Annotated in this window: 54 protein-coding genes and 1 riboswitch (2 of these 55 running past the window's edge); of the genes, 42 read left to right on the top strand and 12 right to left on the bottom strand. The window is 72.9% G+C overall.

All coding sequences use genetic code 11. The annotated features are described in order from the left end of the window. Together ACGF5C_RS08435 and mqnP are read left to right on the top strand one after the other, a co-directional pair. Positions 1–539: the 3' portion of a menaquinone biosynthesis decarboxylase gene (locus tag ACGF5C_RS08435; RefSeq protein WP_393298278.1), read on the top strand. 922 nt of this gene lie to the left of the window's left edge; the window shows 539 of its 1,461 coding nt (coding positions 923–1,461); the start codon falls outside the window, past its left edge; it ends in the stop codon at positions 537–539. Continuing rightward, positions 539–1,453 carry a menaquinone biosynthesis prenyltransferase MqnP gene (gene mqnP / locus ACGF5C_RS08430; RefSeq protein ID WP_363702710.1) on the top strand — a complete coding sequence of 305 codons (915 nt, stop codon included), beginning with the start codon at positions 539–541 and terminating at the stop codon, positions 1,451–1,453. Before ACGF5C_RS08435 ends, mqnP begins: the two co-directional genes overlap by 1 nt. A gap of 84 nt (positions 1,454–1,537) precedes the next feature. Here mqnP and ACGF5C_RS08425 read toward each other — a convergent pair whose 3' ends face one another. After that, positions 1,538–2,521, bottom strand: coding sequence for a terpene synthase (locus ACGF5C_RS08425; RefSeq protein ID WP_393298274.1), 984 nt, complete (start codon positions 2,519–2,521; stop codon positions 1,538–1,540). A 192-nt stretch (positions 2,522–2,713) separates the two neighbouring features. Here ACGF5C_RS08425 and ACGF5C_RS08420 point away from each other — a divergent pair, with 192 nt between their 5' ends. Beyond that, positions 2,714–3,343: a UbiX family flavin prenyltransferase gene (locus ACGF5C_RS08420; RefSeq protein WP_393298271.1), complete on the top strand. Its 630-nt coding sequence runs from the start codon at positions 2,714–2,716 to the stop codon at positions 3,341–3,343. A 64-nt stretch (positions 3,344–3,407) separates the two neighbouring features. On the opposite strand, the gene ACGF5C_RS08415 is transcribed toward ACGF5C_RS08420, so the two are convergent. Next, positions 3,408–3,674, bottom strand: coding sequence for a BldC family transcriptional regulator (locus ACGF5C_RS08415; RefSeq protein WP_089002465.1), 267 nt, complete (start codon positions 3,672–3,674; stop codon positions 3,408–3,410). Positions 3,675–3,943: 269 nt separating this feature from the next. Here ACGF5C_RS08415 and ACGF5C_RS08410 point away from each other — a divergent pair, with 269 nt between their 5' ends. From ACGF5C_RS08410 to ACGF5C_RS08400, 3 genes are read left to right on the top strand one after another with little or no spacing between them, the layout of a single operon-like run. Next, positions 3,944–4,402 (top strand): Lrp/AsnC family transcriptional regulator, encoded by a 459-nt coding sequence (locus ACGF5C_RS08410; RefSeq protein ID WP_393298268.1) that lies wholly within the window; start codon positions 3,944–3,946, stop codon positions 4,400–4,402. Then, positions 4,360–4,569 (top strand): hypothetical protein, encoded by a 210-nt coding sequence (locus tag ACGF5C_RS08405; RefSeq protein WP_393298425.1) that lies wholly within the window; start codon positions 4,360–4,362, stop codon positions 4,567–4,569. The genes ACGF5C_RS08410 and ACGF5C_RS08405 overlap by 43 nt, the downstream gene beginning before the upstream one ends. A gap of 22 nt (positions 4,570–4,591) precedes the next feature. After that, complete coding sequence (locus ACGF5C_RS08400) at positions 4,592–5,683, top strand: PLP-dependent cysteine synthase family protein (RefSeq protein ID WP_393298265.1); 1,092 nt, start codon at positions 4,592–4,594, stop codon at positions 5,681–5,683. 48 nt (positions 5,684–5,731) lie between these two features. On the opposite strand, the gene ACGF5C_RS08395 is transcribed toward ACGF5C_RS08400, so the two are convergent. The 4 genes from ACGF5C_RS08395 to ACGF5C_RS08380 all read right to left on the bottom strand — a co-directional run bounded on the left by ACGF5C_RS08395 (position 5,732) and on the right by ACGF5C_RS08380 (position 11,550). After that, positions 5,732–6,352: a putative glycolipid-binding domain-containing protein gene (locus ACGF5C_RS08395; RefSeq protein WP_393298419.1), complete on the bottom strand. Its 621-nt coding sequence runs from the start codon at positions 6,350–6,352 to the stop codon at positions 5,732–5,734. A gap of 108 nt (positions 6,353–6,460) precedes the next feature. After that, positions 6,461–8,302 carry a DEAD/DEAH box helicase gene (locus ACGF5C_RS08390; RefSeq protein WP_393298262.1) on the bottom strand — a complete coding sequence of 614 codons (1,842 nt, stop codon included), beginning with the start codon at positions 8,300–8,302 and terminating at the stop codon, positions 6,461–6,463. 199 nt (positions 8,303–8,501) lie between these two features. Continuing rightward, entirely contained in the window at positions 8,502–9,824 is a 1,323-nt protein-coding gene (locus ACGF5C_RS08385) for a hypothetical protein (RefSeq protein WP_393298259.1), read from the bottom strand. Positions 9,825–9,990: 166 nt separating this feature from the next. Further along, entirely contained in the window at positions 9,991–11,550 is a 1,560-nt protein-coding gene (locus ACGF5C_RS08380) for an NlpC/P60 family protein (RefSeq protein WP_393298256.1), read from the bottom strand. A gap of 243 nt (positions 11,551–11,793) precedes the next feature. Between ACGF5C_RS08380 and mqnE the strand changes: the two genes are divergently transcribed. From mqnE to ACGF5C_RS08365, 3 genes are read left to right on the top strand one after another with little or no spacing between them, the layout of a single operon-like run. Beyond that, positions 11,794–12,963, top strand: coding sequence for an aminofutalosine synthase MqnE (gene mqnE / locus ACGF5C_RS08375; protein WP_393298253.1), 1,170 nt, complete (start codon positions 11,794–11,796; stop codon positions 12,961–12,963). Positions 12,964–12,986: 23 nt separating this feature from the next. Beyond that, entirely contained in the window at positions 12,987–13,409 is a 423-nt protein-coding gene (locus ACGF5C_RS08370) for a hypothetical protein (protein WP_393298250.1), read from the top strand. Positions 13,410–13,456: 47 nt separating this feature from the next. Next, positions 13,457–13,732 (top strand): DUF4229 domain-containing protein, encoded by a 276-nt coding sequence (locus ACGF5C_RS08365; RefSeq protein WP_393298247.1) that lies wholly within the window; start codon positions 13,457–13,459, stop codon positions 13,730–13,732. Positions 13,733–13,819: 87 nt separating this feature from the next. On the opposite strand, the gene ACGF5C_RS08360 is transcribed toward ACGF5C_RS08365, so the two are convergent. Next, positions 13,820–15,151, bottom strand: a complete 1,332-nt coding sequence (locus ACGF5C_RS08360; protein WP_393298244.1) for a peptidase C39 family protein — start codon at positions 15,149–15,151, stop codon at positions 13,820–13,822. Positions 15,152–15,363: 212 nt separating this feature from the next. Between ACGF5C_RS08360 and ACGF5C_RS08355 the strand changes: the two genes are divergently transcribed. The 4 genes from ACGF5C_RS08355 (at position 15,364) to ACGF5C_RS08340 (ending at position 20,549) form a co-directional block, all read left to right on the top strand. Beyond that, complete coding sequence (locus tag ACGF5C_RS08355) at positions 15,364–17,244, top strand: M14 family metallopeptidase (protein ID WP_393298241.1); 1,881 nt, start codon at positions 15,364–15,366, stop codon at positions 17,242–17,244. A gap of 166 nt (positions 17,245–17,410) precedes the next feature. Continuing rightward, a riboswitch (cobalamin riboswitch) is annotated at positions 17,411–17,493 on the top strand. Positions 17,494–17,603: 110 nt separating this feature from the next. Further along, positions 17,604–18,542 carry an ABC transporter substrate-binding protein gene (locus tag ACGF5C_RS08350; protein ID WP_393298238.1) on the top strand — a complete coding sequence of 313 codons (939 nt, stop codon included), beginning with the start codon at positions 17,604–17,606 and terminating at the stop codon, positions 18,540–18,542. A 13-nt stretch (positions 18,543–18,555) separates the two neighbouring features. Beyond that, entirely contained in the window at positions 18,556–19,659 is a 1,104-nt protein-coding gene (locus ACGF5C_RS08345; RefSeq protein ID WP_393257432.1) for a FecCD family ABC transporter permease, read from the top strand. Next, on the top strand, positions 19,656–20,549 hold the full coding sequence (locus tag ACGF5C_RS08340; RefSeq protein WP_393298235.1) for an ABC transporter ATP-binding protein: 894 nt from the start codon (positions 19,656–19,658) through the stop codon (positions 20,547–20,549). The genes ACGF5C_RS08345 and ACGF5C_RS08340 overlap by 4 nt, the downstream gene beginning before the upstream one ends. A gap of 77 nt (positions 20,550–20,626) precedes the next feature. On the opposite strand, the gene ACGF5C_RS08335 is transcribed toward ACGF5C_RS08340, so the two are convergent. After that, a complete protein-coding gene (locus ACGF5C_RS08335; RefSeq protein WP_393298232.1) occupies positions 20,627–21,388 on the bottom strand; it encodes a VOC family protein in 762 nt (253 codons plus the stop codon). Between the two features lie 342 nt (positions 21,389–21,730). Here ACGF5C_RS08335 and ACGF5C_RS08330 point away from each other — a divergent pair, with 342 nt between their 5' ends. Both ACGF5C_RS08330 and ACGF5C_RS08325 read left to right on the top strand, forming a co-directional pair. After that, a complete protein-coding gene (locus ACGF5C_RS08330) occupies positions 21,731–22,213 on the top strand; it encodes a sigma-70 family RNA polymerase sigma factor (protein ID WP_393298229.1) in 483 nt (160 codons plus the stop codon). Then, complete coding sequence (locus tag ACGF5C_RS08325) at positions 22,206–22,931, top strand: hypothetical protein (protein ID WP_393257439.1); 726 nt, start codon at positions 22,206–22,208, stop codon at positions 22,929–22,931. The genes ACGF5C_RS08330 and ACGF5C_RS08325 overlap by 8 nt, the downstream gene beginning before the upstream one ends. Positions 22,932–23,063: 132 nt before the next feature. On the opposite strand, the gene ACGF5C_RS08320 is transcribed toward ACGF5C_RS08325, so the two are convergent. Then, on the bottom strand, positions 23,064–25,292 hold the full coding sequence (locus ACGF5C_RS08320) for a HelD family protein (RefSeq protein ID WP_393298226.1): 2,229 nt from the start codon (positions 25,290–25,292) through the stop codon (positions 23,064–23,066). Positions 25,293–25,557: 265 nt separating this feature from the next. Here ACGF5C_RS08320 and ACGF5C_RS08315 point away from each other — a divergent pair, with 265 nt between their 5' ends. From ACGF5C_RS08315 to ACGF5C_RS08305, 3 genes are read left to right on the top strand one after another with little or no spacing between them, the layout of a single operon-like run. After that, complete coding sequence (locus ACGF5C_RS08315) at positions 25,558–26,139, top strand: ArsR/SmtB family transcription factor (RefSeq protein WP_393298223.1); 582 nt, start codon at positions 25,558–25,560, stop codon at positions 26,137–26,139. Between the two features lie 43 nt (positions 26,140–26,182). Then, on the top strand, positions 26,183–27,571 hold the full coding sequence (locus ACGF5C_RS08310) for an MFS transporter (RefSeq protein WP_393298220.1): 1,389 nt from the start codon (positions 26,183–26,185) through the stop codon (positions 27,569–27,571). A gap of 33 nt (positions 27,572–27,604) precedes the next feature. Continuing rightward, complete coding sequence (locus ACGF5C_RS08305) at positions 27,605–28,456, top strand: menaquinone biosynthesis protein (protein ID WP_350701906.1); 852 nt, start codon at positions 27,605–27,607, stop codon at positions 28,454–28,456. A gap of 39 nt (positions 28,457–28,495) precedes the next feature. Here the strand turns inward: ACGF5C_RS08305 and ACGF5C_RS08300 are convergent, their stop codons facing one another. Both ACGF5C_RS08300 and ACGF5C_RS08295 read right to left on the bottom strand, forming a co-directional pair. Beyond that, entirely contained in the window at positions 28,496–29,449 is a 954-nt protein-coding gene (locus ACGF5C_RS08300) for a hypothetical protein (protein WP_393298216.1), read from the bottom strand. Further along, positions 29,449–30,405 (bottom strand): hypothetical protein, encoded by a 957-nt coding sequence (locus ACGF5C_RS08295; protein WP_393298214.1) that lies wholly within the window; start codon positions 30,403–30,405, stop codon positions 29,449–29,451. The genes ACGF5C_RS08300 and ACGF5C_RS08295 overlap by 1 nt, the downstream gene beginning before the upstream one ends. 361 nt (positions 30,406–30,766) lie before the next feature. Between ACGF5C_RS08295 and paaA the strand changes: the two genes are divergently transcribed. From paaA to paaE, 5 genes are read left to right on the top strand one after another with little or no spacing between them, the layout of a single operon-like run. Then, positions 30,767–31,834, top strand: coding sequence for a 1,2-phenylacetyl-CoA epoxidase subunit PaaA (gene paaA, locus ACGF5C_RS08290; protein WP_393298211.1), 1,068 nt, complete (start codon positions 30,767–30,769; stop codon positions 31,832–31,834). Then, positions 31,831–32,142: a 1,2-phenylacetyl-CoA epoxidase subunit PaaB gene (gene paaB, locus ACGF5C_RS08285; protein WP_357701994.1), complete on the top strand. Its 312-nt coding sequence runs from the start codon at positions 31,831–31,833 to the stop codon at positions 32,140–32,142. The genes paaA and paaB overlap by 4 nt, the downstream gene beginning before the upstream one ends. After that, a complete protein-coding gene (paaC, locus tag ACGF5C_RS08280) occupies positions 32,139–32,864 on the top strand; it encodes a 1,2-phenylacetyl-CoA epoxidase subunit PaaC (RefSeq protein ID WP_393298208.1) in 726 nt (241 codons plus the stop codon). The genes paaB and paaC overlap by 4 nt, the downstream gene beginning before the upstream one ends. A gap of 55 nt (positions 32,865–32,919) precedes the next feature. Beyond that, positions 32,920–33,396: a 1,2-phenylacetyl-CoA epoxidase subunit PaaD gene (paaD, locus tag ACGF5C_RS08275; RefSeq protein ID WP_393298205.1), complete on the top strand. Its 477-nt coding sequence runs from the start codon at positions 32,920–32,922 to the stop codon at positions 33,394–33,396. Then, entirely contained in the window at positions 33,393–34,502 is a 1,110-nt protein-coding gene (gene paaE / locus ACGF5C_RS08270; protein ID WP_393298202.1) for a 1,2-phenylacetyl-CoA epoxidase subunit PaaE, read from the top strand. Before paaD ends, paaE begins: the two co-directional genes overlap by 4 nt. A gap of 72 nt (positions 34,503–34,574) precedes the next feature. Here the strand turns inward: paaE and ACGF5C_RS08265 are convergent, their stop codons facing one another. Then, on the bottom strand, positions 34,575–35,252 hold the full coding sequence (locus tag ACGF5C_RS08265) for a hypothetical protein (RefSeq protein WP_393298199.1): 678 nt from the start codon (positions 35,250–35,252) through the stop codon (positions 34,575–34,577). 147 nt (positions 35,253–35,399) lie between these two features. On the opposite strand from ACGF5C_RS08265, the gene mqnC reads away from it, so the two are divergent. The 19 genes from mqnC to nuoL form a co-directional block, all read left to right on the top strand. Beyond that, positions 35,400–36,590, top strand: coding sequence for a cyclic dehypoxanthinyl futalosine synthase (gene mqnC / locus ACGF5C_RS08260; RefSeq protein WP_393298196.1), 1,191 nt, complete (start codon positions 35,400–35,402; stop codon positions 36,588–36,590). Between the two features lie 342 nt (positions 36,591–36,932). Beyond that, entirely contained in the window at positions 36,933–38,105 is a 1,173-nt protein-coding gene (locus ACGF5C_RS08255; RefSeq protein WP_393298193.1) for an LPXTG cell wall anchor domain-containing protein, read from the top strand. Positions 38,106–38,341: 236 nt separating this feature from the next. Beyond that, positions 38,342–39,565 (top strand): LPXTG cell wall anchor domain-containing protein, encoded by a 1,224-nt coding sequence (locus ACGF5C_RS08250; protein WP_393298190.1) that lies wholly within the window; start codon positions 38,342–38,344, stop codon positions 39,563–39,565. Positions 39,566–39,771: 206 nt separating this feature from the next. Beyond that, complete coding sequence (locus tag ACGF5C_RS08245) at positions 39,772–41,067, top strand: cell wall anchor protein (protein ID WP_393298187.1); 1,296 nt, start codon at positions 39,772–39,774, stop codon at positions 41,065–41,067. 108 nt (positions 41,068–41,175) lie between these two features. Further along, the gene (locus ACGF5C_RS08240) at positions 41,176–41,886 is read left to right on the top strand and encodes a demethylmenaquinone methyltransferase (protein ID WP_393298184.1); all 711 of its coding nucleotides are present in this window, start codon (positions 41,176–41,178) and stop codon (positions 41,884–41,886) included. 176 nt (positions 41,887–42,062) lie between these two features. Further along, positions 42,063–42,293 (top strand): hypothetical protein, encoded by a 231-nt coding sequence (locus ACGF5C_RS08235; RefSeq protein WP_393298181.1) that lies wholly within the window; start codon positions 42,063–42,065, stop codon positions 42,291–42,293. Positions 42,294–42,473: 180 nt separating this feature from the next. Beyond that, positions 42,474–43,751: a geranylgeranyl reductase family protein gene (locus ACGF5C_RS08230; protein ID WP_393298178.1), complete on the top strand. Its 1,278-nt coding sequence runs from the start codon at positions 42,474–42,476 to the stop codon at positions 43,749–43,751. 188 nt (positions 43,752–43,939) lie between these two features. Further along, a complete protein-coding gene (locus ACGF5C_RS08225) occupies positions 43,940–44,305 on the top strand; it encodes an NADH-quinone oxidoreductase subunit A (RefSeq protein ID WP_350701881.1) in 366 nt (121 codons plus the stop codon). Between the two features lie 14 nt (positions 44,306–44,319). Then, entirely contained in the window at positions 44,320–44,994 is a 675-nt protein-coding gene (locus ACGF5C_RS08220; RefSeq protein WP_357452422.1) for an NADH-quinone oxidoreductase subunit B family protein, read from the top strand. Further along, positions 44,991–45,728, top strand: a complete 738-nt coding sequence (locus tag ACGF5C_RS08215) for an NADH-quinone oxidoreductase subunit C (protein WP_393298174.1) — start codon at positions 44,991–44,993, stop codon at positions 45,726–45,728. The genes ACGF5C_RS08220 and ACGF5C_RS08215 overlap by 4 nt, the downstream gene beginning before the upstream one ends. Beyond that, a complete protein-coding gene (locus tag ACGF5C_RS08210) occupies positions 45,725–47,050 on the top strand; it encodes an NADH-quinone oxidoreductase subunit D (RefSeq protein WP_393298171.1) in 1,326 nt (441 codons plus the stop codon). Before ACGF5C_RS08215 ends, ACGF5C_RS08210 begins: the two co-directional genes overlap by 4 nt. A gap of 52 nt (positions 47,051–47,102) precedes the next feature. Next, entirely contained in the window at positions 47,103–48,260 is a 1,158-nt protein-coding gene (gene nuoE, locus ACGF5C_RS08205) for an NADH-quinone oxidoreductase subunit NuoE (RefSeq protein ID WP_393298168.1), read from the top strand. Continuing rightward, the gene (gene nuoF, locus ACGF5C_RS08200) at positions 48,257–49,573 is read left to right on the top strand and encodes an NADH-quinone oxidoreductase subunit NuoF (protein ID WP_393298165.1); all 1,317 of its coding nucleotides are present in this window, start codon (positions 48,257–48,259) and stop codon (positions 49,571–49,573) included. Before nuoE ends, nuoF begins: the two co-directional genes overlap by 4 nt. Continuing rightward, a complete protein-coding gene (locus tag ACGF5C_RS08195) occupies positions 49,573–52,083 on the top strand; it encodes an NADH-quinone oxidoreductase subunit G (protein ID WP_393298162.1) in 2,511 nt (836 codons plus the stop codon). Before nuoF ends, ACGF5C_RS08195 begins: the two co-directional genes overlap by 1 nt. After that, complete coding sequence (gene nuoH / locus ACGF5C_RS08190) at positions 52,080–53,435, top strand: NADH-quinone oxidoreductase subunit NuoH (protein ID WP_393298159.1); 1,356 nt, start codon at positions 52,080–52,082, stop codon at positions 53,433–53,435. The genes ACGF5C_RS08195 and nuoH overlap by 4 nt, the downstream gene beginning before the upstream one ends. A gap of 1 nt (position 53,436) precedes the next feature. Beyond that, entirely contained in the window at positions 53,437–54,078 is a 642-nt protein-coding gene (gene nuoI / locus ACGF5C_RS08185; RefSeq protein WP_393298156.1) for an NADH-quinone oxidoreductase subunit NuoI, read from the top strand. Further along, complete coding sequence (locus ACGF5C_RS08180) at positions 54,075–54,845, top strand: NADH-quinone oxidoreductase subunit J (protein ID WP_393298153.1); 771 nt, start codon at positions 54,075–54,077, stop codon at positions 54,843–54,845. The genes nuoI and ACGF5C_RS08180 overlap by 4 nt, the downstream gene beginning before the upstream one ends. 55 nt (positions 54,846–54,900) lie before the next feature. Next, entirely contained in the window at positions 54,901–55,200 is a 300-nt protein-coding gene (gene nuoK, locus ACGF5C_RS08175; RefSeq protein ID WP_357702039.1) for an NADH-quinone oxidoreductase subunit NuoK, read from the top strand. Between the two features lie 11 nt (positions 55,201–55,211). Beyond that, positions 55,212–55,813 carry the 5' portion of an NADH-quinone oxidoreductase subunit L gene (gene nuoL, locus ACGF5C_RS08170; RefSeq protein ID WP_393298150.1) on the top strand. 1,360 nt of this gene lie beyond the right edge of the window, so only the first 602 of its 1,962 coding nucleotides appear in the window; it begins with the start codon at positions 55,212–55,214; its stop codon lies off the right edge, out of view.

Raw genomic sequence — 55,813 nt, 5'->3', positions numbered from 1 at the left:
TGCAGCGCGACCCGGTCTACCACTCGATCGTCACGTCGCAACCGCCGCAGGAGGACCACGGCCTCGGCAAGGCCACCGAGCGGATCTTCGCGCCGCTGCTGCGCTTCCTGATCCCGGACATCGTCGACTACGACCTGCCGGCCGCCGGGGTCTTCCACAACTGCGCGATCGTGTCGATCCGCAAGCGCTACCCGAAGCACGCCCAGAAGGTCATGAACGCGATCTGGGGTGCGCACATGATGTCGCTGACCAAGCTGATCGTGATCGTCGACGAGGACTGCGACGTGCACGACTACAACGAGGTCGCCTTCCGCGCCTTCGGCAACGTCGACTACGCCCGCGACCTGCTGCTCACCGAGGGCCCGGTGGACCACCTGGACCACGCGTCGTACCAGCAGTTCTGGGGCGGCAAGGCGGGCGTCGACGCGACCCGCAAGCTGCCCAGCGAGGGCTACACCCGGGGCTGGCCGGAGGAGATGACGATGGCCCCCGAGGTCGTCTCCCTGGTGGACAAGCGCTGGAAGGAGTACGGCATCTGATGGCCACCGCCGTCGCCGAGCCGGTGGAGCGTCCCGGCCGGGTCAAGTCCTTCCTCAAGCTCGTGGCGATCGAGCACTCCGTGTTCGCGCTGCCGTTCGCGTACCTGTCGGCGTTGACCGCCATGCAGGTTCACGGGGGGCGGGTGCGGTGGGGGGACCTGCTCCTGATCACCGTGGCGATGGTGGGCGCGCGGACGTTCGCCATGGCGGCCAACCGGATCCTGGACCGGCGGATCGACGCGCGGAACCCGCGTACCGCCTCCCGGGAGCTGGTCACCGGGGCGGTCAGCGTGCGGACGGCCTGGACCGGCGCGGCGGTCGCGCTCGTGGTCTTCCTCGCCGCCGCCGCCCTGCTCAACCCGCTCTGCCTGGTGCTCGCGCCGCTCGCCGTGGTGCCGCTGGTGGTCTACCCGTACGGCAAGCGGTTCACCAACTGGCCGCACGCCATCCTGGGGGTCGCCCAGGCGGTGGGCCCGGTCGGCGCGTGGCTGGGGGTCACCGGCACCCTCGACGGCTCGTGGCCCGCCTGGCTGCTCGGCGCGGCCGTCGGGCTCTGGATCGGCGGCTTCGACCTCATCTACGCCTGCCAGGACTCCGAGATCGACCGGGAGATCGGGGTGCACAGCGTGCCCGCCCGGTACGGCCGGCGCTTCGCCCTGCACGCCTCGACCGTGGCGCACGTGGTGACCTTCGCGCTCTTCATCTGGTTCGGGGCGCTGGTCGGCTTCGGCTGGCCCTGGTGGATCGGGCTGGCGCTGACCGCGCTCGCGTTCGGCTACCAGCACGTGGTCGTCACCCCGACCGACCTGAGCAAGGTCAATCGGGCCTTCTTCACCGCCAACGGCTTCGTCGGCATCGCGCTGTTCGTCTTCGCCCTGCTCGACCTGGTGATCCGCCTCGACCTGCGCCCCTGACCACGCCGGCCGCAGCGCCCCCTCGGTGGGCGGGCTCGCCGGAGGGCGGCGCCGGCGTGTGGGGTCGGTGCAGGGCGGCGAGGGTCAGCGGAGGGCGGCGGGCTCGGGGCGGGAGCCCGGGTAGCGATCGCTCTCCAGCGTCCAGTCGACGGTCGCCCGGACGGCGTTGGCCACCCCGTCGAGGTGGTCGGTGACCGCCTCGTCCAGCGCCGGCCCGAACGACGGCACCGCCGCCCGCAGCTCGACGAAGCGCCGCATCGACGCCCGCCACCGCTCGGCGGTCAGCGCGACCGCGGTCTCCACCGGCACCCCGTGCTCGGCGGCGGTCGCCAGCACCAGGTTGTGCCCACCCGAGGTGGCCCGGTCGCGCTCCAGCGAGGCCAGGTCGTTGTACCAGGAGACCATGTCGTTCCCGGTGGCGGCGGCCCGGCGCAGCAGCGGGTGGTGGTGCACCGCGTCGGGCAGCGGACGCCCGGTGACGAACTCCACCAGCGGGTACGACACGTACGTGGCGGAGGTGGCGCGTCGCAGCTCGACGTACTCGTCGACGCCGGGGTGGCGTCCGGCCGACTTGTTGACCGCCTCCCGCCACGTGCCGTCGAGGTGGTCGGCGACTGCCTCGGCGAAGCGCAGCCGCCAGCGGGCCGGCATCCGGCGGCGCGGCTCCCGCCACGCGCGCACCAGCAGCCGCCGCAGCGGCCCGGTGAGTCCGGCGTGCCGGATCCGGGGGCCCTCACGCAGCAGGGTCAGCGCGCCGGCGCGCAGCGCCCGGATCTCGTCCGTGCCGAGCCGGCCCGGCCCGTCGCACGCGTCGTCGACCAGGAAGAACCAGGTGAACAGCGCGGCCAACACCCGCAGGTCGGGCTCCGTGGCGTCCGGGTAGAGGCGGCCGGCGTACCGGGCGACGCCGGCGCGGGCCAGCTGTTGCGTCGTCGCGTCGTCGGCCGGCAGGCCGAGGCCCGGCAGCAGGTCGTCGGCCAGCCAGCCCTGCACCCGGTCGGCGTGCGGCGAGAGCCGGGGCGGGATGGGGCACTCCGACCGTAGCGACCAGAGGATCTCGTCGGTCATCACCGATTCCTCCCGCGTGCGATCTGCGTCCGTGCGAATCGCCCCGGCAGCATGTCAGGTTGCCGGGGTGCCCGCGATCCCTGCCGACATCGCGCTCGTCGGGGACAAACCACCTCGCAGGCGGGTATACCGGGCGGGCGCCGGGCCGGGGGTGCCCGACGGCGCCGGCGAGCGACCAGGCAGGCTGGTGGCATGCGGGAACCATGGGTGGTCGGGATCTCCGGGGCGTCCGGAACGCCGTACGCGGCGGCCGTCGTGCGGGCGCTGATCGACGCCGGGGAGCCGGTGGACCTGATCGTCTCCCGGGCCGCCCGGCTGACGGTCCTGGACGAGACCGGCCGCCCGTTCCGGGACGCGCACTGGGCGGAGGACCTGGCCACCTGGCTGGGCCGGGACCTCGCGGGCGCCGACGTGCGGCACTGGCCCGCCGGCGACCTGGCGGCCGGCCCGAGCAGCGGCTCCTACCGGGTACGCGGGATGGCGGTGGTCCCGGCGAGCACGGCGGCCTGCGCCGGCATCGCCATCGGGCTCTCCAAGGATCTGCTCCAGCGCGCCGCCGAGGTGAACCTCAAGGAGCGCCGGCCGGTGGTGGTGGTGCCCCGGGAGACGCCGGTGACCCGCAGCCACCTGGAGCACCTGATCGCCCTGCACGACGCCGGGGCGGTGGTGCTGCCGGCCAGCCCCGGCTTCTACGGTGCGGGGGCGGCGGCCTCCGCCCAGCAGCTCGTCGACTTCGTCGCCGGCAAGGTGCTGGACGCCCTCGGCGTACCGCACGACCTGTTCCGCCGCTGGTCTGGTGAGTTGGGCGCGGCGCGGGGCTGAGCCCGGCCGGGTTCACAGGGCCGCGGACCGGAGTCGGTGTCCGGTCCGCGCCGGTCCGCACCGGTCAGTACATTCCCGCGTTGGCCGGGCCCGGGCCGGTCGAGGCGGCCGGGCCCGCGTTACGCGGTTTGCCGACGTCCTCCGCCTCGTCCAACATGCCCTCACCCTCAAGCAGGGCCCGCACCTCGGATTCCCGAAACCGGCGGTGCCCGCCTGGAGTCCGGATGCTGCCTATCCGGCCCGCCGCCGCCCATCGCGTCACAGTCTTCGGGTCAACCCGAAACAACGCGGCAACTTCACCCGGTGTCAGCAGGCGATCTCCAGTGTCCACAGCCCCCTCCTCGCGTCGACGAAGCCCCCGGCTGAACACACTGCCCCCGGCCGGTGCGAGCCCAGAGCCGTCATGAGGGACGTATGGCAATTACAGCACCAGCGACCTGGCCTGTCCGCCAAACGCGAAAAACGCACTGAGTGGGAAGTTAGGAAATATTACCTGCGGACGACTCCCTTGACTGTGAGTTTTCGAACGACTACACCCTGTCATGTTCAACGCGCTCCGAATGCCCGACGTTACGCCCGGACCGCTAATGTCTACAGTCCGTGGACGCCATCGACCTGAGCCTCGTGGAACTGCTGCGCGGCAACGCCCGCCTGTCCTACGCCGAGCTGGCCCGGCAGGTGGGCCTCTCCGCGCCGGCCGTGCACGAACGGGTCGGCAAGCTGGAGTCCGGCGGCGTGATCCGGGCGTACCGGGCGGAGGTGGAGCCCGAGTCGATCGGCTTCGCCGTGACCGCGCTCATCGGAATCATCCAGGACTCCGGCGCCGACACCGACGACGTGCTCGAGGCGTTCCGGCAGATGCCCGAGATCGAGTCCTGCTACTTCATGGCCGGCGTCGAGTCGTTCCTGCTCAAGGCCAGGGTCGGCACCATCGCGGAGCTGGAGCGGCTGATCGTGCGGCTGAACCGGACCCCCGGCGTCGCCTCGACCCGGACCGGCATCGCCCTCTCCACCAAGTGGGAGAACCGCCCGCAGCCCCCGGTGGCGCCCACCACCTGACCACCGCGGCGCGGGTAGTGGTCAGCGTGCCGCGCTGGCGCGGCGCGCAGGTCCGGCTGCTCGACGCGCTGCCCGGCCCGGCCGTGCGGCTCGCCCCGCTGATCCTCGCGGCCGGCCGGACGGGTCAGCGCCGCCAGCACCGCCGGGCCGGAGCCGAGCCGCGCTGAGCGGGCTTGCTAGGTTTCGGACGTGACTCATCTCGACCGGTGCGACGAGGCCAGCCGGCGCTGGGTGACCCATGCGATCGCCACCGTCGAGGCGGACGCCAACCGGTCCGCCGACACCCACCTGCTGCCGTTCCCGCTGCCCAGGGCGTGGGGGATCGACCTCTACCTGAAGGACGAGTCGGTGCACCCCACCGGCTCCCTCAAGCACCGGCTGGCCCGCTCGCTCTTCCTCTACGGGCTGTGCAACGGCTGGATCGGTCCGGACACCACGATCGTCGAGGCGTCCTCCGGCTCGACGGCGGTCTCGGAGGCGTACTTCGCGCGGATGCTGGGGCTGCCGTTCATCGCGGTGATGCCGGCCTCCACCTCGCCGGAGAAGATCGCCCAGATCGAGTTCCAGGGCGGCCGCTGCCACCTCGTCGACGACCCGGCCAAGGTGGTCGTCGAGGCCCGCTGGCTGGCGGAGGACTCCGGCGGGCGCTTCATGGACCAGTTCACCTTCGCCGAGCGGGCCACCGACTGGCGGGGCAACAACAACATCGCCGAGTCGATCTACGCGCAGCTCGCCCTGGAACGGCACCCCGTGCCGACGTGGATCGTGGTGGGCGCCGGCACCGGCGGCACCAGCGCCACCATCGGCCGGTACGCCCGCTACCGGCGGCTGCCCACCAAGCTCTGCGTGGTCGACCCGGAGAACTCCGCGTTCTATCCCGCCTGGCAGGCGGCCGACTGGTCGGTCCGCACCGGGCGCGGCTCGCGGATCGAGGGGATCGGCCGGCCGACCGTGGAGGCGTCGTTCCTGCCCTCGGTGGTGGACCGGATGGTCCAGGTGCCCGACGCCGCCTCGCTGGCCGCCATGCGGGCCGGCTCGGCCGTGCTCGGCCGCCGGGTGGGCGGCTCGACCGGCACGAACCTGTGGGGCGCCTTCGGGCTGATCGCGGAGATGCTCGCCGAGGGACGCAGCGGCTCGGTGGTCACCCTGATCTGCGACGCCGGCGACCGCTACGCCGACACCTACTACGCGGACGACTGGGTGGCCGCCCAGGGGCTCGACCTGGGCCCGCACCTGGCGACGATCGAGTGCTTCCTCGCCGACGGCGCCTGGCCGGCCTGACCCGCGGCGGCACGTCCGGCTGGTCGACTCCGGCCCGGGGCCGGGCGGTCAGCGCGGGTCGACGCGCTCGGCCAGCCCCGGGTAGCGCACCACGTAGCCGTCGGCGTCGAGGTCGATGTCGGCGGTGAACGTGTCGCTGGTGAAGCGGACCCGGCCGGGGCCGAGCGGCGTGTAGACCTGCTCGGCGGGCACCACCATCAGGCTGGGCACCAGCACCCAGGCGACGGCGACCCGGTGCGGCGTGTCGGCCGGCGCGCGGGGCAACCCGAGACGGTGCACCGGCAGGGCATTGAACAGCGGCGAACCGCCGAGGTCGACGTCCAGCGCCTCGGCCAGCCGGTCCGGGTCGTCCGTGCCGGGCAGCCCGGCGGGCGGATGGCCGGCGGCCCGCAGCGCCGCGTCCAGGTCGCCCTGCTCGCCGGTGGTCACCCGCCACCGGTCGCCGGCCCGTTCCAGGCGTACGCTCCGCAGCCACCCGGAGCCCTCCACCTCGACCTCGGCCCGGGCCGTCACCCACCCCGGGTCGGTGGTGAGCTGGTAGCGACAGGTGTACGGGACCGGGTCGACGGCCGTGAGCGTGCCCCGAGCGGTCAGCCCCCGGCCGTCGTCGAACAGCGCGTGCTCCGTGCCGGCGGTGTCCGTCCGGGTCCAGAAGAGCGACTTCGGCATGGTCGGCATGAGCCGGACGTTACGCGACGCGACCGGCACCGGCAGCGGATGCGGAAACGCCGCCGTGGAGCGTGGGCTCCGCGACGGCGTTCCGGTCGGTGCTCGTGATCAGTGGGTACGCGCCGGCGGTCGCCCGCCGAAGCCCCGCCGCTCGTCGCGCGGCCGGTCGTCGCGACCCCGGCCCTCGGGCCGGAAGCCGCCCCGGTCGCCGAAGCGCCGCTCGCCCCGGTCCGCGAAGCCCCGCTCGCCGTAGCCGCGTCCCTCGGTGGGCCGGTCGCCGTAGCGGCGCTCGCCCTGCGGCCGGTCGCCGTAGCCGCGCTCGCCCTGCGGCCGGTCGCCGTAGCCGCGCCCCTCCGTGGGCCGGTCGCCGTAGCGGCGCTCGCCCTGGGGGCGGTCGCCGTAGCCCCGGCGGTCACCCTGCGGCCGGTCGCCGTAGCGGCGCTCGCCGCGCCCGTCCCGGTCGCCGTAGCCGCGCTCGCCGTGCGGCCGGTCGCCGTAGCGCCGCTCGCCCCGGTCCGCGAAGCCCCGCTCGCCGTAGCCGCGTCCCTCGGTGGGCCGGTCGCCGTAGCGGCGCTCGCCCCGGGCGTCGCGGTCGCCGAAGCGGCGCGGGCCGCCCGGCCGGTCGCCGTGCCGGCGCGGCTCCTCGGGCTCGTTGCGGACCGGGACGCCGCTCGGCTCGCGGGCGCCGGTCAGCTCGGCGAGCGCCGGGTCGCCGGCGCGCACCCGGGTCTCGGCCGGCGCCACGCCGGCCTTCTCCAGCATGGCGAGGGTCGTCCGGCGCTGCTTCGGCAGCACCAGCGTGGCGACCGCGCCCGACTCCCCGGCCCGAGCGGTACGCCCCGCGCGGTGCAGGTAGTCCTTCGGGTCCTTCGGCGGGTCGACGTGCAGCACCAGCGAGACGCCGTCCACGTGGATGCCCCGGGCCGCCACGTCCGTGGCGACCAGGACGTTCATCCGACCCTCACGGAACTCGGCCAGCGTGCGGGTACGCATCCGCTGCGTCTTGCCGCCGTGCAGGCCACCCGCGCGTACGCCCACGGCGGCGAGCTGCTCGACCAGCCGGTCGACGCCGAGCTGGGTGCGGGCGAAGACCATGGTCCGCCCGTCCCGGGCCGCGATGGACGCCGCCACCGGGAACTTGTCGTGCGGTGGGATCAGCAGCATGTGGTGGTCCATGGTGGACACCGATGCGGTGGACGGGGCGGTCGAGTGGGTCACCGGGTCGGTCATGAACCGCTTCACCAGCGCGTCGACGTCACCGTCTAGAGTGGCCGAGAAGAGCAGCCGCTGGGTGCCCGCCGGCGTCTTCGCCAGCAGCTCGGTGACCTCGGGCAGGAAGCCCATGTCGGCCATCTGGTCGGCCTCGTCGAGGACGGTGATCTCCACGTCGTCCAGGTGGCACACGCCCCGGGCGATCAGGTCGCCCAGCCGGCCCGGGGTGGCCACGACGATCTCCACGCCGCGCCGCAGGGCGTCGATCTGCCGGTCGTACGGCACGCCGCCGACGGCGGTCTTCAGGAACACGCCGACGGCCTTGCCGAGCGGTAGCAGCGCGTCGTTGACCTGCATGGCGAGCTCGCGGGTCGGCACCAGGACCAGGGCCCGCGGGCGCAGCGGCCGGGCCCGCTCGCCGTCGGCCACCCGGGCCAGCAGCGGCAGGCCGAAGGCCAGGGTCTTGCCGGAGCCGGTCTGGCCCCGACCGAGGACGTCCCGGCCGGCGAGCGCGTCCGGCATGGTGGCGCGCTGGATCTCGAACGGGGCGGTGATGCCCTGCCGGGCGAGCGCGCGGACCAGCGGCTGGGGCAGCCCCAGCGCGGCGAAGTCGGTGGCCTCGGCCGTCACCGGTGCGGCGGAGTCCTGCGGGGTGGCGTCCCGCTCGACGAGGGCCTGCGCGTCGGCGGCGGTGTCGAGGGCGGGCGGAAACGTGCTGGGTTCAGCAAACGCGGTCAAGAAATGCCTTTCGAGCGGGGCGCATCTTCGCGTTGGCCTGCCGCAGCTGAACGCCGCCGAATCGCCCGCAAGATCGCCCATGGGCGCGCACGACGCGCGCCGGGTCAGTGATCTCCACCAGTGTACGGCGGAGCGGCGAACCCGCCACCGCACCACGGATCGGTAGTGGGCGGGCTCACCATGGTCGTCGCCGGGCGGCTCACTTGGTCAGGACGCCACCCACCAGACCGCCCACGGTGTCGGTGGCCAGCAGGACGACCAGCACGCTGATCGCCACGAGCAGACCCAGCGAGGCGGCCAGGACGATCATGACCCTGGCCGTGCTGGACCGCTCCTCTGTGGGGGTCTCCGTCCAGCCCTGGGCCAGGATGTGCCCGGTCAACGAGCCGGAGTTCTCCAGCGGGTTGGTCGGGAAGGAGACGGTGGCGAAGCCCGGGCCTTCCGAGCCGGCGCCGTAGATCGTGCCCAGGTCGGTCTGGCCGTCGAAGCGCCCCGCAGGTCGGGGCGCGGGCGGCACGGAGACCGACGGCGGGGATGTCGGCGGGGCGGGGGCCTGCGGCGCGGCGAACGGCGGCGCGGACGCCGGCGGGGTGGAGAGCAGCGGCGGGGAGACCGACGGCGTGGTGAACGACCGCGTGGGGGCCGGTGGTGCGGAGGCCGGCGGTGCGGAGACAGACGGGACCGGGGACGCCGGCGGGCTCGCGGGCGTTGCCGGCGGGGCCGGGACGGGCGCGGTGGCCGTGGCGGGCGGCGGCGGGAACGGCGGCGCCGGCATCGGGCCGGGCGGTGGCGGCGGGGCGGGCACCGGCGGCCCGGGCGGCGGCGTCGGCGGACCCGGCACGGGCGGCACCGGGCCCGGTGGGGTGGGCCCCGGCCGGGGCGGCGCCGGGACGGGGATCGGCGGGGTCGGGATCGGCGGGGTCGGGGTCGGGACCGGCGGGTTCGGGGACGGCGGGTTCGGGCCGGGCACCGGCGGCACGGGGGCCGGCGCCGGCTCGGGCTCCGGCACCGGCGGCTTGGGCGGCTGCGCCGGTTCCGGCGGCTGGGCGGGCTCCGGCGGCTCCGGGTTGACCGGCGCCGCCCGGTAGACCCTCGCCTCGCCCGTGCGCGACCGGATGGCCGAGGCCTCGTCGGCGGAGACCCGGCGCATCCCGGGCACGGCGGCGCTGGCCCGGGCCGCCGCGGCCCGCTGCTCGGGGACCGGCGCGCCGGCCGGAGCGGCCGCACCGGTGGCCCGGTAGGTGGTGGCGGCGGTCGGGCGGGCCGACGGTGCCGCGTCGCCCTCGCCGGGCGCGGCCGCGGTGGCCACGCTCACCCGGCCCCGGGCGGGCTGTCGGCGTACGTCGTCGGCGGGCGGCTCCGCCGGCGGCCCCGACGTGCCCGCGGAGCCGGTGCCCGACGCCGGGCTGCCGTCGGCCGAGGTCGCGATGGACCCGCCGGTGGGCGCCAAGGCCTCAGCGCGGCTCCGATCGGGCGTGGATCCGTGGTCGACCGGCTGCGCCGGAACCTCTTGCTCGGCCATGCTCGCCCTCCGCGCCGCGCTCGCGCCCGGATCCGCGACGTCGGACCGGGCGTGCCTGACTGTCACGGTGCCACATTCCGGCCCGGCGGCACAGCCGGAGTGCGTTCCGGGCCCGTGGCCCGTGCCGACCGGCATCGGAGCGCCGGGCGGAGCCGGCGCGTCCCGGTCAGCTACCCGTGCTGGCCGAGGTGGTGGCCGACGTGCTGCGCTCCGGGTCGGTGCTGCTCGCCGCCGTGGTCGGCGCCACGCTGCCGGACGTGGCGCTCGGCTCCGACGAGGCCGAGCGGCTCGCCGCCGGCGACGACCCGGTCGGGGACGGCGACGGCGAGGTCGACGCGCTGGGCGACGTCGTGGGCGACGGCGAACCGGTGGGGGTCGCCGAGGGCGAGGTCGACGGGGACGGCGACGGGGAGGTGGGCTTCGGGGTCGGCTTGGGGCTTCCCGTCGGCTTCGGCGACGGCGGCTTGGTCTGCGACGGCGACGGCGACGGGGTGCTCGTCGGCGCGGGCACCGCCCCGATCACCCGGGTGGCGGCGTAGAGCCGGGACCAGCGCACCGTGGAGATCTTGACGACGTCGCCGGTGGTCGGCGCGTGGATCATCTTGCCGCCGCCGACGTACATGCCCATGTGGTGGATCGTCGTCCAGCTCGTGCCGGAGGCGAAGAAGAGCAGGTCACCGGGGAGCAGCGCGCTGCGGGACACGGTGCGGGACCGGGTGGCGTAGTACTGGTCCCGGGAGACCCGGGGCAGCCCGTAGTAGCCCGCCGACCGGTAGGCGGCGTAGATCAGGCCGGAGCAGTCGAACCGGTCCGGCCCCTCGGCCGCCCACAGGTAGGGGTCGCCGAGCTGCGCCCTGGCGTACGCCAGGGCCTTCAGAGCCGTGGGGTGGGCGGCCAGGCCGTTGGCCGTCTCGTTGCCGACGTAGCCGGCGCCGAGCTGTTGGTCGAGGGCCTCCTGCTGGCGCTCGAGCTCGATGAGCTGCGCGGCGTTGTCCCGGCGCAGCTTGGCCAGCTTCGCCTCGGCGTCGCGCAGGGCCTTCTCGCCGGCGGCGTATTCCGTCTGGGCGCCCTTGAGCCGGGACTCGGCCGAGATCAGTGCCTGGCCGGCCGCCTGCTCGCCGGTGCGGGCCCGGGACAGCTCGCCCTCGGCGGCGGTGGTGCCGCCCTCGGCCTTCTCGCCGCGGATGATCCGGGAGAGCCGGCTCAGCTCGTGCAGGTCGTTGGCGAACTCGCCGGGCGGGAGGGCGGCGGCGGCCTTGAACGCGCCCGCGGCGGCGGCGTCGGCGCCCTCCTGGGCGCGGGCCAGCGCCTCCCGGGCGAGTGCGAGGTCGCGTTCGGCGGTGGCCCGCTGGCCCTCGGCCTCGGTGCGCTTCTGCAGCAGCACGAGCAACTGGTCGCGGAGCTGCCCGACCTGGGCCTCGGCGGCGTAGATCTGGGTGGCGAGCGGGCCGTCGATCAGGTTGCCGGCCGGCGCGCCCGGCACCCCGCCGAGGCCCGGCGCCCCGGTGACGGGCGCGCCGCCGGGGAGCTGGAGCTGACCGGTGACGGCCGGCCGGAGGCCGGTGTCGGGGACGCTGGTGGGCAGCGCCGGGTCGGCGTGGACCGGGTTGGCGAGGACCGTGGCGGCGACGGCTCCGAGCAGGGCGGACCAGAGCGCCGGACGCAGCACCGGCGAGATCACCGGGCTCCGTCGTCGCTGCCGTCGCCCGCGCCCGCTGTCGACCATTCCGCTCCCCGTCCGGCGTGGTGTCGCCGCGCCAGGGTGGACGCGGCCGTGAGGACGCTACCAGTGTGTGGCGAACGTCCCATCCTGTCTTACCTCACTCACGCAGCCATGTCGATGCGTCGAGAGGTAACGGGAGGCTGAGAGTTCGGTGAATCGGCCCACGGGGGTCGACCGTGCTGCGGCGGCGTCGGCAGGTGGACGTAGGCTCGATTCCTACCGCAGGTGGAAGGGACGTGGCTTTCGATGGACGCCGGACTCAAGCGTGAGCTCGAAGCGAAGGTGTACGCCGGCGAGCGGCTGACCCGCGAGGACGGCATCGCCCTCTACGACAGCGACGACCTGTCCTGGCTGGGGCGGCTGGCCCACCACAGGCGTACGGAGCTCAACGGCGACCGGGTGATGTTCAACGTCAACCGGCACCTCAACCTGACCAACGTCTGCTCCGCCTCGTGCGCGTACTGCTCGTTCCAGCGCAAGCCGGGCGAGAAGGACGCCTACACGATGCGCATCGACGAGGCGGTCCGCAAGGCCAAGGAGATGGAGGACGAGCAGCTCACCGAGCTGCACATCGTCAACGGCCTGCACCCGACGCTGCCGTGGCGCTACTACCCGAAGGTGCTGAGCGAGCTGAAGGCGGCGCTGCCGAACGTCAAGCTCAAGGCGTTCACCGCGACCGAGGTGCAGTGGTTCGAGAAGATCAGCGGCCTGAGCGCCGACGAGATCCTCGACGAGCTGATGGACGCCGGCCTGGAGTCGCTGACCGGCGGCGGAGCGGAGATCTTCGACTGGGAGGTCCGCCAGCACATCGTCGACCACGCCTGCCACTGGGAGGACTGGTCGCGGATCCACCGCCTGGCGCACAGCAAGGGCATGAAGACGCCGTCGACCATGCTCTACGGGCACATCGAGGAGCCCCGGCACCGGGTCGACCACGTGCTGCGGCTGCGCGAGTTGCAGGACGAGACCGGCGGCTTCATGGTCTTCATCCCGCTGCGCTACCAGCACGACTTCGTCGACTCGGCGGACGGCAAGATCCGTAACCGGATCCAGGAGCGGACGACGATGGCCTCGCCGGCCGAGTCGCTGAAGACCTTCGCGGTCTCCCGGCTGCTCTTCGACAACGTCCCGCACGTGAAGTGCTTCTGGGTGATGCACGGCCTGTCGGTCGCCCAGCTCTCGCTCAACTTCGGCGTGGACGACCTGGACGGCTCGGTCGTCGAATACAAGATCACCCACGACGCCGACTCGTACGGCACCCCGAACACGATGCACCGGGACGACCTGCTGCACCTGATCTGGGACGCCGGCTTCCGCCCCGTCGAGCGGAACACCCGCTACGAGGTGGTCCGCGAGTACGATGCCGCCCCGTCCCTGGCGGAGCGTCGGGCCGAGCCGCAGCAGGTCTGGGCCTGAGTCGGCACGTAATCTCGTAGGCCATGACCGAGCAGCGGAGCGGGTTCCCCCGGCGCGACGCCGAGGGGCGCATCCTCACCCTGGGCGACCTGCTCGGGGTGAGCATGGCCGGCCTGGTCGTCGGCCTGCTGGCGGTGGTGCTGTTCGACTGGGCGTTCGTGCTGATCGGCAGCGGTGACTTCGGCCGGGCCAACGGCTGGCTGGCGGTCATCCTGCCGGCCTGGCTGTTCTGGGACGACTTCCGGGCCTGGGAGTTCGGGGCGGCCCGGGTGGTGGCGGCGCTCGTGGCGGGCGCGGTGGGGCTGGTCGCCGGGCTGGTGGTGGCCGGCCTGGCCGCCGGGCTCGCCCCGCTGGTCTCCGGCGGGCTGGGCGCGGCGGCGTTCACCCTCGGGTACGCGGTGGTCTGGTTCCACGGCGTCCACTGGCTGGCCCGCCGGACGGGCTGAACCTTCCGCCGGGGGCCACCCCGGTGGCGGAGAACGGAGTGCGGAACGTGAGCGCGGCGGTCAAGTACACGCTGGGCCGGATCGGGCTGTTCGTCGCCGTGCTGGCGGCCCTCTGGCTGGTCGACATGAACCTCTTCGTCAAGCTGATGCTGGCGCTGGCCTTCTCGGCCGCCGCCTCGTTCTTCCTGCTCAAGGGCTGGCGGGACGAGATGGCGGTGGAGATGGCCGAGGCCGCCGAGCGGCGCCGCACCGAGAAGGAGCGCCTCCGCTCCGCCCTCGCCGGCGACGACCAGGACCCGGAGGGCCCGGCCGTCCAGAAGTGACGGCCGTCCGGACGCGACGAGGGGCCCGCGTCCCGGGGCGGACCCGGGGGACGCGAACCCCTCGAACGGTGGCGTCGGGCGGTCAGGTCACCAGTTGGTGGAGCCGGGGATCTGGGGCCACGGGACGTCGGTGGGCTTGATCAGGTAGACCACGCCGCCGGGGCCGCCGGCCGTTCCGCCGCTGGCGGTGATCCGCTTGGTGCGCAGCCAGATCTGCTCGAACTGCTCGCGGGGGTAGACGTTGCGCACGACGTCGTTGCTGGACGAGGCCGGGTCGTTGACGATCACGTCACCGTCGGCGGTGAAGCCGACCACCACGAACAGGTGTCCCGAGGTGCCGTAGTTCGCCCCGTCCAGCTCGCTGGCGAGGAAGGACTGGCTGGTGACGACGGGGATGCCGGCGGCGATGAAGTGCTCCACCTCGTCCAGCGAGTGCAGTCGCGTCACTCGGCCCTCCAGGCCGGGGAAGCTGGCGGCGTACGCGGTGTTGAACGGCCAGTTGCCGGCGCCGTCGTACTGGTAGTCGTAGACCATCCGGGCGGCGTGGTTGACCGTCGGGTCCGGGTAGGTCGGGTCGACCCAGGCGGTGTCCTCCTCGGACGCCTTCCGGCCCCAGTACTCGATCACCATCGTGGTGGAGGTGGGGGAGCACCAGGCCTGGCCGCCGCCGTCGTACTCCGGGTAGTGGCCGGAGTGGATGTTCTGCGAGTAGCGCGGGACGGAGAGTTCCCTGCCCCAGGCGATCCCGCCGGCGCTGGGCTCGACGGTGAACCGGTCGGGCACGTTCGAGCTCATCGCACCGAGCATCCGCACCACCGGCGAGGCGGTGGCGGCCGGGTCGCGGTGGAGGGTCAGCCGCAACTGGTACGCCTCAAGCAGCACGCCGGCGGCGGCGTCGTTGATCGAGAACGTGTCGGTCCAGATGCTGGACCACTTGTCGCCCTGCTTGTCGACGCTGGTCCGCTTGATGTCGGCGTCGCCGGACGCCCAGCGGCCCATCACGTACCAGGGGGTCTGGTCGCCGGTGCTGTAGGTGCCCTGCAACTCGACCTGGATCCAGGTGCCGGCCGGGGTGTCCGCGTTCCAGGAGGCGATGAGTTCGGTGGCATCGAAGCCGACGGCGGTGACCGGGGACGTCCAGGTCCCGTACGCCCAGGTCCGCTTCGTCTTGTCGTGCGGGTCCTTGTATTCGGTGGTGCCGACCGGCGTACCGAGGGCGAGGCCGGCGGGGGTGACGACGGTGCCGGCGGCGGTGCCGGAGCGCCAGTCGGTCTCGCCGGACCAGTCGTGGTAGGTGATCTGCTCGTCGTGGACGACGGTGGCGGCGACGGGCGCGGCGACGGCGGGTGCCGCGGTGCCGAGAAGGGTGAGCGCGGTGGCGGCCGCGAGGGTGGCCGCGCGCAGGCGTGGTCTGGACATGGGTCCTCCGCAGAGACGGGCGGATCGTTGCCGGTCAGTGTCCCGCTCGGAAGGAACTTTCGCCAGAGGTCGACGGTTGGAAAATCCTTGCCGGTGTGAGGATCAGGATGGCATGCAACAAGGCAGCGATGAATGTTGATATGACCATGTGGACGATGGTGGAGTGTCCTCCACCGAGCGGGATCTTCTCCCGCCCCCCGAGGAGGTTGTCCATGGCCTTCCGCAAGCCCGCCCTCCGCCGCCTGGCGCTCGCTGTCGCCGCCGGGTTCGGCCTGCTCACCGTCGCCGCCGCGCCGGCCACCGCCCGGCCCGCACCCGATCGCGCCGCCGACTCCCCGACGGCGTCGTCCTACCGGGTGCTCGGTCCGCGTACGGTGGCCGACCGCACCGCGGTCGCCGGCACCGGCGCCGCCATCGACTACGTCGAGCACGGCGTGCTGAACGTTTCGGCCACCCCCGCCGAGGCGGCGGCGATCACCCGGCTCGGCTTCCGGCTGGAGGCGGTCCCGGCCCCGTCGGCCGACGGCCACAGCCACGCCGAGGGGGACGTCGGCACGACCGCCTTCCCGCCCGCCGACTCCAACTACCACGACTACGCGGAACTGACCGCCGTGGTCAACCAGGTGGTCGCGGACCATCCCTCGATCGCCCGGAAGATCAGCATCGGCTCCTCGTACGAGGGCCGCGACCTGATGGCGGTGAAGATCTCCGACAACGTCGGCACCGACGAGGCCGAGCCGGAGATCCTGTTCAACTCGCAGCAGCACGCCCGCGAGCACCTGACCGTCGAGATGGCGATCTACCTGCTCAACCTCTTCACCGACAGCTACGGCACCGACTCCCGGATCACCAACATCGTGAACGGCCGGGAGATCTGGATCGTGCCGACGGTCAACCCGGACGGCAGCGAGTACGACATCGCCACCGGCTCCTACCGCTCCTGGCGCAAGAACCGGCAGCCGAACAGCGGCTCGTCGTACGTGGGCACCGACCTGAACCGCAACTGGTCCTACCAGTGGGGCTGCTGCGGCGGCTCGTCCGGCTCGACCTCGTCGGAGACCTACCGGGGCCCGTCGGCGTTCTCCGCCCCGGAGACCGCGGCGCTGCGCAACTTCGTCAACAGCCGGGTGGTCGGCGGCACGCAGCAGATCAAGGCCAACATCGACTTCCACACGTACTCGGAGCTGGTGCTCTGGCCGTTCGGCTACACGTACAACAACACCGCTCCCGGCATGAGCGCCGACCAGTACAACACCTTCGCCACCCTCGGTCAGCAGATGGCGAACACCAACGGCTACACCCCGCAGCAGTCCAGCGACCTCTACATCACCGACGGCGACAGCATCGACTGGATGTGGGGGCAGCACGGCATCTGGGCGTACACCTTCGAGATGTACCCGGGCTCGTCCCTCGGCGGCGGCTTCTACCCGCCCGACGAGGTGATCCCCGCCCAGACCTCGCGCAACCGGGAGGCGGTCCTGCTGATCAGCGAGTACGCCGACTGCCCGTACCGGGTCATCGGCAAGGAGGCGCAGTACTGCGGCGGTGGCGGCGGCACCACGGTCTGGTCGGACACCTTCGAGACGGCCACCGGGTGGACCACCAACCCGAACGGCGCCGACACCGCGACCGTCGGGGTGTGGGAGCGGGGTGCCGCCCAGGCGACCACCTCCAGCGGCGCCAAGCAGCTCACCCCGTACGACGGGAGCAACGACCTGGTCACCGGCCGGCTGGCCGGCACCGGGGCGGGCGACTACGACATCGACGGCGGCGTGACCAGCGCCCGGTCGCCGGCCGTGACCCTGCCGTCGGAGGGCACGCTGACGCTCTCGCTGGCCTGGTACCTGGCGCACGGGTCGAACGCCTCGTCGGCCGACTACTTCCGGGTCAGCGTGGTGCACAACGGCGGCACCACGGCCCTGTTCACGCAGTCCGGGGCGGCCACCAACCGCAACGGCGCCTGGGCGGTGGCGAACGCCAACCTCACCCCGTACGCCGGCCAGTCGGTGCGGATCCTGGTCGAGGCGGCGGACGCCTCGGGCGCGAGCCTGGTCGAGGCGGCTGTGGACAACGTCACCATCACGAGTTCCTGAGCACGGTGGGGCCCCGTCCCGCCCCCGGCGGGGCCCCACCACCCCCCAGCACGCGTCGATCCAGGGCATATCGCTGCTGTTGTAGATCAACAAGCGCCGATGCGACCTGGATCGACGAGGCACGTCCGGGGCGTGCGCTACGGTTCTACCGACCACTAGCAGCGAAGCCGGTGCGAAACCGGCGCTGTCCCGCAACTGTGATGCCCCACCACTCCCGGCCGAGGCCGGGCGCGGCGGGGACGAGCCAGGTCGCCTGCGTCAGTGGTCGCGACTCGCGCTCTCGAGGAAGGGCGCCTCGCGGACGGGCGCACGGGTCCCTGTCGGCGAAGCACCACGCTCCTCGACCGACAGGAGGACAGATGCTCAGACGTACCCCCCGGTTCTTCGCCGCGACCCTCGCGGTGGCCGCGCTGGCCCTCGGGGCCTGCGCCGAGAAGACCACCGACACGCCCGCCACCGGCGGCGGCAGTTCCGCGGCGGCCGCCTACCCGGTCACCGTCGGCAAGCTCACCCTCGACAAGCGGCCCGAGAAGATCGTGTCGCTGTCGCCGTCGGCCACCGAGATGCTCTATGCCATCGGGGCCGGCCCGCAGGTCACGGCCGTCGACGACAACTCCAACTACCCGCCGGACGCGCCGAAGACCGACCTCTCCGGCTTCTCCCCGAACGCCGAGGCGATCGCCGGCAAGAGCCCCGACCTGGTGGTGCTCTCCGACGACCGCAACAAGATCGTCGAGCAGCTCACGACGCTGAAGATCCCGGTCTACCTCACCCCGGCCGCGACCACGCTGGACGACTCGTACCGGCAGATCACCGAGCTGGGCGCGCTCACCGGCCACGCGGGCGAGGCGGCCGACGTGACCAAGCGGATGAAGGACGACATCGCCAAGCTGGTCGCCGGCCTGCCGCAGCGCGCCGAGAAGCTGACCTACTACCACGAGCTCGGCCCGGAGCTGTACACCGCCACCAGCAAGACCTTCATCGGCTCGCTCTACGCCATGGCCGGCCTGGAGAACATCGCCGACCCGGCCGACGCCGACGGCAAGAACGGCGGCTACCCGCAGCTGTCGCAGGAGGTCATCGTCAAGGCGGACCCGGACTTCGTCTTCCTCGCCGACACCAAGTGCTGCCAGCAGAGCGCGGAGACGGTCAAGGCGCGCGCCGGCTGGGCGGGCATCACCGCGGTCAAGGGCAACCAGGTCGTCGCGCTCGACGACGACGTCGCCTCGCGCTGGGGTCCCCGCGTCGTGGACCTGCTCCGGGCCATCATCGACGCGGTCGCCAAGGTGCCCGCGTGAGCCGCGCCCGTCGATGACCAAGGCCCTCGACACGGCACGACCCACCCGGCGGGCCGGGACGCTCCCCGCGTCCCGGCCCGCCGGGCTGCGGCCCCGCTGGCTCGTGGCCGGCGTCGCCGCCGTGCTGGTCGCCCTGGTCGCCGGGGTGTCGCTCGGCCCGGTCAGCCTGCCGCCGGGCAGCGTCGCGGCCGAGCTGCTCAACCTTGTCCCCGGGGTACGCATCGACAGCGGGCTGACCGAGCGGGAGATCGCCATCGTCACCGAGCTGCGGCTGCCCCGGGTGGTGCTCGGCCTGCTGGTCGGCGGGCTGCTCGCCCTGGCCGGCGGCTGCTACCAGGGCGTGTTCCGCAACCCGCTGGCCGACCCGTACCTGCTCGGCGTGGCGGCCGGGGCCGGGTTGGCGGTCACCGCCGTGATCACCCTCGGGGTGGGGGCGGGCGGCGCGCTCACCGGGCTGCCGCTCACCATCCCGCTGGCCGCCTTCGTCGGCGCGCTCGGCGCGGTGGCGATGACCTACCTGCTCGGGGCGTCCGGCGGGCGCGCCCGCTCCACGGCGACGCTGATCCTGGCCGGGGTGGCCGTCTCCGCGTTCCTCTCCGCCGGGCAGACCTACCTGCTGCAACGCAACTCCGACAGCATCCAGCAGGTCTACTCCTGGCTGCTCGGGCGGCTCGCCACCGCCGGCTGGCACGACGTCCGGCTGGTGCTGCCGTACTTCCTCCTCACCGCCCTGGTGGTGCTGCTGCACCGGCGGGAGCTGGACGTGCTCTCCGTCGGCGACGACGAGGCGACCGGCCTCGGGCTGCACCCGCAGCGGTCCCGCTACCTGCTGATCGCCGCCGCCTCGCTCGGCACCGCCGCCGCGGTCTCCGCCTCCGGGCTGATCGGCTTCGTCGGGATCATCGTGCCGCACACCGTACGGCTGCTGGCCGGGTCGAGCTACCGGGTGATCCTGCCGCTCTCGCTGCTCTTCGGCGGCGCCTTCCTGGCGCTGACGGACGTGGTCGCGCGTACCGTCGCCGCCCCGGCGGAGGTGCCGATCGGCGTGGTCACCGCGCTGCTCGGCGGCCCGTTCTTCGTCCTGGTCCTGCGCACCTCCCGGCGGGTGCTCGGATGAGCGCGCGACGTGCGCCGGCGGCGCGGCCCGCGGACGGCGGGGCGCGGGTGCCCGCCCCGCAGCCAGCGGGCGGCGGTGACCGGACGAGCGGGCCCGCCGTCCCCGCCGTCGAGGTCCGCGACCTGCACGTCCGCCTCGACGGCACGCCGATCCTCGGCGGCGTCGACCTGACCGTCGCCCCGGGCGAGTGGGTCACCGTGATCGGCCCGAACGGCGCCGGGAAGTCGACCCTGCTGCGCGCCGTCGGCGGCCTGCTGCCCGCGCCGGGCGCCATCTACCTCTTCGGTACGCCGAGCGAGGCGCTGCGCCGCCGCGACCGGGCCCGGGTGGTGGCGACCGTGGCGCAGTCCCCGGTCGTGCCGGCCGGCATGTCGGTGCTCGACTACGTGCTGCTGGGCCGCACCCCGTACATCCCGCCGCTGGGCCGGGAGTCGGCCGCCGACCTGGCCGCCGCGTACGACGTGCTCGACGGGCTGGACCTGACCGGCTTCCGGGACCGGGAGCTGGCCACCCTCTCCGGCGGCGAGCGGCAGCGGGTCTTCCTGGCCCGGGCGCTGGCCCAGGGCGCGACCCTGCTGCTGCTGGACGAGCCGACCAGCGCCCTGGACATCGGCCATCAGCAGGAGGTGCTGGAGCTGGTCGACCGGCTCCGCCGCGAGCACGGCCTGACCGTGCTCGCCACCATGCACGACCTCTCGATAGCCGGCGAGTACGCCGACCGCATGGTGCTTCTCGCCGACGGCAGGGTGGTCGCCGCCGGCACCCCGCGCGAGGTGCTGACCGAGCAGCTCCTCGCCACCTGGTACCGCGCCACCGTCCGCGTCGTCGACGGCGACCACGGCCCCCTGGTAGTCCCCGTCCGCCCCCGCCCCTCGGCCTCCTGCCGTTGATCATGAAGTTGTTGTCGCCCCGACGGCGTGTCGCCGCAATAACCTCATGATCAACATGGGCGGGGGGCGGGGTGGGGTTAGGGGCGGGTGAGGATGTTGAAGAGGGCGCCGTGGGGGTCGCGGAGGGCGGCGAAGCGGCCCGCCGGGGCGTCCTGGGGCGGGACCAGGATCGTGCCGCCCAACTCGGCGGCGCGGGCGGCGGCCGCGTCGGCGTCGGCCACCGCGAAGTACACCGACCAGTACGCGGGCGTGTCCGCCGGGAACCCGTCGCCCAGCGGCGGCACCATGCCGGCCACGATCCGGGTGCCGAGCCGCCAGCCGGTGTAGGTGATCGGGCCTGCCGGCTGGTCGTCCGGGTGCCAGCCGAAGACCAGCTCGTAGAAGACCTTGGCGCCGTCCGGGTCGGGGGTGACCAGTTCGGTCCAGGTCAGCGCGCCCGGGGTGTCGAACACCTCGGCCCCGGGCATCGCCATCGGCTGCCAGACGCTGAAGGCGGCCCCGGCCGGGTCGGTGAAGACCGCCATCCGCCCCCGGTCGAACACCTCGAACGGCGGCACCACAACCTGCCCGCCGGCCCGCTCGACCCGGCCGGCCACGAGGTCCGCGTCGTCCGTCGCCAGGTACGTCGACCAGATCGGCACCTGGTCGGGGATGGCCGGCGGTCCCGCGCCCGCCACCGCCCGTCCGCCGAGCAGGAAGACCGTGTAGCCGCCCGCCTCGGGCTCCGGGTCTATCCGGCCCGTCCACCCGAACAGCTCCGGGTAGAACCTTCGCGCGTCGTCGAGACCGGGGGTGGCGAGGTCGGCCCAGCAGGGCGTGCCCGGCGGGACGGTGCTCACGTGGACCCCTCTCGGCGGGGGGCGACCACGACGGCACGCCCCTGCCGGCATCGTGGCACCGACCCGCCGCGCCACGGGGCGGATCGGACGAAACGTCAGCTGAACCGTCGACCCTCGTCGCGCCGGCACGCCCATGCGGCCAGCGCCGTCAGCAGCACCACCCGGACCACGAGCATGCCCATCGACAGCGGGTTCGGCGGGCAGCGGGGCGTCGCCGGCCGCTGGCCCGGCTACCTGTGAACCAATCCACCCCCGTGGGCCGCCGATGGCTGAAACCGTCGCCGGCCGTCGTGCGCCTGTACGGTGTCGCCCGATTCGACGGCGGGCGGGAGCGGAGTGGGCATGACAGGCCGGACAGCGCTCGCGGACGTCGCGGACGACGTCTTCGGGACGACGTACGAGCGGCACTTCCGCGGGATGGTGGCGTTCGCGTACCTGACCACGGGTAGCGCCGCCGCGGCGGAGGACATCGTGCAGGAGGCGTTCATCGACCTGTACCGCCGCCAGGCCCAGGTGCGGGAACCGGAGCGCTGGCTGCGGCGGGCGGTGGCCAGCCGCTGCACCTCCTGGGTACGACGGCGCATCCTCGAACGGCGGCACGCCTTCGCCGACCCGACGCACGCGGTCACGGCGCCGCACGAGTCCGCGTCGGTACGGGCGGCGCTGCGCCGGGTCCGGCCCCGGCAGCGCGCCGCGTTGTTCCTCCGCTACTACCTCGACCTGCCGGAGCGGGAGATCGCCGAGACGCTCGGCTGCCCCGCCGGCACCGTCAAGACCCTCCTGCACCGTGGACTCGTCGCCCTCAGGGAGCACCTCGATGACTGACCCGACGCAGCAGGTCCGTGACGCTTTCGACCGGTTGCTCGCCGACGAGCGGCTGCCGGTCACCCCGCTGGGCGAGATCGTCCAGCGGGCCGAGGGCCCCGCGCGACGCGGCTGGCCGGGCATCCTGGCCACCGCGCTGGCCACCGCGTTCGTGCTGGTCGTCGGGGTCGGGTTGTGGCAGGTCGGGCCGCGACTGCTCGGCGACGCCGGGCCGGGCCGGCCGCTGACCGCGATGGCGGAGCCGGAACGCGCCGACGTGCTGACCCAGTGCCGGGTGGACGGTCCGGGCGACCGACTGGTCAACGCCGTCGAGTGGCCCGACGGACGCCGAGCCGCCATCGTCGTCAACGGCACCGGAAGCGCCTACTGCCTGGCCCGTCCCGGGGGCGACCTCAGGATTTCGAGCAGCAGCCGGATGGACCCGGGGCAGGACCCGCTGTACTGCCCGCCGCGCACCTGCGCCGTCGCCGGCGGCGTAACCGTGCTCACCCTGAGCGATCTCCCCCTGGGTTACGCGAGCGTGATGGAGGGGCTCGCGCCCGAGGGCGCGACGCGCGTCCGGGTGCGGACCGACCGCGGGTACAGCGTCGAGGCGCCGGTGGTCAACGGGACGTACATCGTCCGGGCCGACAGCTGGACCACCAGCGAGGTCGAGTTCACGGAGATCACCGTGCTCGGCGCCGACGACGCGGTGCTGATGCGGGTGCCGGTGCACTGACGCGACCGTCGTGGCCTGTCGTGACGAGCACGGAGCGGCGACTCACCGAGATACGGGGCGGTGTGCCCTCGCGCCCGCACACCGCCCGGGCGGCCGCCGCGCTCACCGTCGACCACGTCGACCGAGGGCCGGTCAGCCGAGCGGTGCGGGCAGTGGCGCGGCGTGCAGCACGGCGAGGCGGGAGACGGCCCGGGTGAGCACCACGTAGAGCCGGTGCAGGCCGCGCGGCTCGGCCGCCACGATCGCCGCCGGCTCGACGACGATGACGTGGTCGTACTCCAGGCCCTTGACCAGCGTCGCGGGCACCACCGTGACGCGCGCCGTGGCGGCCGGGTCGTCGACGGTCGCGGTCTCGACCCCGGCGGCGGCGAGGGCGGCCCGCAGCCCGTCGACGGCGTCGTCGGCGGCGATCACCGCGACCGAGCCGTCGAACGCCAGCGCCGCGCGCACCTCGGCCACCGTCGCGGCGGTCAGGTCGGCGACGGTACGCACGTCGAGCGCGCCGTCGCGGCGCAGCGACTCCGCCGGCGGCACGTCGACGGCGAGCGCCGGCAGCAGCCGGTTGGCGAACGCGACCACGGCGGCGGGCACCCGGAAGCCGATCGTCAGCGGGACCACCACCGCGTCCGGCTTGCCCAGGTGGCGCAGGGACTCCCGCCAGTCGGCGGCGGCCCACGGTGCGGTGCCCTGGGCCAGGTCGCCGAGGAGCGTGATCGACCCGTGCTCGCTGCGTCGGGCGATCACCCGGCACTGCATGGGCGACAGGTCCTGCGCCTCGTCGACCACCACGTGGCCGAAGCCAGCCGGCCGCTCGACCAGCCCGGCCGCCTCGTCGATCAGCACCGCGTCCGCCGCCGTCCACTTCGTGGCCTTCGGGGTGCGCCCGAGCTTCGTCCCGGCTGCCGCGGCGCGACGCGCCGGACGCGGGGCATCCGCCGCGCCGCCTGCCGCCACCAGGTCGGGTGTCCCGCGCAGCAGCGCCTGCTCGTCGGCGGTCAGCAGCCCGTCGGCGCTGGCGGCCAGCAACTCGGCGTCGGTGAGCAGCCGGTGGACCAGCCCTTCCGGGGTGAGCGCCGGCCAGACCGCGTCGAGGAAGGCGGCGACCGGCGCGCACCTGCCCATCCGGCGCAGCCAGGCGTCGCTCGGCGACTCGGCCCGCCGCGCCTCGGCCTGCCGCTGGAGCAGAGCCACCACCCGGGCCCGGACGCGTTCCCGACCGGTTGCGTACGGCAACCGCTCCCGGCGGGTCTCCTCGACCAGCCGGTGCAGCGGGTCCAGCCCGATCCGCCAGCGGTAGGAGCCGTCCGAGACCATGATCGGCTCGGTCGGCTCGCCGATGTGCGCGTCGATCGCCCGGCGCAGCACCTCGGCCATCCGTACGTCGTGCTTGACGGCCGCCACCGCCGGGTCGTCGACCGCCCGCACCGGCACCCGGGCGACCAGGTCCTCCACCGTGGCCTGCTCGACCTCGACCTCGCCGAGCGCCGGCAGCACCGCCGCGATGTACGACAGGAAGGCCCGGTTCGGCCCGACGATCAGCACGCCCGCGCGGCGCAGCCGCTCCCGGTGCAGGTAGAGCAGGTACGCGGCCCGGTGCAGGCCGACCGCCGTCTTTCCGGTGCCCGGTGCGCCCTGCACGCAGATCGAGTCGGCCAGGTCGGCCCGGACCAGCTCGTCCTGCTCCGGCTGGATGGTGGCGACGATGTCGCGCATCGGCCCGACGCGGGGCCGCTCGATCTCGGCGGTCAGGATCCGGCTGGCCGTGCCGAGTTCCTCGCCCCGGTCGAGGTGCTCGTCCTCGAAGCTGGTGAGCGTCCCGCTGCTGAACCCGAAGCGGCGTCGTACCGCCACGCCCTGCGGGTCGCGGGCGCTGGCCCGGTAGAACGACCGGGAGACGGGTGCCCGCCAGTCCAGCACCAGCGGCTCGCCCTGCTCGTCGGTGACGTGCCGCCGCCCCACGTGGTAGCGCCGGCCGGCGTGGTCGGGGTGCCCGGGACCCACCCCGTCGTCGCTGCCACCGGGCGTGCCGTCGGCGGGTGTGCCGGCGGTGGACGGGTTGGGGGTCCAGCCGTCGGCGTCCGAGCCGGCGGGTGCGGCGTCGGTGGGCGGGCCGAAGTCGAGGCGGCCGAAGAAGAGGGGCGTGGTCGGGTCGTCGGCGAGTTCGGCGACCCGGCGGGCCAGGGTGCGCCCGAGCGTCTCGGCGGCGTAGGCGTCGCCGGCCACCTGGTCGCCGGTGGCGAAGAGGGCCTCGGCGCGTTCCCGCATCCGGGCCAGGGCGGCCCGGGAGGTGGCGAGGTGCTCGCGCTCGGCGGCGAGGTCGGTGTCGAGGTCGAGGTCGACTGCGGTCACGCTGAATCCCATCGAGGTCATCTGCTGATCGCTCGCGTGTCCGGCGGGCGGATGGCCGGCCCCCGGCGCGGGACGTCCGATGCGGTGCTCACCTCACCCTGGCCGTCAAGCGACCTGCCAGCCTACGCGCACACCGGCTCCCGCTCCACCGAATTCACCGCCCTCCGGGCCCGGCGCCCATGCGCAGGCATGCTGACCGGTTGTCGTCGCCGGCTCCGGCGCACCGTCCTGCGGTTGCCGGTGGTGGTCGACGACCGGCGGCCGGGATCATGGGGGGATGACCGAGCCGCCTGCCGAGCGACCCCGGGTGACCATCAGCGATCCGCAGGTGATGCGGGCGCTGGCCCACCCGGCCCGACTCGCGATCACGGAACACCTCAGCTCGATCGAGGCCGGCGCGACCGCCACGGAGTGCGCGGAGATCGTCGGCCTCTCGCCGAGCGCCACCAGCTACCACCTCCGGGAGTTGGCGAAGGCGGGCCTGGTGGAGCAGGCGCCGAACCGCGGCGACGCGCGGGAGCGTGTCTGGCGGACGGTCAGCCCGAGCTGGACCGTCGACGCCGGGCGCGGGACGGCGCCGGAGGCCCGCGCCGCCGAGCGTGCGCTGGTGGAGGCGTGGCTGGCCCGCGACCTGGAGCGCAGCCGTGACTGGTTGCGGCGCGCGCCCGACGAGCCGGCCGAGTGGTACGGGGCGAGCCGGCTCGCCGACTCGCAACTGCTGCTCACCGCAGCGGAGCTGAGCGAGCTGAACGAGGCGGTGGACCGCCTGTTCGAGCCGTACCGCAAGCGGTCACGGGTGGAACCGCCGGCCGGGGCGCGGACCGTCGCGGTGCAGTACAAGGCGTTGCCACTGGACTGAAAGGGGATTGCCTCCGGCAGGTGTGAAGGATTATTTTCGAAGTATGTCCTTCACATCTGGTCCGTCGCGCTGGCCGGACGTCTGGCTCGCCACCACCGCCCGGGGCGTGGCCACCTGCGGTGACTTCCTCGCCGCCAGCACGCTCACGTTGGCGTTGCAGTCGGCCGGCGCGGGCGGGCTCGCCGTGTCCGGCCTGCTGCTCGCCGCGACCCTGCCGCTGGTGGCGCTCGCACCGCTGACCGGTCGCCTCGCGGACCGGGTGGACAGCCGAATCCTGCTGGTGACCGCGGGGCTGGCCCAGGCCGGCATCTGCCTCACGCTCGCGTACGCCGGGCACCCGGTTCTGGTCATCGCGCTGGTGGCGCTGCTCGCCACCGGCCTCGCCGTCACCCAGCCGGTGCTCTCGGCGCTGGTGCCGGCGATGGTGCGGGCCGAGGACCTGCCCCGGGCCAGCGCGCTCAACCAGTCGGCCGGCACCCTGGGCGCGCTCGCCGGGCCGGCGCTGGCCGGGCTGCTCGTGGGCGAGTTCGGCGCGCGCCTGCCGCTGCTCGTGGGCGCCGGCAGCTATCTGGCGCTGGTGGCGGCCGGGCTGCTGATCCGTACCCGCAGAGGAAGCCGTGGGCCGGCGGCGGCCGGCGACGCGGCGGTGCCCCCGGCCTGGCGGCTGCGACACGACCCGCTGCTGGTGGCGATGGTCGCCAGCGTCGCCGGGGTGTTCGGCGCCGTCGGGGCGATCAACGTGATCGAGGTGTTCTTCATCCGGGAGACGCTGGGCAGCTCGACCACGATGTACGGGCTGGTGACCGGCGCCTGGACGCTCGGCGCCCTGGCCGGCGCGTGGCTCTTCGCGCGGGTGGTCCGGCGGCTCGACCGCGACGCCGGGCTGGTCCGGGCCAGCCTGGCGCTGCTCGGCGCGTGCTGCGCGATGGTGCTGGCCTCGGCGGCCGTGCCGACGGCCCTGCTGCTGGTGCCGATCTGGCTGACCGGCGGCATCTTCAACGGCGGCAGCAACGTCTTCAACAACGTGCTGCTGGCCCGGCGGGTGCCGGAGGCGGCGCGGGGTCGCGCCTTCGCCTCCTTCGGCGCGGCGGTGCAGGGCGCCGCGATGGTCGGCTTCCTGGCCGGCGGCCTCCTGCTGGAGGCGGCCGATCCCCGGCCGCTGGTCGCCGGGTGCGGGCTGGCCGGGCTGCTGGCGGTGGCCGCCGTATCGGTCCCCCTCCGCCGCGCGGCCCGCGCGGCCCCCGCACCGACGACCGCCGGTCCGGCGGGCACGGGCGCCGCGTCGGGCGCACCGGTCTGCGGCGCACCGGCGTCTGGCGCAAAGGCTTCCGGCGCACCGGCGTCTGGCGCAAAGGCTTCCGGCGCACCGGTCTGCGGCGCACCGGTGTCCGACGCGGGTGCGGGGTTGGCCACTCCGACGCCGACCCGCTGAGCCCCGGGCGAACGGCGGGGATACGGTCGGGGCATGGCTGAGCACGTCGCGCGCCCCCGGGTCGGGCACATCCAGTTCCTGAACTGCCTGCCGATCTACTGGGGGCTGATGCGCTCCGGCGCCCTGATCGACGTCGACCTGCACAAGGACTCGCCGGACCGGCTGAGCGCCGCGCTGGTCGCCGGTGACCTGGACATCGGCCCGATCTCGCACGTGGAGTACCTGCGCCACGCCGACGAACTGCTGCTCCTGCCCGACCTGGCGGTCGGCAGCGACGGCCCGGTGCTGTCGGTCAACATCGTCTCCACCCGCCCGCTGGCCGAGCTCGACCACGGGAAGGTGGCGTTGGGCTCGACCTCGCGGACCGGGGTCCTCCTGGCCCAGCTCCTGCTCGGCGAGCGGTACGGGGTGAACCCCGAGTACTTCCGCTGCCCGCCGGACCTGACCCAGATGCTGCTGGAGGCCGACGCCGGAGTGCTGATCGGCGACGTGGCGCTGCGCGCGCTCTACGAGGCGCCGAAGCGCGGGCTGGAGGTCACCGACCTCGGGCAGGCATGGCGGGAGTGGACCGGCCTGCCGATGGTCTTCGCCGTGTGGGCCGTACGCCGGGACTTCGCCGCCGCCCACCCGGGTCTCGTCAAGGAGGTGCACGACGCGTTCCTGCGCTCCCGAGACCTCTGCCTCTCGGAGCTGGACCAGGTCGCCGAGGCCGGCGCGCGTTGGGAGCCGTTCGACGCGGAGACCCTGGCGACGTACTTCCGGGCGCTGGACTTCTCGCTCGGCGACCGCCAGGTGGCCGGCCTGCGCGAGTTCGCGCGCCGCGCCGCCGCCCTCGGCGCCGCCCCGTCCCTCCCCGACACGGGCCCCGACTTCTTCACGGGCTGACCCCGCCCCGCCCGCGACCGCCTCGATCGGCGGCGAGGGTCAGACGGAGTCGCGGAGGAGGGCTTCGGTGATCTTCTGGCAGTTCTTCATGCCGTACTCGTAGCCCTTGCCGATCGGGTAGCGGACCATCACGCCCATCGTCCAGGTGTCGCCGATGGCCAGGCAGTTGATGTGCATCTCCTGCTCCCTGGTCCGGTCGATCCAACCGTTCTTGATGGCGATGGTCTTGCGCTCCGCGGCCGGGAACGCCTTGCGGATGCCGAAGTCGCCCGCCCCCCGGACCAGCCGCATCTCCTTGATCAGCCACGTCGTCCACTTCGGCCCGGCGGCCCGACCGTCGGCGATGCAGGCCCCCATCCGGGCGGTGTCGCGGGGGGAGAGCGCCGTGCGGCTCCATCCGCCGTCGGGGGCGACCTTGCTGTCGGTCAGCTCGCACAGCGAGATCAGCCGCTTGATCGAGGCGGACCGGCCGACGCTGTTGTAGAACTGCTCGGCCCGGGTGTTGTCGCTGTCCCGGATGATCTTCGTGGCGTCGGCGAGCTTGGCGTCGCTCGGCGTCTGGCCGGCGTCGGCGGCGCGGCGCAGGTAGTCGGCCACGATCCAGGCCTTGATCAGCGAGGCGGTGGTGCTGGTCTCGTCCATGTTGTCCGAACCGATGATCTCGCCGGTACGGCGGTCGAGGACGCTCCAGGAGTACCAGCCCTCGATGTCCAGGTCGACGTCCCTCGCCTCGAACGGCAGCGGCTCCGGCGTCGCGCTGGGCGACGGCGACGGCGACGGTGACTGCCGCGAGCTGCGGTCGCCCGGCGTGGTCGCGCCGCGGTCGGCCGGCACGGCGGGGTCGCCCCACCGGGCGGCGGCGGTGGCCTCGAACGGCGAGCCCGGCAGCAGCCGCAGGGACACGAGCACCAGGCCGACCAGGACCACCGCGACGGCGATCAGCTTGACGGGGGAGGCGTCGCCGCGCCGGTCGTCCCGGCGCTGCCCGGCCATCAGAGCTTCCCGACCGGCTGCTGCGGCACCTTGAGGGCCGCGCCGGGCTGCGGGGTCACCAGCTGGCTGGCGACCGAGGCGCAGGTCTGCGCGCCGTAGTCCAGCCCGCTCTCCTGCGGGTAGCGCAGCATCACCGCCAGGCTCCACTTGTCGGTGACCGCGAGGCAGTTCACGTGCCAGTTGCCGTCGTAGTTCAGCGGGGTCCAGCCGTTCTTGATGCTGACCGGGCCCTGGCTGAGGATCGACTGGGGGAGCCCGTCGATGATGCCCCAACGGCCGCCGCCCGATCGGGCCTTCTGGTCCTTGGCGGCGGTGGTGCCCTTGACCTTGCTCATCTCGTCCAGCAGGTAGTTGGTCCACTTCGGTCCGGCGGCCGTGCCGTCGCCGATGCAGTCGCCGAGCCGGACGGCGTCGCGGGGGGACATCCGGGTGAAGCTCCACCAGCCCACGTAGCCCGGCACGTTGCCCGGCTTGGTGTCGGTCAGCTCGCAGGTGCTGGTCATCCGCTTGATCGTCTCGGCGCGGCCCACCGCGCTGTAGAGGGCGTTGGCGGCGTCGTCGTCGCTGTTGCGGATGGCGGCGGAGATCTGCTTCTTCCGCTCGGCCGGCACGGGCTTGTCGCCGAGCTGGCGGAGGTAGTCGGCTGCGAACCAGGCCTTGATCATCGACTCGGTGGAGCTGGTCGAGGTCATGTTCTTGGCGCCGGAGATCTCGCCGGTCTCCCGGTCCATCAGGGCCCACGAGAAGAACTCGCCCTTGAAGTTCACCGACACCGGGCCGGCGGCCAGGGTCGGCGGCGGGGGCGGGGTGGGCGCCGGTGCCGCCACGCTTCCGCCGCCGCTTCCGCCGCTCGCGGCGTCGTCGCCGGCGAGTCGGGCGTACGCGGCGGGCACGAGCAGGCCGCCACCGAGGAGGACCGCCACGACGGCGAGCACCAGGGTCACGCGGGATCGCATGAGTGGGTGAGCTCCAGATGTCAGGGCCGGGGGGACCGGCTTGTTGTCCGGACGGATCGGCGGCTCGCCGAGGCCGGGGGACGGCCTCCGTGTTCCTGGGGGCGATCGTCGACAGCCGATCGGTGTGACCGGGGGAAGTCTACGTGCGGATCGGCGGCACGCCAGAACATGACACCTGGCAACTTGCCATGAAGGCGGGATATCGGCCCGCTATGCGGCCATTGGGGGAATTCATCTTCGCCTCGTGATCCAAGTCATAGTTTGGCCGCCCGCTGGAGAGTCGCCGTCCCGTCCCGAACCGTCCCCGGAAACCTGTTACACCCCTCTGGTGCGGCGAGTTGCAAGCTGTAACACTGACCTCATGTATGGCAACGACTTCTCCGCCGAGGACGCACCCGGCGGTGGCCTGCTCGGCGAGGTCGAGGCGGCGGAGGCGGCGCTGCGGGAGGCCGCCGAGCGGGGGCGGCGCGCAGGTGCCCCCGGCCCCGACGAGGACCTCGCGGCGTACTTCGCCGAGGTCATCGACGCCGACCAGAAGATCGAGCCGCGCGACTGGATGCCCGAGGCGTACCGCAGGATGCTGATCCGGCAGATCGCCCAGCACGCGCACTCCGAGATCATCGGCATGCAGCCGGAGGGAAACTGGATCAGCCGGGCCCCCTCGCTCAAGCGCAAGGCGATCCTGCTGGCCAAGGTCCAGGACGAGGCCGGCCACGGCCTCTACCTCTACGCCGCCGCGGAGACCCTCGGGATCAGCCGGGACGAGCTGGTCGAGCTGCTCCTCAGCGGCCGGCAGAAGTACAGCTCGATCTTCAACTACCCGACGCTGACCTGGGCGGACGTCGGCGCGATCGGCTGGCTGGTGGACGGCGCCGCGATCGTCAACCAGGTGCCGCTCTGCCGCTGCTCGTACGGTCCGTACGCGCGGGCGATGATCCGGGTCTGCAAGGAGGAGTCGTTCCACCAGCGGCAGGGCTACGAGATCCTGCACACGCTGTCACACGGCACCGAAGCGCAGAAGGCGATGGCGCAGGACGCCGTCGACCGCTGGTGGTACCCGTCGCTGGCGATGTTCGGCCCGCCGGACACCGACTCCACCCACTCGGCGCAGTCCATGGCCTGGAAGATCAAGCGGTTCTCGAACGACGAGCTGCGCCAGCGCTTCGTGGACATGTGCGTGCAGCAGGCCGAGATCCTCGGCCTGACGATCCCCGACCCGGGCCTGCGCTGGAACGAGGAGCGGCAGTCGTACGACTTCACCCAGCCGGACTACGACGAGCTGATGCGGGTGATCAAGGGGGACGGGCCGTGCAACCGGCAGCGGGCGGAGCACCGTCGCCGCGCCCACACCGACGGAGCCTGGGTGCGTGAGGCCGCCGCGGCGTACGCCGCCAAGCGGGCGGAGAAGAAGGAGAAGGTGGCGGCGTGAGCGAGCGAACCGGACAGCCCGGCGCGAAGGATCCTTCGCCGTTGTGGGAGGTCTTCGTGCGGGCGCGGCGCGGGTTGTCGCACACCCACGTCGGCAGCCTGCACGCCCCCGACGCCGAGCTGGCCCTGCGTAACGCGCGGGACCTCTACACCCGCCGCCAGGAGGGCGTCTCCATCTGGGTGGTGCCGGCGGGCGCGATCACCGCGTCCAGCCCCGACGAGAAGGACGCCTTCTTCGACCCGGCGGCCGACAAGGTCTACCGCCACCCCACCTTCTACGAGGTGCCGGACGGGGTGGCCCACCTGTGACCGGCCCCTTCGACTTCACCCTCGCCCTCGGCGACGACGCGCTGATCGCGGCGCAGCGACTGGCCGAGTGGACCACCCGCGCGCCGGAGATGGAGGAGGACATCGCGCTGGCGAACATCGCCCTCGACCAGCTCGGCGCGGCCCGGCTCCTGCTGTCGTACGCGGGCGAGCTGGAGGGCGCCGGCCGGGACGAGGACGCGCTGGCGTTCCTCCGCGACGACCGGGAGTTCCGCAACTGCCTCCTCGTGGAGCTGCCGAACGGCGACTTCGCGGTCACCATGGCGAAGCTGCTCTTCCTCTCGGCGTACCAACTCCCGCTCTACGCCGCGCTGGTCGGCTGCGCCGACGAGCGGCTGGCCGCGATCGGGGCCAAGGCCCGCAAGGAGTCGGCCTACCACCTCGACCACGCCTCGCTGTGGGTGCGGCGGCTGGGTGACGGTACCGAGGAGTCGCACCGGCGCATGCAGGCGGCCGTCGAGCAGGTCTGGCCGTATACGCACGAGCTGTTCGCGGCGGACCCGGCGGCGCCGGTCGACCCGGCCACCCTGCGGGCCGACTTCGACGCCACCGTCTCCGCCGTGCTCGACGAGGCCACGCTGACCCGGCCGGAGGGCGGCTGGGCGCCGGCCGGCGGGCGGGACGGGGTGCACACCGAGCACCTGTCCTACCTGCTCGCCGAGATGCAGGTGCTGCACCGCGCCCACCCCGGAGCCAAGTGGTGAGCGCGAGGAGTGCAGCGAAGCGGAGCCCCGCAGCCGCGAACGGAAGGCGGCACTGGTGACGAGCGCCAGGGACGCCGTGGCGGCGGTGGTGGACCCGGAGATCCGGGTCGTCACCATCGCCGACCTCGGCATCCTGCGGGCGGTCGACGAGGACCCGGCGACCGGCCGGGTCGTCGTGACCATCACCCCCACCTACACGGGCTGCCCGGCGATGGACGTGATCCGCGCCGACATCCGCCGGGCCCTGGCCGCCGCCGGCCATCCCGACGCCGAGGTGGTCACCGTCTACAGCCCGGCGTGGAGCACCGACTGGATCTCCGCCGCCGGCCGGGCCAAGCTCGCCGACGCCGGCATCGCCCCGCCGGCCCCCGTCCACACCGGCGGCGTGGTGCCGCTGACCCTCGCCGTGCGCTGCCCGCGCTGCGGCTCGCCGGAGACCGAGCAGGTCAGCCGCTTCGGCTCCACCGCGTGCAAGGCGCTCTGGCGCTGCCGTTCCTGCCGTGAACCCTTCGATCACCTGAAGGCGCTGTGACTGTCACCATCACCCGCCCGGTCCGCCGCCGGCCGGTCTTCCACCCGCTCTCCGTCGCCGCTGTCGACCGGCTCACCGACGACGCCGTGGCGATCACCTTCGCGGTGCCGCCGGAGCTGCGGGAGACCTTCGCGTTCTCCGCCGGTCAGCACCTCACCGTCCGGCGCCGCACCGACGCGGGGGAGGACGTGCGGCGGTCGTACTCCATCTGCTCCACCCCGGAGGACCTGGCGCGGCACGGCCGGCTGCGGATCGGCGTGCGGGAGATCCCGGGCGGCGCGTTCTCGGCGTTCGCCTGCGGCGCCCTGCGGGGCGGCGACACGGTCGAGGTGCTGCCGCCGCTCGGGAACTTCACCACGGCCTTCGCGCCGGACCGGGCCCGCCACTACGGCGCGGTGGTCGCCGGCTCGGGGATCACCCCGGTGCTCGCGCTGGTCGCGACGGCGCTCGCCGTCGAGCCGGCCAGCACCTTCACCCTGGTGTACGGCAACCGCACGGCCAACACGGTGATGTTCGCCGAGGAACTCGCCGACCTGAAGGACCGCTATCCGACCCGCCTGCACCTGGTGCACGTGCTCTCCCGCGAGCACGGCGAGTCCCCGCTGCTCTCCGGCCGGATCGACGCCGACCGGCTGGGCCGGCTGCTGGCCACCATCGTCCCCGGCGACGCCATCGAGGAGTGGTTCCTCTGCGGCCCGTACGGCATGGTGGTGGACGCCCGGGAGGTGCTCACCGGGCGCGGGGTGCCGGAGTCGGCGGTCCACACGGAGCTGTTCCACGTCGACGAGGCCCCGGCCCCGCCGCGACGCCCGGCCGACGAGCCGGGGGCCGGCGCCGAGGTGACCATCGTGCTGGACGGCCGCTCGTCGAGTTTCACGATGGGCCGCGACGAGCGGGTGCTGGACGCGGCGCTGAAGGTCCGCGGCGAGCTGCCGTACGCCTGCAAGGGCGGGGTCTGCTCGACCTGCAAGGCCAAGGTCGTCGACGGCGCGGTCACGATGGCCCGCAACTACGCCCTGGAGCCGGACGAGGTGGCCGCCGGCTACGTCCTCACGTGCCAGTCCAGCCCGACCACCGACAGGCTCACGGTCGACTACGACGCCTGAAGCCAAACTGCGTGTCGGCCCGTTCGTGATGGCGGACCGGTGATACGGCTGGCCGGGGCCCCGTGGAGGCCGTTACCCGTTCTCACCGAGGCAGAGCAGGAGCTTCCGCGACTCCCGCTCCTCGGTGTAGCTCGCGACCGTGCCGGGGAACCGCGCGCACTCCGCGTCGTCGGTGGTGTCCTCGACCTTGCCGATGATGACGTAGGTGGCAGCGGGGTCGCCGCAGTCGACGACGCTGACATCCGGATCGGTGCTCGTGCCTTCGGCGCGGACACATGCGCCGACGTCGGCGAAGGCCGGGTCACGGGAAATGGCCCAACCGATGCCGAAGGCCATCAGTACGGGAACGACCAGACCGAACGCCGCGGCCCGCTTGAACACGGGCTTGCCCGGAACCGCGGGTATGCCCGGAGCGCCTGGTATCGGCTCGCCAAGGCGGCTGAGTCGGACCCGGGTGACGAGATTTCCGAGCAGGACCGCCGGGGCGATGAAGACGGATAGGAAACTCCACCAGCCCTGCCAGATGGTCTTCGCGCTCATCTCCCGGCAGGCAGCGATGCCGCACGACTTGCAGTACGGGCCATGCTGGGTGAGGACGCGCATGAAGATGAGGAAGCCCTGGTGGCCGTGCAGCGTCGCCTTGACCGCGGGGACCGACCCGCAGAAACGGCAGGCGAGGGCAGCGCCGGGCCGGGCCGGCTGCTGTGCCGCGTGAGGGACGTGTGGTGCGTGGGGAAACGGTGCGGTCACGACTCTTCCTCCACCAGGAACGTGAGAACCGCACGATAGGCGAAGGTCCGCACTCTCGTTGTCCCGCTCGTCGCTGGATATGTGGGGCAGGCATCACTGACGGTGGAGGCTTGTGCCGACGCCGGAGACCCCACGTACTCTCGGGCTGTGACGAAGAGCCGGGAGATCGACGACATCCTCGAGCGCGGCGCGGACGGCGGGCGGATCACGCCCGAGGAGGCCCTGCTGCTCTACACCGAGGCGCCCTTCCACGCCCTGGGCGAGGCGGCCGACGCCGTACGTCGGCAGCGCTATCCGGACAACATCGTCACGTACCTGATCGACCGCAACATCAACTACACCAACGTCTGCGTGACGGCGTGCAAGTTCTGCGCGTTCTTCCGGGCCCCCAAGCACAAGGAGGGCTGGACCCACCCGACCGAGGAGATCCTGCGCCGCTGCGGCGAGGCGGTCGAGCTGGGCGCGACCCAGGTCATGCTCCAGGGCGGGCACCACCCGGACTACGGCGTGGAGTACTACGAGGAGCTGTTCTCCTCGGTCAAGAAGGCGTACCCGCAGCTCGCCATCCACTCCATCGGCCCGAGCGAGATCCTGCACATGGCCAAGGTCTCCGGCGTCAGCCTGGACGAGGCCATCGCGCGGATCAAGGCGGCGGGGCTGGACTCGATCGCCGGCGCCGGTGCGGAGATGCTGCCCGCGCGGCCCCGCAAGGCGATCGCGCCGCTGAAGGAGTCGGGCGAGCGCTGGCTGGAGGTCATGGAGCTGGCGCACCGGCAGGGCGTCGAGTCGACCGCCACGATGATGATGGGCACCGGCGAGACCGCCGCCGAGCGGATCGAGCACCTGCGGATGATCCGCGACGTGCAGGACCGCACCCGGGGCTTCCGGGCGTTCATCCCGTGGACGTACCAGCCGGAGAACAACCACCTCAAGGGCCGCACCCAGGCCACCACGCTGGAATACCTGCGGCTGGTCGCGGTGGCCCGGCTCTTCTTCGAGACGGTGCCGCACCTGCAGGCGTCCTGGCTGACCACCGGCAAGGACGTCGGGCAGCTCGCCCTGCACATGGGCGTGGACGACCTCGGCTCGATCATGCTGGAGGAGAACGTCATCTCCTCCGCCGGCGCGCGGCACCGCTCCAACCTGCACGAGCTGATCGGCATGATCCGCTCGGCGGACCGGATCCCCGCCCAGCGGGACACCCTCTACAACCGCCTGGCCGTGCACCGGACCCCGGCCGACGACCCGACCGACGAGCGGGTCGTGTCGCACTTCTCCTCGATCGCGCTGCCGGGCGGCGGCGCCGGGAAGGCCCTTCCGCTGGTCGACGCCCGCTGAGTCACCGCCGTACCACCAGACACCCCACCGTCGACGGACGGTGGGGTGTCTGCCGTTCGTCGACCGGTCGGTGAACACGGAGTTGACCGAGCGTGACCGGCGGCGCTGTCGCCCGGCCAGCCGATCGGGTGAGTGGTTGCCAGCCGTTGATATCGATTCGATTGCCGTTCCAGCCCGCCGACCGGTGCCCGGGGGGCAGCAAGACATATCAATCCGGGCAATCCTTAAGCGATTCTTAGCCGCACTGTTCAACGCGGCCGACGGCGGGGGTGGCGAGGGTGATCGCGGACCGCTAACGTCCCCGGCCGTACTGTTCCTGCACCCCACGGGGGGAACTTTCCAATGATCTTCCGTAACCGCGCGCTGGCCGTTGCCGGCGCCGGCGCCGCCGGGATCCTGGCCGCGGGCCTCTTCGCCGCCCCGGCCCTGGCCGACACCTCGGCCGACCTGGCCATCGAGGCCACCGGCACCACCATCGCGGTCGGCGCGCCCGGCAAGATTTCGACCGTCTCCCTGCTCAACAAGAGCAAGGTGGACGCCAAGGGCGTCCTGGTCGGCCTCGACATCAGCAAGCTGGACACCACCAAGGTCGACATCGACGAGAGCGGCTGCAGCCCCCGCGAGGACGGCCTGATCCTGTGCGGCATCGAGGGCGACGTCCTGCCCGGCGGCCGCGACATCGACTGGGGTTTCCCGCTGACCCGCAAGGGCGAGGCGACGGGTGACGCCGGCCAGATCAGCGCCATCATCCTGCACGAGGGCACCGACCCCGACGAGTCCAACAACGAGGTGACCGTCAAGGTCAAGGTCGAGGGCACCGGCCCGGACCTGACCGTGGTGGCGGGCGACGTGACCAAGGCCGTCACGGTCGAGGGCGACAAGATCAAGGTTGGCGGCGACCTGCGCGCCGGCGACACCGCCCAGCTCATCTACTCCGCCTTCAACCAGGGCGACGCCACCGCCGCCGGGCTGAAGATCAGCGTCAAGCTGCCCAAGGGCGTGACCTTCGCCGAGGCCGAGGAGGGCTGCGAGTACGACTCCGGCAAGACCTCGCTCGTCTGCACCTACCGCGACGCCGACCTGATCCCGGTCTCGCAGGACAAGGACGGCGACGACCTGATCTCGGGCGGCCGGTTCTACCACCTGCTCTCGGTCGGCAAGGACGTCAAGGCCGGCAGCCTGACCGGCGGCAAGGTCACCGTCGAGGCGCTCGGCAGCCAGGCGACCACCGTCCGTGCCGCGGGCAAGAGCGCGCTCCCGGCCAACGCCGAGGCCGTGGCGGCCACCGAGGTGGACGCCACCGACAACACCGACGCGTACGCTGTCGTCGTGACCGCCAAGGGCGGCGCGGGCGGCGGCGGCGAGGAGCCGGGCCTGCCGCTGACCGGTCCGCAGACCGGCCTGATCGGCGGGATCGGCGGCGCGGTGCTGGTCGCGGGCGCGGCGATGTTCGTGATCGCGCGGCGGCGTCGGGTCGTCCTGGTGACCCCGGGCGACGAGAAGCCGACGGCCTGACGGTCGTCCTCCATCGACCCGCGAGGGTCGTTCACATAACGCACGGCAGTGGGGGCGGGATGGGTGACCATCCCGCCCCCACTGTCCGTTCCGTGCGCCGGCCGCCACCGACCGGGCATTCCTGGAGGGACGCTCGGCTTTCGGGCGGGGCGGGGGCGTGTCCGGGGCGGCGCACGGCAGCACCGGCCGTTAGTGTGCGGTCCGGCCCAGCAGCCACACCTCACGGGGGACTTGAGATGAAACTGCCCAACCGACCGCTGGCGAGGCTCGGCGCCGCCGCGCTGCTCGCCTCCGGCGCGTTCACCGCCGTCGGTACGCCGGCCCACGCGGCCGGCAGCGCCGCCGACCTGTCCGTCACCGCCGTCGTCGGCACCAAGGTGGCCGAGGGGACCCGGATCAAGACGGCGTACGCCAAGGTCACGAACAACGGCCCCGGCACGCCGTCCTCGCTCGTCGTCAAGGCCGACACCTCCAAGGTGGACCACTACGGCGAGGTGGCCTTCTTCCCGGCCGCCGAGGGCTGTTCCGGCGAGGGCGCGGAGAAGCCGGTGCTGTGGACCTGCGTCGTGCCCGAGGAGCAGATCCCCGGGCCCGGAGAGACCGTCGAGCTGCCGATCGTCATGATCAAGCGGGTCCCCGACGTGGACGAGCCCTACACCGCCCCGGTCACGCTGACTGTCGAGTCGCCGGACGACACCAACCCCGACAACAACTCCGCCACCGCCCAGATCGAGATCAGCAAGGAGAGCGGTGTCGACCTCGGCGTCGTGGTGCCCGACGTCACGCAGCAGCTCGCCTTCGACGACGTGCTGAAGGAGGACCCGCCGACCGGGCCGCTGAACCCCGGCGACGCGACCACGGTCCTCGCGTTCATCGAGAACCAGGGCGACCGGATCGCCGACGGCCTCGACCTGAAGATCGCCCTGCCCAAGGGCGTGACCTTCGACGGCAGCATCCAGGTCAAGGAGTGCGAGTACGCCGCCGACCTGCGGTCGGCCGACTGCCGGGCCGGGCTGCTCCAACTGGCCCCGCGCGAGGGCGTCCTCGGCGCCTTCCCGGTGAAGGTCGCCGCCGGCGTGAAGGCACCGGTCAGCCTGGCCGGCGGCGACGTCACGGTCAGCGCGCGTGGTGAGCTTCCGGCGACCGAGGCGAACCTGGCTCGCAAGCGCTCGGCCCTGCCGTCGTTCCTGCACCGGCCGGGCGGCTCCCGGGCGGCGCAGGCCGGGGACGTCGACCCGACCGACAACCGCGACGGCTTCGCCGTCGTGGTGACCGGCGGCGACGGCGACGGCGGCGAGGGTGGCGGCGACGGGGGTCCGCTGCCGGTGACCGGCGCGCAGACCGGTCTCATCGTCGGCGTCGGCGGCGCCGTGCTGGTCGCGGGCGCGGCGTTGTTCCTGGTGGCGCGGCGGCGCCGGGTCGTCCTGGTGACCCCGGACGACGAGAAGCCGACGGCCTGACGGCCGGCCTCGTCGGCCCGCACGGGCCGGACGCACAACCCTGGAGGAGGGGGCGGGACGGGTGACCGTCCCGCCCCCTCCGTCTGTTCGACCGGCCCGGACGGACGGATGAAAAGACGATCCGCGTGCTGGCGCGCCACGTCCAGCTTCGATACGGTCCGCTCGGTTCCGCAACCATCCGTTTTTTCCCTAACCCCGGGGGACCGATGACCCTGTTCCACCGCTCGGCCCTGGCCCGCGCCGGCGCCGTGGCGCTCCTCGCGGCGGGCGGCCTGACCACCGTCGCCGTTCCGGCGTACGCCGCCGACCAGGCGGACCTCGCCCTGACGCCGACCAGCTACCAGTTGGCCAAGGGCGTCAAGGCTGCGAAGGCCAAGCCGTTCAAGTTCACCGTCCAGAACCTCACCGACGGCGTCGACGCCAAGGACGTCACGGTGGAAGTCGACACCAGCGGCGTCAAGGCCAAGCGGGTCGGCTACGTCGTGCCGGACGGCTGCGAGGTGACCGGCAAGACCTTCACCTGCCTCCTCGGCGACCTGCGGGGCGGCACCAGCGAGGACTTCGGCATCCCGTTGTTCAGCACCGGCGGCAGGGGCGACGGCGGCGTGCTGAAGGTGACGGTCAGGTCGGCCACCGGCGACCCGGACCTGGAGAACAACAAGGACATCGAAGTGCCGGTGACCGTGACGAAGCCGGGCTACGACCTCACCGCCTGGGTGCAGGACGTCCAGGCCAACGTCGTGGTCAACGGGGCGGTGACCGACGAGCCCGACCTGAAGCCCGTACGCCGGGGCGAGACGGTCCCGCTGGACTGGGCGGTCTACAACGACGGCAGCCGGCCCGCGACCGGTCTCTTCTACGGCCTCATGCTTCCTTCGGGTGTGAGCTTCGTGACGCTGCCCGAGGGCTGCGTCGAGGACGAGTTCCTCGGTCGGGCGCGGGCGCTGTGCGAGGACGCCGGTGCGATCATCCGCCGGGGGCAGTACTACACCGCCGACGTGACGGTGAAGGTCGGCGACGACGTCACCGAGCCGGTGCTCCGGGAGGGTGACCTCTTCGCGTACGGGCTGGACGCCGCCGAGGGCGAGCCGGAGGCGGAGGCGCAGGTCGCCAGCCCGGCGCAGCGGAAGACCTTCACCGAGGCCGAGCCGTTGGACAACCACGCGACCTTCGAGGCGTTCGTGGACCTGTCGGCCCAGCCGACGCCGAACCCGACCCCGAGCGGCGAGCCGACCGCGACCCCGACCCCGAGCGGCGAGCCGACCGCGACCCCGACCCCGAGCGTCGAGCCGACCGCGACCACGACCCCGACCACGACCCCGGGCGGCGGCACGGGCGGGGGCGACGGTGACGGCGGCGGGCTGCCGGTGACCGGCGTGCAGGCCGGCCTGATCGGCGGCATCGGCGCCGCCGTGCTGCTGGCCGGCGGCGCGCTGCTGCTGATCTCCCGGCGGCGCGACGTCGTCCTGGTCAACCCCGGCGACGAGAAGTCCACCGACTGACGTACGCCGCGCAGGGGCGGGGTGGGCGGCCTTCCCGCCCCTGTCGCGTACCCGCCGGCCGGCCGACCCGCCGGGCGTCGGCCGGAGCCGGGCTGGCAGAGTGGAGGGGTGAGCCGTACCCCGCCGGGCCAGCGCGCCGGCCTGGACAAGCAGCCGCACGAGGTCGCCGCGATGTTCGACGGCGTGGCGGCTCGTTACGACCTGACCAACACGGTGATGACGGCCGGCCGGGACCGGGCGTGGCGCCGGGCCACCCGGGAGGCGCTCGGGTTGCGCCCGGGCGAGCGGGTGCTCGACGTGGGCGCCGGCACCGGTGTCTCCACCGAGGAACTGGCCCGTTCCGGGGCGTACGCGGTCGGCGCCGACCTGTCGCTGGGCATGCTGCACGCCGGTAAGCACACCCGTCCGGCGGTGCCGCTGCTGGCCGGCGACGCGCTGCGGCTGCCCTTCGCCGACGGCGTATTCGACGCGGTGACCATCTCGTTCGCGCTGCGCAACGTCGTCGACACCGAGGCCGCCCTGCGGGAGTTCGCCCGGGTCACCCGGCCCGGTGGCCGGCTGGTGATCTGCGAACTGAGTCACCCCACCAACGCCGTCTTCCGCACCGCCTACCTGTCGTACCTCATGCGGTGGCTGCCGACGGCGGCGCGGGTGGTCTCCAGCAACCCCGACGCGTACGTCTACCTGATCGAGTCGATCCGGGCGTGGCCGGACCAGGCCGCGCTGGCGCAGCGGATCCAGGCGGCGGGCTGGGGCTCGGTGGCCTGGCGGAACCTGACCGGCGGCCTGGCGGCACTGCACCGGGCGGTCCGCGACTAGGCGGGGCACGGCGCCGGCCGGTCCCGCGCCATGAGCGGCGGCGCCGCGCCGGACGGCTCGCTACCGGGCGGCGGCCGGTGTCGACGGGAGGCCGATCGGCGCGCCGTACCCGCTGGAAAGCGGCTGTTTCGTGAATATCCGTTTTTAGTCCACTTTGCGCCGTTAAGCTCGCCCCCATGACGGGACCAGAGCAGGCGGCCGGTGTGGAGGCCACCGACGACGACGCCGCGGAACTCATCGCGCAGCTCAGGGAGTTGGCCGGCGCGGATCCCGCCGACGTCCGGCAGGTGGTGGCCGAGGTGCTGGCCGCGCTGGACCGCGCCGCCGGCGGCGCGCTGCGCGAGCACCTGCCCGAGACGATCCGGCTCGACGCCGGCCTGGGAGCGGCCGCTCCGGCCCGGCACTGAGCCCCGGCGCCGACCACCGCCGGCATCGGTCCCGACCTCGGCCGACGCCCGGTCCCGACCCCGACGGGCGGGTTTCCGGCAAGTTAGGTACCCCTGATCAGGCGTGCTTGAGACGCCGGTCATAGACTCCCTCCGTCTGGCTTGTGAATGATTTCACGAGCATGCGGGAGGAGGCGCGAGATGACCGCGGTGGAGCATGACGCCGACGTGATCGTCGTGGGCGCCGGTCCCGGTGGGTCGGCTACCGCGTACCACCTGGCTCGGCACGGCGTACGGGTGCTGCTGCTGGAAAAGACGGAGTTCCCCCGGGAGAAGGTCTGCGGCGACGGGTTGACCCCGCGTGCCGTGCGGCAGCTGATCCGGATGGGCGTGGACACCTCGCCCGAGGCGGGCTGGCTCCAGAACAAGGGCCTGCGGGTGATCGGCGGCGGCGTCCGGCTGGAGCTGGACTGGCCCGACCTCGCGAGCTTCCCCAACTACGGCCTGGTGCGCACCCGGCTGGACTTCGACGACCTGCTCGCCCAGCGGGCCGTCGCCGCCGGCGCCAAGCTGCGCACCAGCGTGAACGTCACCGGCCCGGTGCTCGACCCGGACGGCCGGGTCGTCGGCGTCGAGGCGGAGGTCGGCCCGGACAAGGAGCCCGCCATCTTCCACGCCCCGCTGGTGGTCGCGGCCGACGGGGTCTCCGGCCGCTTCCCGCTCGCCCTCGGGCTGGCCAAGCGGGAGGACCGGCCGATCGGGGTCGCCGTCCGGCGCTACTACCGCTCGCCCGCCAAGCACGACGACAACTACCTGGAGTCCTGGCTGGAACTGCGCAGCAAGGACAGCGGCGACAACCTGCTGCCCGGGTACGGCTGGATCTTCGGTCTCGGCGACGGCCGCGTCAACGTCGGCCTCGGCGTGCTCAACTCCTCGTCCGCGTTCGGCAAGACCAACTACCGCCGGCTGCTCACCGACTGGCTGGCCAACACCCCGGCCGAGTGGGGCATGACCGACGAGGCCAACGCGGAGGGGCCGATCCTCGGCGCCGCGCTGCCCATGGGCTTCAACCGGGTGCCGCACTACACCCGCGGCGTGATGCTGGTCGGCGACTCCGGCGGCATGGTCAACCCGTTCAACGGCGAGGGCATCGCGTACGCGATGGAGTCCGGTGAGATGGCCGCCGAGATCGCCGTGCAGGCCCTCGCGCGCCCGGCCGGCGCCGAGCGGGAGCGCGCCCTGACGGCCTACCCGGCGGAGCTGAAGGCTCGCTTCGGCGGCTACTACCGGCTCGGCGGCGTCTTCGTGAAGCTCATCGGCCGTCCCGAGATCATGCGGATGGCCACGAAGCATGGCATGCCGCACCCGATGTTGATGCGCTTCGTGCTCAAGCTGCTGGCCAACCTGACCGACCCCCGCGGCGGGGACGCGATGGACCGGGTCATCAACGCGATGACGAAGGTGGCACCAGCCGTGTAGCGCGAGGAGTGAGCTTGCGAGCCCCGCAGTCACCGACGACGGCGGGCTCGTGTGACGGCCGGGCCGCGGCCGGCGACGACCGCGGCGCGGACGGAGATCGACCCCCCGGCGACAGCCGTCGCGGGGGACGTGAATAGTGTGATTTTCGTCAAGGACCAGGGGCAGGGAAGGACGAGCAGGAGAAAACGATGTCGCTCTCGCCTTACGCACCGATCATCGGGCTGTTCGCCCTCGCCGCGGGGTTCGCGCTGTTCTCCGTGGGCGCCGCCCGCTTCGCCGGTCCCCGGCGTTACAACAAGGCCAAGCTCGAGGCGTACGAGTGCGGCATCGAGCCCAGCCCGCAGCCGGTCGGCGGCGGCCGATTCCCGATCAAGTTCTATCTGACGGCGATGCTCTTCATCGTCTTCGACATCGAGATCATCTTCCTCTTCCCCTGGGCGGTCTCGTTCGACGCCCTGCCGATCTTCGGCTTCGTGGAGATGGTCCTGTTCATCGTCGCGGTCTTCGTCGCGTACGCCTACGTCTGGCGGCGTGGCGGCCTGGACTGGGACTGAGGGAGGAACCTCAGATGGGTATCGAGGAGAAGCTCCCCGCAGGTGTCCTGCTCACCTCGGTGGAGAAGCTCGTCAACTGGTCGCGGAAGTCGTCGGTCTGGGGCGCCACCTTCGGCCTGGCCTGCTGCGCGATCGAGATGATGGCCGCCGGTGGCCCGCACTACGACATGGGTCGCTGGGGCATGGAGGTCTTCCGGGCCTCGCCCCGCCAGGCCGACCTGATGATCGTGGCCGGCCGGGTGAGCCAGAAGATGGCCCCGGTGCTGCGCCAGATCTACGACCAGATGGCGGAGCCCCGCTGGGTCATCTCGATGGGCGTCTGCGCCAGCAGCGGCGGCATGTTCAACAACTACGCCATCGTGCAGGGCGTCGACCACGTCGTCCCGGTGGACATGTACCTCCCCGGCTGCCCACCCCGGCCCGAGATGCTCATCGACGCGGTCCTCAAGCTGCGCGAGAAGATCATGCACGAGCCGCTCGGCCCGAACGGCCGCAAGATGCTCGAGGCGCGCAAGGCGCGCGGTGACGTCCCGGTCGTCCCGTACGGCTCGATGCCGTCGTCGTACCGCAGCGACAAGGCCCGCCGGGCCGAGTGGACCAAGGCGGTCCGCGAGGGCCGCGAGGAGCAGCTGCGGATCGAGAACTGGATGAAGGCCCAGAACCACCTGCAGCACGGGGGCGTCAAGTGACCGCACCTAACCACAAGGCGAACGACGGCGGCGTGCCGGTGCCGGTGACGCCGGCCGGCGCCACCAGCGGGGCCCCGGCCGAGCACCCGCCGGCCAGCCCGGCGGGCCGGGGCATGTTCGGCAACCAGGGCTCCGGCGACGTCTCCGGCTTCGGCGGCCTGGTCCGGCAGCGCCGGACCATCGAGGACGCTCCCCGGCCGTACGGAGGCTACTTCGACGAGGTCCGCGACGCGCTGGAGGAGGCGTACCCGGCCTTCGGCGACGCCATCGAGAAGGTCGTCGTCGACCGGGGCGAGCTGACCCTGCACGTACGCCCCGAGCGGATCGCCGAGGTCTGCCAGGTGATGCGGGACGACCTGGCGCTCCGCTTCGAGCTGTGCTCCTCGGTGTCCGGCGTGGACTACCTGGGCGCAGACTCCCGTCGGCTGCACGTCGTCTACCAGCTCACCTCGATGACCTACCGCCGCCGCGTGCGGCTGGAGGCCGCGGTCTCCGCCGAGGACCCGCACCTGCCGAGCGTCACCGCGGTCTACCCGACGGCGGACTGGCAGGAGCGCGAGACGTACGACATGTTCGGCGTCGTCTTCGACGGCCACCCCAGCCTGACCCGGATCCTCATGCCGGACGACTGGGAGGGCTTCCCGCAGCGCAAGGACTACCCGCTCGGCGGCGTGCCCGTCGAGTACAAGGGCGCTGAAATTCCACCGCCGGACCAGCGGAGGTCGTACCAGTGACCACGTCGAACTACGCCACCGAGCGCGACACCACCGAGGGCAAGGTCTTCACCGTCACCGGTGGCGACTGGGACAGCGTCGTGTCGGGCACCGACCCCATCAACGACGAGCGGATCGTCGTCAACATGGGCCCGCAGCACCCGTCGACGCACGGCGTGCTCCGGCTGATCCTGGAGTTGGAGGGCGAGACGGTCCGCGAGGCCCGCTCGGTCGTCGGCTACCTGCACACCGGCATCGAGAAGAACCTCGAATACCGCAACTGGGTCCAGGGCAGCACCTTCGTGACCCGGATGGACTACCTCTCCCCGCTGTTCAACGAGACGGCGTACGCGCTGGCGGTGGAGAAGCTGCTCGGGATCGAGGAGCAGGTCACCGAGCGGGCGACCACCATCCGCGTGCTGATGATGGAGCTGAACCGCATCTCCTCGCACCTGGTCTGGTTGGCCACCACCGCCATGGAACTGGGCGCGATCAACATGATGCTCTACGGCTTCCGCGAGCGTGAGTACATCCTGGAGATCTTCGAGATCATCACCGGCCTGCGGATGAACCACGCGTACGTCCGGCCGGGGGGCGTGGCCCAGGACGTGCCGGACGAGGCGGTCGTCAAGATCCGCGAGTTCCTGAAGCTGCTGCCGAAGCGGCTGAAGGAATACGAGAGCCTCCTCTCCGGGCAGCCGATCTGGCTCGAGCGGACGAAGAACGTCGCGGTGCTCGACGTGACCGGCTGCCTCGCGCTCGGCGTGACCGGCCCGGTGCTGCGCTCCGCCGGCCTCGCCTGGGACCTGCGCAAGACGATGCCGTACTGCGGCTACGAGACGTACGAGTTCGACGTGCCGACGCACACCGACGGCGACGTGTGGGGCCGCTACCTGGTCCGGCTCGCCGAGATCCGGGAGTCGCTCAAGCTCGTCGAGCAGGCGCTGGACCGCCTCAGGCCGGGCCCGGTGATGGTGGCCGACAAGAAGATCGCCTGGCCGGCGCAGCTCGCCATCGGCGTCGACGGCATGGGCAACTCGCTGGAGCACGTCGCGAAGATCATGGGTCAGTCGATGGAGTCGCTGATCCACCACTTCAAGCTCGTCACCGAGGGGTTCCGGGTGCCGCCGGGCCAGGTCTACGTCGGCATCGAGTCGCCGCGCGGCGAGTTGGGCGTGCACGCCGTCTCCGACGGCGGCACCCGGCCGTACCGGGTGCACTACCGCGAACCGAGCTTCGTCAACCTCCAGGCCCTCCCGGCGATGGCCGAGGGCGGCCTGATCGCCGACGTGATCGCCGGCGGCGCCTCGCTGGACCCCGTGATGGGTGGGTGTGACCGGTGAGCGCGAGGAGTGAGCTTGCGAGCCCCGCAGTCGCGAACGGAAGGCGACTCTGATGACGACTTTCAGTGACGAGACCCGCGAACGGGCCCGGGAGATCATCGCCCGGTACCCGGCCGACCGGTCCCGGTCGGCGCTGCTGCCGCTGCTGCACCTGGTGCAGGCCGAGGAGGGTTACGTCTCGCCGGCCGGCGTGGAGTTCTGCGCCGAGGTGCTGGGCCTGAACAAGGCCCAGGTCGGCGCGGTCGCCACCTTCTACACCATGTACAAGCGCCGGCCGACCGGCGACTACCTGGTGAGCGTATGCACCAACACGATGTGCAACGTGCTCGGCGGCCAGGAGGTCTACGACACCCTCGCCGAGCACCTCGGCGTGGGGCACGACGAGACCACCACCGACGGGAAGATCACCCTGGAGCACGCCGAGTGCCTGGCGGCCTGCGACTACGGGCCGGTGATGACCGTCAACTACGACTTCTTCGACGGAGTGGACCCGCAGACCGCGCTCGGCGTGGTCGACGAGCTGCGCGCCGGGGGCCGGCCGATGCCGACCCGGGGCGCCCGGCTCTGCACGCTCAAGGAGATGGCGGTGCAGCTCGCCGGCTTCGCCGACGAGCGCGAGGGCGCGGTGGCCGACGGCGGGCCGGGAGAGCCCACCCTGCGCGGGCTGCGGCTGGCGCAGCAGCACGGCATCTCGGTGCCGGGCTTCGACCCGAACACCCCGATCCGCAGCAAGGCCGAGGCCGACAAGGCCGCCGCCGAGGCGAAGGCCAGGAGCGAGGCCGCCGCGAAGCCGGCTCCCGCCCAGGCCGCGAGTGGCAACGGCGCCGGGCCCGCCGGCAAGGCGGGCAACGCGGGCGCCGGCGAGCCGGCCCCGGCGGCCGAAGCAGCCGGCAGCACCACCCGGGACGTGAAGGCGCCGGACGACAAGTCGCCCGAGGTGCGGGCCGCCGAGACCCGCCAGCCGGACGCGCGGACGGCCGTGCCGGAGTCCCCCGGCACCAAGGTCCCCGCCGACAGCGTGCCGCCGGCGCCCCGCGACGCCCAGGCGGCGGAGGCCGCCGGAGCCGCGGCCAACGCGCCGGCCGGCGACGGCAAGCCCGCCGGCGACGAGGCCGGGGCGCAGGAGCGCAACCTCAAGGAAGCCGAGGCGGGGGCCGGCGCCGGTGGCGCGGGCTCCGCCCGCGCGAGCGAGACGGGGGTCCAGAAGTGACCACTCCCCGGCCGGAGACCCTGGCCAAGCTGACGCCGGTGCTCACCAAGCGCTGGCTGTCGCCGGACGCGTGGCGGATCGGCACCTACGAGAAGCTCGACGGCTACGCGGCCCTGCGCAAGGCGCTCAAGGCCCACCCGGACGACCTCATCCAGCTGGTCAAGGACTCCGGGCTGCGCGGTCGCGGCGGCGCCGGCTTCCCGACCGGTCTCAAGTGGGGGTTCATCCCGCAGGGCGACGGCAAGCCGCACTACCTCGTGGTCAACGCCGACGAGGGCGAGCCGGGCACCTGCAAGGACCTGCCGCTGATGACGCACGACCCGCACTCGCTCGTCGAGGGCGTGATCATCGCGTCGTACGCGATCCGGGCCAACCGCGCCTACATCTACATCCGGGGCGAGGCGGTGCACGCCGCGCGCCGGCTGCGCAACGCCGTGCAGGAGGCGTACGCCCGGGGCTACCTCGGCCGGAACATCCAGGGCAGCGGCTTCGACCTGGACCTGGTGGTGCACTCGGGCGCCGGGGCGTACATCTGCGGCGAGGAGACCGCGCTGCTGGACTCGCTGGAGGGCTTCCGGGGCCAGCCCCGGCTGCGCCCGCCGTTCCCGGCGACCCACGGCCTGTACGCGAGCCCGACCGTCGTCAACAACGTCGGCACCATCGCGAGCGTGCCGTACATCGTGCTGGGCGGCGCGGACTGGTGGAAGACCATGGGCACGGAGAAGTCCTCCGGCCCGATGATCTACTCGCTCTCCGGCCGGATCGCCAACCCCGGCCAGTTCGAGTGCACCATGGGCGTCACCCTCCGGGAGCTGATCGAGCTGGCCGGCGGCATGCAGCCCGGCCACAACCTGAGCTTCTGGACGCCGGGCGGCTCGTCGACGCCGCTGCTCACCGCCGAGCACCTGGACGTGCCGCTGGACTTCGAGGGGGTGGCGGCGGCCGGTTCGATCCTCGGCACCACGGCCACCCAGATCTTCTCCGACCAGGACTGCCCGGTCTACGCGACCTACCGGTGGCTGGAGTTCTACCACCACGAGTCGTGCGGCAAGTGCACCCCGTGCCGCGAGGGCAACTACTGGATGGTTCGGGTCTACCGGCGGATCCTCGCCGGCCAGGGCACCCACGAGGACCTGGACACCCTGCTCGACACCTGCGACAACATCCTCGGCCGCTCGTTCTGCGGCCTGGGTGACGGTGCGACCAGCTCGGTGACCTCGTCGCTGAAGTACTTCAAGCAGGACTACCTCGACTACATCGAGGGACGTACCGCGCCGAAGCTGTCGGACAAGCAGCTGGTGGGAGCGCACTAATGACTGACGTCGTCAAGCAGACCGAAACCGTCACCCTCACCATCGACGGCGTCGAGGTCACCGCCCCGAAGGGGGCGCTGCTGATCCGGGTCGCCGAGCAGCTGGGCACCGAGATCCCCCGGTTCTGCGACCACCCGCTGCTGGCCCCGGCCGGCGCGTGCCGGCAGTGCCTGGTCGAGGTGGAGGGGCAGCGCAAGCCGGTCGCCTCCTGCACCCAGACCGTCGCCGACGGCATGGTGGTACGCACGCAGCTCACCTCCCCGGTCGCCAAGAAGGCGCAGGAGGGGGTCATGGAGCTGCTGCTGCTCAACCACCCGCTCGACTGCCCCATGTGCGACAAGGGCGGCGAGTGCCCGCTGCAGAACCAGGCGATGTCGACCGGCCGTGCCGACTCGCGGTTCCACGAGCACAAGCGGGAGTACCCGAAGCCGCTGCCGATCAGCACCCAGGTGCTGCTCGACCGCGAGCGCTGCGTGCTCTGCCAGCGCTGCACCCGGTTCTCCGAGGAGATCGCCGGCGACAAGTTCATCGACCTGATGGGCCGGTCGTCCGCCGAGGAGATCAACATCTACCGGGACGAGGAGTACGGCGAGGAGGGCGACTCCGGTGACGTGCCCTTCAACTCGTACTTCTCCGGGAACACGGTGCAGATCTGCCCGGTCGGCGCGCTGACCGGCACGCAGTACCGGTTCCGGGCCCGCCCGTTCGACCTGGTCTCCACGCCGAGCGTGTGCGAGCACTGCTCGGCCGGCTGCGCCCAGCGCACCGACTGGCGGCGGGGCAAGGTGCTGCGCCGGCTGGCCGGCGACGACCCGCAGGTCAACGAGGAGTGGAACTGCGACAAGGGGCGGTGGGGCTTCCAGTACACCCGCGCCTTCGACCGGCTCACCACCCCGCTGGTCCGCGACGAGCGCACCGGCGAGCTGCGCGAGGCGTCGTGGAGCGAGGCGCTGGCCGTCGCCGCCGAGGGGCTGCGCGCGGCGCGGGACGGCCAGGGCACGGCGGTGCTGACCGGCGGCCGGCTGACCGTCGAGGACGCCTACGCGTACGCGAAGTTCGCCCGGGTCGCGCTGAACACCAACGACATCGACTTCCGGGCCCGGCCGGTCTCCCGCGAGGAGACCGACTTCCTGGCCAGCTCGGTCGCCGGGGTCACGGACGTCACGTACGCCGACGTGGAGAACGCCCCGGCCGTGGTGCTGGTCGGGCTGGAGCCGGAGGAGGAGTGCCCGATCCTCTTCCTGCGGCTGCGCAAGGCGTACCTCAAGAAGAAGCTGACGGTGTACGCGATCGCGCCGTTCGCCACCCGCGGCCTGGAGAAGCTCGGCGCCAAGCTGGCCCGGGTGGTGCCGGGCGAGGAGGCGACCGTGCTTGCCGAGCACGCCACGGTCGCCGAGGCGCTGAGCGCCGAGGGCGCGATCCTGATCGTCGGCGAGCGGCTGGCGAGCGTGCCGGGCGGCCTCTCCGCGGCGGCCGACGTCGCCCGGCGTACCGGCGCGAAGCTGGCCTGGGTGCCGCGGCGCGCGGGTGACCGCGGCGCGGTCGACACGGGCTGCCTGCCCAACCTGCTCCCCGGCGGTCGCCTGGTCACCGAGCCCGCAGCCCGGGCCGAGCTGGGCGAGGCGTGGGACATCGCGGCCGGGGTGATCCCGAGCCAGGCCGGTCGGGACACCGACGGCATTCTCGCCGCCGCCGCCGCCGGCCAGCTCGGCGCGCTGGTGGTGGCCGGGGTCGACCCGGCCGACCTGGCCGACCCGCGGCTGGCCGAGGCGGCCCTCGACGCGGTGCCGTTCCTGGTCAGCCTGGAGCAGCGGATGAGCGCGGTGGCCCGCCGGGCCGACGTGGTCTTCCCGGTGGCCCCGGTGGCCGAGAAGGCCGGCAGCTTCCTGGACTGGGAGGGCCGGCTGCGCACCTTCGAAGCGGTGCTGCGGACCGCCGCGATGACCGACGGCCGGGTGCTGGACGCGCTCGCCGCGCAGCTCGACGTGCAGCTCGGCACCGGCGACGTGCTCAGCGTCCGCCGCGAGCTGGGCGCGCTGCCGCGTACCCGCACCGACCGGCCCGGCGCCCCGGCGGTGGAGCCGGCCGCGGTGCCGCAGCCGGGCGCCGGCGAGGCCGTGCTCGCGACCTGGCACCAGCTGGTCGACCTGGGCAGCCTCACCGACGGCGACGAGCACCTCGCGGGCACCGCCCGCCCGCCGGTGGTCCGGCTGGGCGAGGGCACCGCGGAGGCGCTCGGCGTCGCCGACGGCGACCCGGTGACGGTGGGCACCGACCGGGGGGCGCTGACCCTGCCGGCGGCGATCACCGAGATGCCGGACGGCGTCGTCTGGCTGCCGACCAACTCGCCCGGCTCGACCGTGCGGCGCAGCCTCGGCGCGACGTCCGGCGCGGTCGTCCGGATCTCCGCTCCCGCCCCGACCGGGGCGACGCCGGAGGCCGGAGAGGTCGCCGCTGACGCGGCCGGCCGTCCGGGCCCGCTCCTCAACGCAGGGGGTGCAATCCAGTGAACGCGGTCTACCTGGCCCAGGATCCGACGCTGGCCGACTTCGGCCGGGACCCCTGGTGGCTGGTCCTCGGCAAGATCGTCTTCGCCTTCGCCTTCGGTCTGCTCGCCACCCTGCTCGGCGTCTGGTTCGAGCGACGGGTCGTGGGCCGCATGGCCGTGCGGCCCGGCCCCAACCAGGTCGGCCCGTTCGGCCTGCTGCAGACCCTCGCCGACGGCCTCAAGATGGCCTTCAAGGAGGACATCCTGCCGAAGGCGGCCGACAAGGTCGTGTACTTCTTCGCCCCGACGATCTCGGTGATCTGTGCGGTCACCGCGCTGTCGGTGGTGCCGTTCGGCCCGATGGTGAGCATCTTCGGCCACTGGACGCCGCTGCAGGTCACCGACGTGCCGGTGGCGGTGCTGGTGCTGCTGGTCTGCTCGTCGATGGGCATCTACGGCATCGTGCTCGGCGGCTGGGCCTCCGGCTCGACCTACCCGCTGCTCGGCGGCCTGCGCTCCACCGCCCAGATGATCTCGTACGAGGTCGCGATGGGCCTGAGCATCGTGGCGGTGTTCATGACCGCCGGCACGATGTCCACCAGCGGGATCGTCGCCGCCCAGGCGGACGGCACCCGGCTGAGCATCGCGGGCGTCGAGGTCCCGGCCCCCGGCTGGTACGCGATCCTGCTGCTGCCCAGCTTCGTCATCTTCTTCATCGCCACGGTCGGCGAGACCAACCGCGCGCCGTTCGACCTGCCCGAGGCGGAGTCCGAGCTGGTCGCGGGCTTCATGACGGAATACAGCTCGCTGAAGTTCGCGCTCTTCATGCTCAGCGAGTACGTCTCGATGGTCACCATGTCCGCGGTCACCACGACGCTCTTCCTGGGCGGCTGGCGGGCCCCGGCGCCGATCACCACCATCTGGGCCGGCGCCAACTCCGGCTGGTGGCCGATGCTCTGGTTCTTCGTCAAGGTCGTCCTGCTGGTCTTCGTCTTCGTCTGGCTGCGGGGCACGCTGCCCCGGCTGCGCTACGACCAGTTCATGCGCTTCGGCTGGAAGGTGCTGCTCCCGATCAACCTGGTCTGGATCCTGGTCCTGGCCGGCCTGCGCTCGATCGAGGACTGGGACTCGCGCAGCAAGCTGATCGCGGTCGGCATCCCCGCCGGCATCCTGCTGCTCGCCACGCTGCTGTGGCCGAGCCGGAAGCCGCAGCCGAAGCCCACCGTCCAGGAGCAGGTCGACAACCGGCCGCACGGCAGCTTCCCGCTGCCCCCGATGGACCTGCAGATACCACCGAGCCCGCGCACCAGGCGCGTGGTCGCCGAGCGGGAGCCGGCCAACATCGCCGCCGGCTCGGACTCCAGGGAGGTGTGACGTGGGCGCGATCACCGGAACGTTCAAGGGCTTCGGTGTCACCTTCTCGCACATGTTCAAGAAGGTCGTCACCACCGACTACCCGTTCAAGCCGCCGGTCTCGGCGCCGCGCTACCACGGGCGGCACATCCTGAACCGGCACCCGGACGGGCTGGAGAAGTGCATCGGGTGCGAGCTGTGCGCCTGGGCCTGCCCGGCGGACGCGATCTACGTCGAGGGTGGCGACAACACCGACGAGCAGCGCTTCTCGCCGGGTGAGCGGTACGCCAGCATCTACCAGATCAACTACGCCCGCTGCATCTTCTGCGGGCTCTGCATCGAGGCCTGCCCGACGCGTTCGCTCACCATGAGCAACGAGTACGAGCTGGCCCGGGACAGCCGGCAGGACCTGATCTTCACGAAGGAGCAGCTGCTCGCGCCGCTGCTGCCGGGCATGGAGCAGCCGCCGCACCCGATGCGGCTGGGCGACAGCGAGAAGGACTACTACGTCGGCGCGCTGACCAACCCGGGCACCTCGGCCGGCGCGGAGCACTCGGCCAACAACCCGGGCCGGTACCAGGTGGAGGAGCACCCCGGCGTGACCTTCCCCGGTGCCGAGCAGCACGCCCGGCGGGCCGCGGCCGGCAAGGGGGACGGAGCATGACCACGCAGACGGTGCTCGCCGCGGCGGGCGGGGTCTCCGGTGGGGAGCAGGTCACCTTCTGGATCCTGGCCCCGCTGGCGCTGATCGGCGCGATCGGCATGGTCGCGGCGCGCAACGCCGTGCACTCGGCGCTCTGGCTGGTGCTGACCATGCTCTGCCTGGGCGTGTTCTACGTGCTCCAGGCCGGGCCGTTCATCGGCATGGTGCAGATCATCGTCTACACCGGCGCGATCATGATGCTCTTCCTGTTCGTGCTGATGCTGGTGGGCCGGGACGCCTCGGACTCGCTGATCGAGACGCTCCGCGGCCAGCGGGTCGCGGCGGTGGTGCTCGGGCTCGGCTTCGCCGGCCTCGTCGGCGGCGGGCTCTGGCGCGCGCTGGAGGGCACCACGGCCGTCGGCCTGGAGCAGGCCAACGCCGAGGGCAACGTGCAGGGCATCGCCCGGCTGCTCTTCACCAAGTACGTCTTCGCGTTCGAGCTCACCTCGGCGCTGCTCATCACCGCCGCGGTCGGCGCGATGGTGCTGGCGCACATCGAGCGGCGCAAGCAGGACAAGCTGGACCAGCCGACGACCATGCGGGCACGCTTCCGGCCTGGCAACTACCCGGGCCCGAAGCCCGGACCGGGCGTCTACGCGACCTCGTCCTCGGTGGCCACCCCGGCCCGCCTGCCCGACGGCCGGCTGACCGAGGTGAGCACCCCCGACATCCTGCCGGTGCGCGAGCTCACCGACCGGGAGACCTCGCTGAAGGGGACGGACAAGTGAGCGCGAGGAGTGAGCTTGCGAGCCCCGCAGTCGCGAACGAAAGGTTGGCGCAGCGATGACGCCCGACTACTACCTGGTGCTGGCCGCGGTGCTGTTCACCATCGGCGCGGCCGGTGTGCTGATCCGGCGCAACGCGATCGTGCTGTTCATGTGCATCGAGCTGATGCTCAACGCGGCCAACCTGACGCTGGTCACCTTCAGCCGGATCAACGGTGACCTCAACGGCCAGATCATGGCGTTCTTCGTGATGGTGGTGGCGGCGGCCGAGGTCGTGGTCGGGCTCGCCATCATCATGGCGATCTTCCGGACCCGGCGCTCCGCGAGCGTCGACGACGCCAACCTGCTGAAGTACTGAGGGGTCCTGCGGTGGGAACGATTCTGACGAACGCCCCGGCTGAGCCGGCGGGCACCGTCGCGTACGCGACGGCGGACGGGCTGCTGGGCAGCGTCTGGCTGCTGGTGGCGATCCCGCTGGTCAGCGCGGCGATCCTGCTGCTGCTCGGCCGGCGGGCGGACCGCTGGGGGCACTGGCTCGGGGTGGCCGCCATCGGCGCCGCGTTCGTGCTGGGCCTGACCTACTTCTTCCAGCTGCGTGGCCTGGAGAACAAGTCGGTCGAGCTGAGCCTGTGGGACTTCATCACGGTCGGCGACCTGCGGGTGGACTTCGGCCTGCTCTTCGACCCGCTGGCCGCCGTCTTCGTACTGCTGATCACCGGGGTGGGTTTCCTGATCCACCTCTACGCGGTCGAGTACATGGCGCACGACGCGGGGCGCCGGCGGTTCTTCGGGTACTTCAACCTGTTCGTCGCGGCCATGCTCCTGCTGGTGCTCGGCAACAACTACGTGATGCTCTACTTCGGCTGGGAGGGCGTCGGTCTGGCGTCGTACCTGCTGATCTCCTTCTGGTACGAGCGGCCGAGCGCCGCCACGGCCGGCAAGAAGGCGTTCCTGATGAACCGGGTCGGCGA

The sequence above is a fragment of the Micromonospora sp. NPDC047620 genome (assembly GCF_043205005.1).
Classification (GTDB): Bacteria; Actinomycetota; Actinomycetes; order Mycobacteriales; family Micromonosporaceae; genus Micromonospora.
Note: the sequence above shows the minus strand (reverse complement) of the source record. Positions and strands in the feature narration are given on the sequence as shown.

What these genes read in the sequence shown, in the direction of transcription:
- ACGF5C_RS08350 (WP_393298238.1), top strand. Translation starts at nt 17,604, where the DNA reads ATGCTCAGACGTACCCCCCGGTTCTTCGCCGCGACCCTCGCGGTGGCC.
- ACGF5C_RS08360 (WP_393298244.1), bottom strand. Translation starts at nt 15,151, where the DNA reads ATGTCCAGACCACGCCTGCGCGCGGCCACCCTCGCGGCCGCCACCGCG.
- ACGF5C_RS08295 (WP_393298214.1), bottom strand. Translation starts at nt 30,405, where the DNA reads ATGCGATCCCGCGTGACCCTGGTGCTCGCCGTCGTGGCGGTCCTCCTC.
- ACGF5C_RS08425 (WP_393298274.1), bottom strand. Translation starts at nt 2,521, where the DNA reads ATGACCGACGAGATCCTCTGGTCGCTACGGTCGGAGTGCCCCATCCCG.
- ACGF5C_RS08380 (WP_393298256.1), bottom strand. Translation starts at nt 11,550, where the DNA reads ATGGTCGACAGCGGGCGCGGGCGACGGCAGCGACGACGGAGCCCGGTG.
- mqnP (WP_363702710.1), top strand. Translation starts at nt 539, where the DNA reads ATGGCCACCGCCGTCGCCGAGCCGGTGGAGCGTCCCGGCCGGGTCAAG.
- ACGF5C_RS08340 (WP_393298235.1), top strand. Translation starts at nt 19,656, where the DNA reads ATGAGCGCGCGACGTGCGCCGGCGGCGCGGCCCGCGGACGGCGGGGCG.
- ACGF5C_RS08235 (WP_393298181.1), top strand. Translation starts at nt 42,063, where the DNA reads ATGACGGGACCAGAGCAGGCGGCCGGTGTGGAGGCCACCGACGACGAC.
- nuoE (WP_393298168.1), top strand. Translation starts at nt 47,103, where the DNA reads ATGACGACTTTCAGTGACGAGACCCGCGAACGGGCCCGGGAGATCATC.
- ACGF5C_RS08245 (WP_393298187.1), top strand. Translation starts at nt 39,772, where the DNA reads ATGACCCTGTTCCACCGCTCGGCCCTGGCCCGCGCCGGCGCCGTGGCG.
- ACGF5C_RS08225 (WP_350701881.1), top strand. Translation starts at nt 43,940, where the DNA reads ATGTCGCTCTCGCCTTACGCACCGATCATCGGGCTGTTCGCCCTCGCC.
- mqnE (WP_393298253.1), top strand. Translation starts at nt 11,794, where the DNA reads ATGGACGCCGGACTCAAGCGTGAGCTCGAAGCGAAGGTGTACGCCGGC.
- paaA (WP_393298211.1), top strand. Translation starts at nt 30,767, where the DNA reads ATGTATGGCAACGACTTCTCCGCCGAGGACGCACCCGGCGGTGGCCTG.
- ACGF5C_RS08195 (WP_393298162.1), top strand. Translation starts at nt 49,573, where the DNA reads ATGACTGACGTCGTCAAGCAGACCGAAACCGTCACCCTCACCATCGAC.
- ACGF5C_RS08220 (WP_357452422.1), top strand. Translation starts at nt 44,320, where the DNA reads ATGGGTATCGAGGAGAAGCTCCCCGCAGGTGTCCTGCTCACCTCGGTG.
- ACGF5C_RS08180 (WP_393298153.1), top strand. Translation starts at nt 54,075, where the DNA reads ATGACCACGCAGACGGTGCTCGCCGCGGCGGGCGGGGTCTCCGGTGGG.
- ACGF5C_RS08320 (WP_393298226.1), bottom strand. Translation starts at nt 25,292, where the DNA reads ATGGGATTCAGCGTGACCGCAGTCGACCTCGACCTCGACACCGACCTC.
- ACGF5C_RS08305 (WP_350701906.1), top strand. Translation starts at nt 27,605, where the DNA reads ATGGCTGAGCACGTCGCGCGCCCCCGGGTCGGGCACATCCAGTTCCTG.
- ACGF5C_RS08255 (WP_393298193.1), top strand. Translation starts at nt 36,933, where the DNA reads ATGATCTTCCGTAACCGCGCGCTGGCCGTTGCCGGCGCCGGCGCCGCC.
- ACGF5C_RS08420 (WP_393298271.1), top strand. Translation starts at nt 2,714, where the DNA reads ATGCGGGAACCATGGGTGGTCGGGATCTCCGGGGCGTCCGGAACGCCG.
- ACGF5C_RS08395 (WP_393298419.1), bottom strand. Translation starts at nt 6,352, where the DNA reads ATGCCGAAGTCGCTCTTCTGGACCCGGACGGACACCGCCGGCACGGAG.
- ACGF5C_RS08250 (WP_393298190.1), top strand. Translation starts at nt 38,342, where the DNA reads ATGAAACTGCCCAACCGACCGCTGGCGAGGCTCGGCGCCGCCGCGCTG.
- ACGF5C_RS08355 (WP_393298241.1), top strand. Translation starts at nt 15,364, where the DNA reads ATGGCCTTCCGCAAGCCCGCCCTCCGCCGCCTGGCGCTCGCTGTCGCC.
- ACGF5C_RS08230 (WP_393298178.1), top strand. Translation starts at nt 42,474, where the DNA reads ATGACCGCGGTGGAGCATGACGCCGACGTGATCGTCGTGGGCGCCGGT.
- ACGF5C_RS08315 (WP_393298223.1), top strand. Translation starts at nt 25,558, where the DNA reads ATGACCGAGCCGCCTGCCGAGCGACCCCGGGTGACCATCAGCGATCCG.
- ACGF5C_RS08330 (WP_393298229.1), top strand. Translation starts at nt 21,731, where the DNA reads ATGACAGGCCGGACAGCGCTCGCGGACGTCGCGGACGACGTCTTCGGG.
- ACGF5C_RS08345 (WP_393257432.1), top strand. Translation starts at nt 18,556, where the DNA reads ATGACCAAGGCCCTCGACACGGCACGACCCACCCGGCGGGCCGGGACG.
- nuoK (WP_357702039.1), top strand. Translation starts at nt 54,901, where the DNA reads ATGACGCCCGACTACTACCTGGTGCTGGCCGCGGTGCTGTTCACCATC.
- ACGF5C_RS08310 (WP_393298220.1), top strand. Translation starts at nt 26,183, where the DNA reads ATGTCCTTCACATCTGGTCCGTCGCGCTGGCCGGACGTCTGGCTCGCC.
- ACGF5C_RS08325 (WP_393257439.1), top strand. Translation starts at nt 22,206, where the DNA reads ATGACTGACCCGACGCAGCAGGTCCGTGACGCTTTCGACCGGTTGCTC.
- ACGF5C_RS08385 (WP_393298259.1), bottom strand. Translation starts at nt 9,824, where the DNA reads ATGGCCGAGCAAGAGGTTCCGGCGCAGCCGGTCGACCACGGATCCACG.
- ACGF5C_RS08300 (WP_393298216.1), bottom strand. Translation starts at nt 29,449, where the DNA reads ATGGCCGGGCAGCGCCGGGACGACCGGCGCGGCGACGCCTCCCCCGTC.
- ACGF5C_RS08370 (WP_393298250.1), top strand. Translation starts at nt 12,987, where the DNA reads ATGACCGAGCAGCGGAGCGGGTTCCCCCGGCGCGACGCCGAGGGGCGC.